This window comes from Catellatospora sp. NPDC049111 (assembly GCF_040648615.1).
Lineage (GTDB): Bacteria > Actinomycetota > Actinomycetes > Mycobacteriales > Micromonosporaceae > Catellatospora > Catellatospora aurea.
On record NZ_JBEZEB010000004.1, the window covers coordinates 1 to 56,732 of the forward strand.

Consider the following 56,732-nt stretch of genomic DNA (forward strand, 5'->3'; position numbering starts at 1 on the left):
CCGCCCATCCGGCAACTCGCCGCCGTCCCCGGACGGGGCGCAGCTCGCGGCGAAGCAGCCGCCGCCCCCGCCGCCCCCGCCACCGGCGACGACCAGCCGCGATCCGGCCGAGTCGCACGGGCTGCCCAGCGAGCAGGTGCGGATGTCGGAGGCTCCGCCGCCCGCGCCGCCGTTGAACGGCGCGCCCGCCCCGGCCTCGCCGCCCCCACCGAAGCCGGGGAATCCGCCGCCGCCGCCGTCACCGCCGCGCTCGCCGACCTCGACCCACAGTTTGGTGACACCGGCCGGGATCGCCAGGTCGGCCTCGACCCGCGCGCCGGGGCGGCCGTCCTCGCCGCTGCCGTCGCCGCCCCCGCCGGGTGCGCCGATCACGACGACGTGCACGTTCGTCACGCCCGCGGGGACGTTCCAGACCTGCTCACCACCGGTGGCGGTGTACGTCGCCGTCACGTGGTGATCGGCCCAGGCGGGCGACCCGCCCGAGATCATCCCGCCGAACGCCGCGGCCACGCCCACCAGCGCCGCCAGCCCCGCCCTGCTCGCCCGTCCGCGCACGCGGATCCTCCTCGATAGACCAAACTCGACCGTTCAACGAGGTGATCGAGGCGGCTGCGGTATCGGCAAGCCGACACCGGGCAGGCTGCGACCTCTGTTCGGGGCGGGTCGGCGTGGCCCGGCCGGGCGCTACCGGCGGGTGTGGACGAAGCTGCGGCGGCCGTCCGCCTCGTTGAGGTGGAACTGCTCCGGGACGTCGGTCACCTGTGCCAGTCGCGCGTGCGCCTCGGCGTCGGGCATCGCCTTGGGAACGGCGATATGGCTGAGTACGACATCCTCGACGTGCGCGCGGAACCGGTAAGCGAACTCCTCCTGCCCGGCGTACGTCAGCGCGATGCGCCCGTTCCAGTCGATCGTGTGGACGCCGGTCTCCTGCCTGGTGAAGACGATGTCGTGGTCGGCGACGGAGTCGTGGCCGAGCAGGTAGACGTGGAACGCGGGCGGCGCGTCGAGGTCCTCGATCGGCAGCGGGTCGGCGGTCAGCCGCTGCGGGCGCGCGTCGTGGAGCCGGAACGGGCTGCCCGGGGTCGCGGCCGGCACACCGGTCGCCTCCTCCCACCTGGTCGAGGAAAGCGTGCAGGCGTGGTAGTTGAGCCACGCGTCGGGGTGGCTGAAGTCGTCGGCGCCTGGGGTGGCGGGTTCGCCGCTGTCGTCGTACAGCTCGGTGCTCAGCGACAGGTCGAACCACAGGTGTCCGTCGTCGTCCAGCCGCCCGGTCCAGTCGAACTCGGTGACGCGGTGGCCGTCGGGCCACGGATTGCCGGGGAACCAGATGCGGCCATGCATGGGGTGCAGGTTAGCGCCGGGCGATCGGACGCGATGACCCGGCGCTGGTCGCGCCTGCCTCCCGTACCGGCCCGCACCGGGGACCTGTTCCGCGGTGCCACCTGCGGGCACACGCCGAGGCCGGGTCATGCGGGCGGGACCGGCCCTATGGTCGCCCATCATCGGCACAGGCAGGAGGACGCCATGTGGAGACTCTGGTACGCGCTGGGAGTGGTGCTGGCCGGGTTCGGGCTGCTGATCGGGGCGGTGGCCGTGTACGGGTACACGCAGCTCGTCGACGAGCAGGCCAGGGCGGAGTGGTTGCTGTCGGAGTCGCGGGGGGAGGCCGAGGTGCGGCTGCGGCAGGTGCGGATCGCCGACATCGAGGACGGCAAGAGCAACAACATCCTGTTCGGGGTGGGCAGCCTCATCCCGGTCGCCGGTGGCGTCGCTCTCGTCGTGGCCGGACACCGAGGCAGGAAGCGGGCCGGCTGAAGTCACTGCGTTGCGTGTGGACCCGGTGACACCGAGGCGCGGAAGGCCTCCGGGCCGCCGCGAAATGACATCCAAAGTACCGCTGACGTTACGTGCTTGTTTCCATTGTTACGCCAAGGTTACGAGTGCTTCCGGATGATCCATTTCGATCCTAGGTTTTCCGCCACCGTCACCAGCTGTGGTGTTCGGCACCGGATGCGGAGGACCTCGACATGCCACATCGGATCGTGCAACGTCCCGGACGGAACAGGCGGGTGATCGGCGCGCTGGTGGCCACGGCGCTGCTCGGGTCCGGCCTGGCGGGCCTGTCGGGCAGTGCCGTGGCCGCTCCGCCGACCACCGAGCCGACCGCCCGCTACCTCGTGCAGCTCGACGGCGAGCCGCTGGCCACGTATGCCGGTGGGGAGGCCGGGTTCGCGGCGACCAAGCCCGCAGCCGGGGCGAAGCTGAACCGGACCTCCGGCGGCGCGCAGGCCTATCGGGGGCACCTGCGCCGCGAGCAGGAGCAGGTGCTCAAGGACGCCGGCGTGCCGCAGGACCGGCCGCGGGTCACCCTGGACACCGCGTTCAACGGGTTCGCGATGGAGCTGACCAGGTCACAAGCGCTGCGGCTGCGGGCGACCCGGGGCGTGCGGGCGGTGTACGACAACCGCAAGGTGCACACCATGACCTCGCACACCCCGGACTACCTCGGCCTGACCGGCCGTGACGGCGTGTGGCGCGAGCAGTTCGGCGGCGTCTCCCGCGCCGGTGAGGGCGTGATCGTCGGCGTCATCGACAGCGGCTTCTGGCCGGAGAGCGCGAGCTTCGCGCCGCTGCCCACGCCGCGCCCCGACCAGGCGGTCATCGACGCGAAGTGGCGGGGGACCTGCGACGTCGGTATGGAAGCGCCGGTCACCTGCAACAACAAGGTGATCGGGGCGCGCTGGTACAACGACAGCGGCATCGCCGAGGCGTTCCCCGACGAGTTCTCCTCGCCGCGTGACCGCAACGGCCACGGCACCCACACCGCCAGCACCGCCGCCGGGCTGTACGGCGTACCGGCGAAGGCGGGCACGGAGGACCTCGGCCGGATCTCGGGCATGGCCCCGGCCGCCCGACTGGCGGTCTACAAGGCGCTCTACGACACCGGCGAGGGCGGGGCGACCGGCACGGAGATCGACATCGTGCACGCGATCGACGACGCGGTCGCCGACGGCGTCGACGTGATCAACTACTCGGTCGGCGACGACAGCGAGTACTTCGGCGCGATCGACGCCGCGTTCTTCAACGCCGCCGCGGCCGGTGTGTTCGTGTCGGCCGCCGCGGGCAACGCCGGACCGCACGAGGGCACCGTGGACAACTCCACGCCGTGGGTGACCACGGTGGCCGCGAGCACCACCGACCGGATGCGCGCGCGGACCCTCACCCTCGGCGACGGCGCCGTGCTCATCGGCGCGGGCCTCGGCGGCAGCGGCGTCGGCCCGGTGCGGCTGGTCTCGGCGAAGGACAGTGCGCTGGACCCGAACGACGCCTACAACGCCGAGCGCTGCGTCGACGGCACGCTCGACCCGGCGAAGGTCACGGGCGCGATCGTGGTCTGCCTGCGCGGCGACATCGCACGCACCGACAAGAGCCTGACCGTGGCCCGGGCGGGCGGCGTCGGCATGGTGCTGTACAACGACGAGCTGGGCTCGCTCAGCGCCGACACGCACAGCGTGCCGACCGTGCACATCGACGAGGTCGACGGGGCGCGGGTGCTGGCATACCTCGCCACCGGTGCGGCTACGGCGACGCTGTCGGCGGCCACCGTCAAGACGGTCGAGAGCCCCTCGGTCGCGGCGTTCTCCTCGGCGGGCCCGTCGAACGCGGTCATCGGCGAACTGCGCGCCTGCACGGAGCTGGCCGACCGGCCCCGCGAGCACGCGCGCGCCTGCCTGAACTGGGCACAGGGCGCGCTGCACGCCGGATACCTCGAACAGGCCGCCACGCTGCTCGCCGACGGCCGGGAGCTGGTGGCGCAGACCGGGTATGAGCGGCTGAGCGCGCTGGTCGAGGCGACCGCGCTGTCCCTGGACCGGGCCGAGGGACGGCTGTCCGGGCTGGCCGAGCGGTTCACCCGGCTGATCGCCGCCACCGAGCGGATGCCGGTCACCACGCTCGACGCGCGAGCCGAGCTGGCCACGGTGCTGGCCATGACGGCCGGGGAGGGCGACGCCGAGGCGGCCGAGCGTGCGCTGGGCGAGGTCATCGCCGAGGCGCGGCGGGTCGGCGCGGTCTGGCCGCTGGTGCAGGCGCTGTCGGCGGCGGCGCGGCTGCTGCTCGACCGGCGTCCGGACGAGGCCGTGTGGCACGCCACCGAGGCGGTGTCGCTGGTCCGGGGCAAGGGCATCTGGGCGTGGGCGGCCGACGCGGTCCTGGTGCTGGCCGAGGCGGCGGTGGCTGCTGGGGAACCGGCCCGAGCAGCGGCGACGATCGCCGAACTCGCGGCGGGGCTGGCCGGGCGGGACACGCCGGTGGCCGCCGCCGTGCTGCGCCGGTGCCGCGAGCTCGTTCCCGAGTGAGCGCGGCGCTGCCGGTGGCCGAATGCCACGACAGTCACCCGGCCTACCCGCCCACCACATAGACGTTGGCCTATCTGGTCGACTATTTCGAGATCGAAATCGACGAGATAGGCCAACGTCTACTGATGACGGTGCGTCGCGAGCCGGGAGGTGGCCAGCGCGACAGGTTCGCTTAGCGGAGCTTGTCGAGCCCGGCGCGGCGCAGGGCGTCGGCCATCGCGCTGTTGCCGACCGGCTCGCTGCGCTGCTGGCGGGGCTGCCCGCCGCGCTGGCCGCCCTGGCCACCGCCCTGTCCACCGCGCTGACCGCCACCGGAGCCGCCGCCGCGCTGACCGCCGCCGCGCTGACCACGGTCGCCACCGCCACCGCCGCCCTGGCGCGCGGAGCCGGCGGGGGCCGCCTCGTCCTCCAGGCGCAGGGTCAGCGAGATGCGCTTGCGCGGGATGTCGACGTCCAGCACCTTGACCTTGACCACGTCGCCGGACTTGACCACCTCGCGCGGGTCGCTGACGAAGGTCCGCGACATCGCCGACACGTGGACCAGGCCGTCCTGGTGCACGCCGATGTCGACGAACGCGCCGAACGCGGCGACGTTGGTGACGACGCCCTCCAGCAGCATGCCGGGCTGCAGGTCGCCGATCTTCTCGACACCGTCCTTGAAGGACGCGGTCTTGAAGGCGGGACGCGGGTCCCGGCCGGGCTTCTCCAGCTCCTTGATGATGTCGGTGACGGTCGGCAGGCCGAACACGTCGTCGGCGTACTCGGCCGGCTTGAGGGTGCGCAGCAGCGAGCCGTTGCCGATCAGCTTGGGCATTTCGATGCCGTTGTTCTTCAGGATGCGCTGCACCACCGGGTACGCCTCCGGGTGCACGCTGGAGGCGTCGAGCGGGTTGTCGCCGTTGGGGATGCGCAGGAAGCCCGCGCACTGCTCGAACGCCTTCGGGCCCAGCCGCGCGACCTCCTTGAGCGCGGTACGCGAGCGGAACGGGCCGTTGGCGTCGCGGTGCAGCACGATGTTCTCGGCCAGGCCGGTGCTGATGCCGGATACCCGGGCCAGCAGCGGCGCGGAGGCGGTGTTCACGTCGACGCCGACGCCGTTCACGCAGTCCTCGACCACCGCGTCCAGCGAGCGCGACAGCTTCACCTCGGACAGGTCGTGCTGGTACTGCCCGACGCCGATGGACTTCGGGTCGATCTTCACCAGTTCGGCGAGCGGGTCCTGCAGACGGCGGGCGATGGAGACCGCGCCGCGGATCGACACGTCGAGGCTGGGCAGCTCCTGCGAGGCGTACGCCGAGGCCGAGTACACCGACGCGCCCGCCTCGGAGACGACGATCTTCGTCAGGTTCAGCTGCGGCGCGAGCTTGATGAGGTCGACGGCGAGCTTGTCGGTCTCCCGCGAGGCGGTGCCGTTGCCGATCGCGATCAGCTCGACGTTGTGCGCCTGCGCCAGCTTGGCGAGCGTGGCCAGGGACTCGTTCCAGCGGTTGTGCGGCACGTGCGGGTAGATGGTGTCGTGGGCGACGACCTTGCCGGTGGCGTCGACGACGGCGACCTTCACGCCGGTGCGGTAGCCGGGGTCCAGGCCCATCGTGGCGCGGGTGCCGGCCGGGGCGGCCAGCAGCAGGTCGCGCAGGTTCATCGCGAAGACCCGGACGGCCTCCTCCTCGGCGGCGGCCCAGAGCCGGGTGCGCAGGTCCAGGCCCAGGTGCACCAGGATGCGGGTGCGCCAGGCCCAGCGCACGGTGTCGCCCAGCCACTTGTCGGCCGGGCGGCCGCGGTCACTGATGCCGAACGCGGCGGCGATGCGCTGCTCGAAGATGCTCGGCCCGGCGGGCGCGCCCTCGGCGGCGGGCTCGTCCGGCTCCATGACCAGGTCGAGCACCTCCTCCTTCTCCCCGCGGAACATGGCCAGGATGCGGTGGCTGGGCAGCTTGGCGTACGGCTCGGAGAAGTCGAAGTAGTCGGAGAACTTCGCGCCGTCCTCGGCCTTGCCGTCGCGCATCTTCGACACGATGCGCCCGCGGGTCCACATCTGCTCGCGCAGCGCGCCGATCAGGTCGGCGTTCTCGCCGAAGCGCTCGACCAGGATGGCCCGCGCGCCCTCCAGCGCGGCGGCCGGGTCGGCGACGCCCTTGTCGGCGTCGACGAAGCCCGCGGCGGCCGTCTGCGGGTCGTGCGACGGGTCGCCGAGCAGCAGGTCGGCCAGCGGCTCCAGGCCCGCCTCGCGCGCGATCATCGCCTTGGTGCGGCGCTTGGGCTTGTACGGCAGGTAGATGTCCTCCAGCCGTGCCTTCGAGTCCGCCCCGTTGATCAGCGCTTCGAGGGCGTCGTCGAGCTTGCCCTGCGAGCGGATCGACTCCAGGATCGTCGACCGGCGCTCCTCCAGCTCACGCAGGTAGCGCAGCCGCTCCTCGAGGGTGCGCAGCTGGGCGTCGTCCAGCTCGCCGGTGACCTCCTTGCGGTACCGGGCGATGAACGGGACGGTCGATCCGCCGTCGAGCAGCTCGACCGCCGCGTTCACCTGGTTCTGCCGTACGCCGAGTTCCTCGGCAATGCGCTGCGCAATGGACGTCGTCACGGTGAGACATTCTGCCCGCACCCCGCCGTCCTGGCACGCAGGGGGCGGGGTGGGAGCGGTGCGGTGTCAGCTCACGCGCTCGCGGTCAGGGGTGCGGTGAGGAAGTCGGCGATGGGGTCGACGAGCCGGGGCGGGGCGATGGCGATGGCGTCGTGGCGGGCCCCGGGGACGACCATCGTGCGGGCGCGGGCGATGACCCGGGCCAGCTTCGCGTGGTGCTCCTCGAAGTAGCCGGGCGCGCTGGCACCGCACGCGAGCAGCACGTCGGCGGTCACCCCGGCGTAAGCGTCGGCGGAGCCTCCGTGGGCCTGCACCTGCCGGATCTCGAACATGGTCATCGGCAGCAGGTCGCCCATCCTGCGGCCGATCGGGGTGCGCAGGAACACGCGGCAGATCGCGGTGCGCACGCTCAGCGGCCACCGCGACACTGCGGAGTGGGTGTTGACCCCGGCTGCCACGATCGCGACGGCACGGGCGGTCCTGCCCGCGTCCAGCGCCTCGTCCAGGGCGTCGAGGTATGCCCCGTCCGGCGTGCCGTCGATGTACAACGCCGCGTCGTAGAGGGCGAGCCGCTCGATCGGCAGGCGCAGCGCGGCCCGCAGCGCGACGAATCCGCCGTAGCTGTGCCCGATGACGTTGCGTGCTCCGGTGTGCTCCAGCACCGCGCCGAGGTCGTCGATCTCGTGCTCCACGGAGTACGGCTCGCGCCGGGCGGGGGCGTCCAGCCGCCCGCGCCGGTTGTAGGCGTGCACGGTGAACCGGTCGGACAGCCGGGCGATCAGCCGCCGGTACTCCTCGATGGTGACCCCGCCGCCGTGCACCAGCACGACGCCCGGCCCGGTGCCGGTCGAGTGCAGGGCGATCGTCGCGCCGTCGGGCGCCGTGACGTGTTGCATGGCCGCTCCCTTCCCTAAAACAGCGAACGCTGTTCGCAGTTTAGTGGTGTGCGGCGTGCGGGCGCATCCGGGTTGTCGTTCGGCTCAGCTCGCCGACGAGGGCACCGTGGCCGGGAAGCCCTCCCGCCGCCCGTACGCCACGCCGCACACTCCCGCGCAGGTCAGCAGCGCGGCGACCAGCGGCAGCGCGCCCGGACCCCAGCCGGCGAGCACCAGGCCGCCGACCAGCGCGCCACCGCCGATGCCGACGTTGAACGCGGAGGCGTTCAGCGCGGCTGCGGTGTCGGCGGCGCCCGCCGGGGCGGCCCGCAGAATCGCCGCCTGCACCAGCGTGGCCAGCGCGTTGAGCGCCATGCCCGCGACGGCCGCCGCGGCCACGGCCAGCGCGGGGGAGTGGCCGGACATGCTCAGCACGATCAGTGCGGCGGTGAGCGTGACGGTGCCCGCCAGCATCGCGAACCGGGGACGCTTGTCCACCAGCAGTCCGGCGGCGAGCAGGCCGACCGCGCCGGCTGCGCCGTAACCGAGCAGCGCCGGGCTCAGTGCCGCCTCGCTCAGGCCCGTGGACTGCAGGAACGGCGAGATGTAGGTGTAGAAGCCGAAGTAGCCCAGCATGGTCACCGCGGTGGTGACCACGACGATCGCGACCGACGGCGTACGCAGCACCCGCAGCAGGCTCATGCCCTGACCCGACAGCTCGCCGGGGTAGTCGGGCAGCAGCCGCCAGCCGACGAAGGCCAGCAACAGCGCGATCCCGGCGAGCACGGCGAAGGTGGCCCGCCAGCCGACGGCGACGCCGAGCGCGGTGCCGGCGGGCACGCCGACCAGGATCGCGACGGTGCCGCCGGTGAACACCAGGGTCACCGCGCGACCGACCCGGTCGGGGGTGACCATGCGGGCGACGTACCCGGCGACCATGGCCCAGAACGCGCCGTGGGTCAGTCCGCCGAGCAGCCGGGCCGCTGCCGCGAGCGGGTACACCGTGCTCAACGCCATGATCACGTTGCTGGCGGCGTAGGCGACGAGCGCGCCGACCAGCAGCCCGCGGCGCGGGAAGCGGGCGGTGAGCCGCCCCAGCGGTGCGGCGAACAGCGCCACCATCAGGGCGTACCCGGTGACGAGCAGGCCCACGGTGGGCTCGGACACGTCGAGGTCCCGGCTGATCGAGCTGAGCAGGCCCATCGGCAGCATCTCGGTCGTCACCGACAGGAAGGTGCCCGCGGCCACCACGAGCAGGCCCGCCATCGGCCACGGTGCGCGGGTCGTGGCGGTTTCGGCGGGGGGTGTCGCGGTCACCGTTCGACGGTAAACGCTCTCACGGGAGAACCCGTCCGGGTTCCCCTGGTGAACTCAGCCACAGAGCCAGGGTTGTCCCTGGCTCCTCCCGGGTATCGCCCTCGATCCCTCGACGCGGCCGCACCCGCCCCGGCACCCTGTCTGCGCTTACCGGGACTCGGGGAAGGGAGCTGGTCAGGGTGCGCCTCAGGAGGGTGCTGGCGGTCGTCGGCGTGGTGGTGCTGCTGCTGTGCACGGTCTGCGCCGGAGCCGGTGTGTGGCTGTGGAACTCGCAGGTGATCTCGACGGCCGACGCGGTCGACTTCACCCGGCCGCTGGCGGTGCCGCCGCTGGCGCCGTCGCGGATGGAGTCCGGCCGCCGGGTGTTCGATCTCAAGGCGCAGGCGGGCACCCATGACTTCGGTCACGGGCAGACCCCGACCTGGGGTTTCAACGGCGACGTGCTCGGCCCGACGCTGCGGGCGGCCCGCGGCGAGCAGGTCCAGGTCAACGTCACCAACGCGCTGGACCAGACGACCACGGTGCACTGGCACGGCATGCACCTGCCCGCCGCGGCCGACGGCGGGCCGCACCAGCTGGTGGGGCCGGGCAAGGCCTGGTCGCCGACCTGGAAGGTCGACCAGCCCGCGGCGACGCTGTGGTACCACCCGCATCTGCACGGCGAGACCGCCAAGCACGTTTACCGGGGCCTGGCCGGCATGTTCATCGTCGACGACCCGGCGACGTCGGTGGACGCGCTGCCGCACGAGTACGGCGTCGACGACGTCCCGCTGATCGTGCAGGACAGGAAGTTCGACGGCAGCGGCAAGCTCGACGACACCCCCGGGTTCATGAGCGGGGTCGGTGTGCTCGGTGACACCGTCGCGGTCAACGGCACCGTCGGGCCCTACCTCGACGTCACCACCGAGCGGGTGCGGCTGCGCCTGCTCAACGGGTCCAACGCCCGGGTCTACGACTTCGGGTTCGCCGACGATCGCAGGTTCGCCCTGGTCGGCACGGACGGCGGGCTGCTGTCCTCGGCGTACGACACCGACCGGATCATGCTGTCGCCCGGCGAGCGCGCGGAGATCGTGGTGACGATGAAGCCCGGCGAGCGCGCGGTGCTGCGCAGCTACCCGCAGGATTTGGGCACGGGTCCGTTCGGCCGGTTCACCGGTGGCGCGGACACCCTGGACGTGCTCCAGTTGCGCGCGGCGGGCACGCTGGCACCGCGCCCGGCCGTGCCGCAGCGGCTCGTGGAGGTCCCCCGGCTGGCCCGCGAGGACGCGGTGCAGCAGCGGCCGTTCCGGCTCAGCGGGCACGCGATCAACAGCAGGCAGATGGAGATGACCCGGATCGACTTCGCGCCGGAGCGCGACAGCGTGGAGATCTGGAAGGTCGTCAACAACGACGGCGAGCCGCACAGCCTGCACGTTCACGACGTGCAGTTCCAGGTGCTCACCCGGGACGGGGCCGCGCCGCCGCCGCAGTTGTCCGGCTGGAAGGACACGATCTACCTGCCGGGCGACGTCACCTTTGAGCTGATCATGAGGTTCAGCGATTTCGCGGATCCGAACACCCCGTACATGTTCCACTGCCACGTGCTCTTCCACGAGGACGCCGGGATGATGGGCCAGTTCGTGGTGGTGCCGCCGGGCGGCAAGCCCGGGGTCATCGACCACCCCTCGCACCTGGCCCACGGCGGGCACCACTGATCGCGGTGGCGCCGGCGGGAGCGGTGGCTCCCGCCGGCGACGCCGTCACCGCAGGAACCAGTCGTTGGTCGTGTAGTCGGCGCGGCCGTCGGCGGCGGTGAAGTCGTTGTTGGTCCACACCCGCAGGTAGGTCAATCCGTACCAGGCCTCGGTGCGGGCCCACACGTCCACCGTCTTGTAGCTGTAGACGTACTGCGTCCTGACCCAGCCGTCGCTCTCCCGGACCGTGTTGCGCCATCCCCAGTCGCAGGCCGGGGTGCAGGCGCCCCACGGGCGGATCCGGTAGTAGCTGGTCCCGCCGGTGCAGATGCCGGTGTCCGCGTCGCAGGTGATCACGTCGTTGCACACGAACTGCAGCTGCGTACGGACGATGGACCTGGTGGCGGGGTCGATGTTGTGCCAGTCGCCCTCCATCACCGGGGTGACGCAGAGGGCATGCGCGGGCGTCGCCGTCACGACGTTGGCGGTGACGGAAAGGCCGAGCGCGAGCAGCGTCGCCGCGAGCAGTGTCGCGACCAGCCGGGTCGGCCGGCCGCGTCGAACAGGGCTGTGCGCGTCGATGGACATCGGAACCACTCTCCCTGAGATCGATGAGCGTGAGGTCGCTCGCCGGTAACGGTAGGTGGCGGCCGAGGGCCGGACCGTTGTCTGTCAGCTACCCAGCAGAGTCGGGGCAGTACGGTAAGTGACAGTTTCTCAGGCGATCCGGACCTCGCGCGTCGCCGCGTCCGGGGCGGCGAAGGCCAGCAGCCGCGCCCCCTCCGCCAGAACCGCCTCACGGTCGGCGGCGCCGAACTCCGTGAACGGCTCGACGGCCAGCAGCGCACGGCCGCGTTCGCGCTCGATGCGCCACATCCCGGCGACGGACCCGCCGATCAGGACGGTCGCGCGGATGATGCCGTTGATCGTGAAGATGCGCTTGCGGTGCTCGTCGGAGATGATCCGGGTGCGGTCGGCGTGCGCCAGCAGCACGCTGTCGAACTCGCCCAGCAGCCGCACCGGCGCGGGCTCGTCCGCGTCCGGCCGGGGCGCGTCGGGCAGGTCGAACAGCTCGACGCCCTGCTCGTCGCGGAACGTCAGCAGCCGCGGCCGCAGCCGCTCGACGACCTCCTTCAGCCGGGTCATCCCCGCCCAGGCCTGCACGTCGCGCACGCTCGCCGGGCCGTACGCGGCCAGGTAGCGCAGCACCATGTCCTCGGCCGACGGCTCGGCGAGCGCGGCCGACAGCCACGACTCGGCCGAGGTGTGCGCGGCCTGCCCGCTCGATCCCCACAGCCCGCGCGGCGGCACCTGCACCAGCGGCACCCGGGTGCGCACCACCGGAGCCAGCGCACCCGCCTCGTAGCCCGGAAAGCGTTCCGCCAGCAGGGCGCCGAGTTCGGCCCAGGTGAGCGGCCGCTGCTCGACCAGCTCCCGGCCGTGCGCGGCGACCGCGTCCAGGTCCAGCCCGGCCAGCTGCTTGCCGTACCCGGCGGCCAGCCCGCGCTCCATGGACGCGGCCAGCACCGGTCGCAGCGCCAGGCAGTCCTCGGCGGTGACCAGGTGGATCGTCGAGCGCATCAGCGAGATGCGGACCACCCGCCGGTCGGTGATCAGCTGCGACAGCTCGCCCGGCGCGAAGTCTTCGAGCCGGTTCCACAGCGCGACGTACGGCGGGTTCGGCGCCTGCGCCTGCAGTCCGAACAGGTGCGCTACCGCCTCGTGCACCGGGGTCCGCGCACGTCGCAGCAGCAGTTGGCGCGACAGCAGGGCGCGGTTGAGTGTTTGACGACTGAGCACGGGGGCCATAGGCATTTAAGCTACGTGGTGCGCCCGCCGGTCCGGCCGGGCGTTCGTGGTAGGAGAGTGCCGATGACCGAGCTGCCGATCCCCGGCCCGTACGTGCCCTGGGTGAACGAGATCCCGCCGCGCCCCGAAACCGGCGGTCCGCTGCACGGCGTGCGCCTGGCCGTCAAGGACCTGTTCGACGTCGCCGGCCTGCCCACCGGCGCCGGCAACCCCACCTGGCTCGCCACCCATCCACCCGCGACCCGGGACGCCGCGGCGGTGGCCGTGCTGACCGGCGCGGGCGCGCGCATCGTCGGCAAGACGCACACCGACGAGATGGCGTACAGCCTGTTCGGCACCAATGCGCACTACGGCGCACCCGACAACCCGGCCGCACCCGGGCACATCACCGGCGGCTCGTCCAACGGCACCGCCGCCGCGGTCGCGGAGGGCTCGGCCGACCTGGGGCTGGGCACCGACACCGGCGGTTCGGTGCGCATCCCCGCCGGCTGGTGCGGCCTGTACGGCCTGCGGCCAAGCCACAGCCGGGTCAGCCGGGCCGGGGTCGTGCCGCTGTGCGGCTCGTTCGACGTGCCCGGCCTGCTCACCCGTGACCTGGCGCTGCTGCGCACGGCGACCGGTGTGCTGCTGACCGGCGGCCCCGACACCACCCCGATCCGCGGGCTCGTCGCCCCGGCCGACCTGTGGGAGCTCGCCGAACCGGCGGTGCGCCAGGCGCTGCAACCGGCCCTGGAGCGGCTCGCCGCGACACTGCCCTGCGACGAGAAGCCGCTGTGGGGCTCGGCTCCCGCCCCGGACTACCGGTTCGCGTACGCGGTCCGTACCGGCTGGGAGTTCTGGCAGCGCCACGGCGAATGGGTGCGGCAGCACGACCCGGTCTTCGGCCCCGGGGTGGGCGAGCGGGTGCGCGTGGCGGCCGAACGCACCCACCCGGAACTGATCGCCGCCGACCGGGAGATCACCGCGGTCCGCACCGCGATGGCGCAGCTGCTCGACGGCGCGGTGCTGGTCATCCCGACCGCGCCCGCGCCCGCCCCGGCGCGCGGTGCCGACACCGGCCCGCTGCGCGCCCCGATCCTCGGCCTGACCGGCATCTCCAGCGTCGTCGGCCTGCCCGCGCTCAGCGTTCCCGGGGCGGCCGTCGACGGCCTGCCCGTCGGGCTGTGCCTGGTCGGCGCACCCGGCACGGAGGAGTCCCTGCTCGACCTCGCGGAGGTACTGCGATGACCGAACCGGGCGCGTTCGCGCCGGCCGACGCCGAACTCGATGTCCGCGACGCCCCGCCGCCGGGGCTGTGGCAGCGCATGAAGGCCGACCCCCAGTACGCCCCGGAACATCTGGCGCTGGAGGCGGTGGCCCGGATCGGGCCGCAGGCCGCGGCCTGGGTCGCGCGCATGCGCACCCGATACCCGCACATGCACCCCGACGGCCTGGCGCAGCTCGCGGTCAAGCGGTTCCGGCGGCACGCCCGGTTCACCGGCGCGGTGTCGGGCTCGGTCGGCCTGCCCGGCGCGATCGCCGACCTGGCCACCCTGGCCTGGACGCAGAGCCGCCTGGTGCTGCACCTGGCCGCCGTGTACGGCGTCGACCCGACCCACCCCGACCGGGCCACCGACCTGCTGGTGCTGCAGCGGGTGCACAAGGCGACCGAGGCGGCCCGGCTGGCCCTCGGCGTCGCCCAGGGCCGCGAAGGTGTCGGGGTGGCGCTGGCCAAGGGCGTCGGCACCAGCGCCGGCCGGGCCCCGGTGACCCGCGCGGTGGGCCGGCTGAGCTGGAAGCTCGCGCAGATGGCCGGGATGCGGGCGGTGCGCAAGGTCGCCGCGAAGGCGATCCCGTTCGCCGCGATCGTGTTCGGCGCATGGGCGAACGCCTCGACGGTCAACGACCTCGCCTCGCGCGCGATCAACCTGTACCGGTCGCCGAGCCTGACCGCCGTGCCGCACCAGCGCCCGGCCCCGCAGTGACCACCACCGACCCGGCCGTGACAGGCCGCGACCTGCCCGAACCGCCGGCCCCGCCCGGCGGTTCCGGGTATTCCGGCGAGGCCGTGGCGGTCCCAGCCCCAGCGCGCAGGGCCAAGGAGTTCGCCCCGGCGCGCGCCGAGAAGGGCGCGCCCGCCGCGCGGCGGGGGCGGCGGCGCGGGGAGACCACGGTCGCGGTCGTCGCGCGGCTGGCCGGGGTGTCCGCGCCGACGGTGTCCAAAGTGCTCAACGGGCATCCCGGAGTGGCCGCCGAGACCCGGGCACGGGTCGAGCAGGTGCTGCGGGAGCAGGACTACCGCCGACCGGACGCGGTCACCCAGGCGCCGATGCTGGAGGTCGCGTTCCAGGCGCTGGAGAGCCACCTGGCCATCGAGATCATGCGCGGGGTCGCGCAGGTCGCGGGCGCGCGGCAGCTCGCGGTCGGGTTCACCGAGACCGCGTCGGCGCCCGGCTGGCTCGACCAGGTGCTGCGGCGGCGGCCGGTCGCGGTCATCGCGGTGTACGGCGCGGCCATGCGCCGCGAGCACGCCCGGCTCGCGGCCAGCGGCATCCCGCTGGTGGCGCTGGACCCGACCGGCGAGCCGGTGCACAGCGTGCCCTCGGTCGGCGCGGCGAACTGGAACGGCGGCCTGACCGCCACCCGCCACCTGCTGGAACTGGGCCACCGCCGGATCGCGATGATCGGGGGCCCGCCCGGCTTCCTCGCCGCCCGCGCCCGCCTCGACGGCTTCCGGGCCGCGATGGACGCCGCGGGAGTGCCCGTCGAGCCGGCGCTGCTGCGCACGGGCTCGCTGTCCTACGAGGACGGCCTGCGCCACGGCCGCGACCTGCTGGCCCTGGCCGCCCCGCCGACGGCCGTGTTCTGCTGCAACGACCTGCTGGCCCTCGGCGTGTACGAGGCGGCCCGCCGGGCCGGCCGCCGCGTGCCCGACGACCTGAGCGTGGTCGGCTTCGACGACCTGGAGTTCGCCCGCTGGAGCGGCCCCGCCCTGACCACGATCCGCCAGCCCCTGGCCGAGATGGGCGCCGCCGCCGCCGACCTGGCCCTCACCCTCGCCGCCGCCGACACCCCGCCCCGCCTGCGCATCGAACTGGCCACCGACCTCGTCATCCGCGCCAGCACCGCCCCACCCCATCCGCGTTGATCATGAACTTATGGCACCGACACGCCGTCGAGCCGTGCCATAAGTTCATGATCAACGCGGATGGGCGTGCGCGGTGAGTGCGCCGAAACTACCGGCCGGCGGCTCCGCTTGACCCGTTTCGTATCGACGCCTATGGTTCGAGCGAATGCATTCGATTACATATTGGAAACGTTTCTCAGCGGCGCTGCCCCGTCGCGGGAGGAGACACCATGCGCAAAGGAGTCAGGACACTGCTGGCGGTCGCCGCATCGGCCCTGGCCGTCGTGGGGGGACTCGTCGTCGCCTCACCACCGGCCCAGGCGGCGACGCTGACCGAGGTCACCAACTTCGGGACCAACCCCAGCAACCTGCGGATGCACCTGTACGTGCCCGACAACATCGGCACCCGGCCCGCGGTCGTGGTCGCCGTGCACTACTGCACCGGCACCGGCCCGGCCTTCTACTCGGGAACCCAGTTCGCGCAGCTCGCCGACCAGTACAAGTTCATCGTGATCTACCCGTCGGCGACGCGCAGCGGCGCGTGCTTCGACGTGTCGTCGTCGGCGTCGCTGACCCACAACGGCGGCAGCGACTCGCTCGGCATCGTGTCGATGGTGCGCTGGGTCGTCGCCAACCGCGACGGAGACGCGAACCGCGTCTACGCCACCGGCGCCTCGTCCGGCGGCATGATGACCAACGTGCTGCTGGGGGCTTACCCGGACGTCTTCAAGGCGGGCTCGTCGTTCATGGGCGTGCCGTTCGGGTGCTTCGCCACGACCGACGGCTCGATGTGGAACAGCACCTGCGCCAACGGTCAGCTGATCAAGACGGCCCAGCAGTGGGGCGACCAGGTCCGTGCGGCCTACCCCGGCTACACCGGCCCTCGGCCGCGCATGCAGTTGTTCCACGGCACCGACGACACGACGCTGCGCTACCCGAACTTCGGCGAGGCGATCAAGCAGTGGACCAACGTGCACGGCCTGAGCCAGACCCCGACGTACACCGACACCCCGCAGTCCGGCTGGACCCGCACCCGCTACGGCGGCTCGGGTGTCAACGTCGCGGTCGAGGGTGTCAGCCTCGCCGGAGTCGGCCACAACCTGCCCCTGAGCGGCCAGGCCCTGATGGCGATCCAGTTCTTCGGCCTCACCTCCGCGCCGCCGAGCCCGTCACCCAGCACGCAGCCGTCGCCGTCTCCGAGTACGCAGCCGTCGCCCAGCGCACCGCCGTCGCCGAGCGTGTCGCCGAGCCCGCAGCCGCAGGGCGCGTGCCGGATCGCGTACACGGTCAACCCGTGGAACACGGGCCTGACCGCGAACATCACCATCACGAACACCGGATCGTCCACGGTCAACGGCTGGGCGCTGGCGTTCACTCTGCCCGGCGGGCAGGCGATCACCTCCGGCTGGAACGCGACCTACTCGCCGACCAGCGGTGCGGTGACCGCACGCAACCTGAACTACAACGGCACCCTCGCCCCGGGTGCGAGCACCACGATCGGGTTCAACGCCAACCACACCGGCAACACCGGCAAACCGTCGTCGTTCACCCTGAACGGCAGCGCCTGCGCCATCGCCTGACCCGCTGACAGCCGGTCTCCGGCCGCACCCCGCTGGGCGCGACCGGGGACCGGCTGTCAGGCCTGATCCGCCTCGTCGGGCCGGTCCCGGCCCGGCGACGGCGGCGCCGGCCGCCGACGCGGGTACAGCAGGAACGCGACCAGGACCGCCAGTCCGAGCACCCCCGCCAGAAGCCCCGGCCACCAGGCGGTCCACGACGGCACGGACGGCTCGTACGGCTGCCCGGCGAGCGCGTCGGAGGCCCAGATCAGGCAGCGCGTGTCCAGCAGCGGATCGGCGGTCACGACGCGGCGCGGGCCGGCCGGTTCCAGCAGCACCGTGGCGGCGTTGCCCGCGCCGGTGTTCGGCAGGTTCTCCGGCACGGCCGGAACGCCGCCCACCCAGCTCGCCGCGCACGGCGTCTGCGCGTCGTCCACCGTGGAGGCAGCCGACTCGCCCCCGTCACGCAGTGAGAACCGGTGCACCACCGCCCCCGTGCCGTTGCGGTGGTGGTCGACGATCAGCAGCTCGGAGCCGTCCGGCGAGACCGCCGGAGACCACTGGCCGAGGCCGCTGTCGGGCAGCCAGTTCCGGGCGGGGCGCAGCGTGACCGACGCCAGCGGTGTTCCGTCGGTATCGGTCGTCGTCGCGGTCAGGGTGTAGCCGACCGCCGTCGGATCGTCGCTCGACCCCGACACCCACACCAGCCGGTCCTGGCCCAGCCACCCGGCGGGGAAGCCCAGGCCCGCCCCCGGCACGAAACGTGACCAGCCCCCCGGGCTCACCAGCAGCACACCGGGCGTCCCCGGTTCCCGGTCGCCGCCGGGCAGCAGCAGGAGCGAGCCGTCCGGGGACCAGAAGTTCGGGCTCTGGCTGCTCACCCAGTACGGCGAGGACTGGCCGTTGGTCTCCCCGCCCAGCGAGTCCATCCGGGTCGTCGCGCCGGTCACCAGGTCACGGATCACGTACGGTCCCTCGTGCCCGGCCAGGTAGGCCAGGCGGCGACCGTCTCGCGACAGCGCGGGCCAGTCGCTCGCGCCGTTGGCGCGGTCCAGCCGCCAGAGCCGGCCGCGTTCGGACAGCGCGTGCCAGCCGCTGCGGGCACCGTCCTCGTCGACGATGTCCACCACTCCCGCGACCGGGCCGGGCCGTTCTGGCAGCACGCCGATCTGCGCCTGGGCCACGACCCGCGACGGGTAGCCGGTCAGCCCGGTGCCGTCGCCGGTCGCCGGCGGCAGCGCGTGCCGACCCGTCGCCCAGGGCGGCGCGGCCACGGCGAGCAGCGCCACGGCCGCCACCGCCAGACCCGAGGTGGTCAGCAGGCGCCGGGCGCGGCGGCGGCGTCCGGCGCGCCACGCGGTGCGGCCCAGGTCGTCGCCGACCACGAACGGGGCGACGTCGGTGGTCAGGTCGTCGAACGCGTCACGCAGTCTGCTGGTCATCGTGCCTCCACCGGGATGCCGGGACCGAACGTGTCGGCGAGTTCGGGAGCGAGCTGCCGCAGGCGCTCCAGCGCGTGCCGGGTCTGCGACTTGACGGTGTTCACCGAGCAGTTCATCGCCTCGGCGGTCTGCACCTCGGTGAGGTCCTCGTAGAAACGCAGCACCAGGACGGCACGCTGGCGCGGGGTCAGCCGGGCGAGCGCGTCGCGCAGCACCAGCCGCCGGGTCACCGCCTCCGCGTCGTCCGAGTGACCACGCAGCTCCGGCCGCTGCTGCGCGGCCGCCTCCTGCAGCCCCTGCCGGCGCCGGCGGCTGCGCCAGCCGTCGACCGCGCGGGTGTACAGCATGCGCCGCACATACGGCTCCGGATCGCCGCCGCGGACCACGGCCCGCCATCGTTCCGCCACCCGCGACAGGGTGTCCTGCAGCAGCTCCTCGGCCTGATGCCGGTCACCGGTGAGCAGGTATGCGGTACGCGCGAGCGCGTTCGACCGCACCCGCACGAATTCCTCGAAGTCCTCCACCCATGCCTCCTCGACGGGTACACGTCTGCCACCGCCGCGGCGGGTGGAACCTGCGCGCCAAGCCGGGCGAGCAGTATGCGGTGCCGCGTCGTGACCGCGCACGGGGTGGGCGTTAGCGTGTCCGGTACGCGGCGATGACGGAGGTGGAGATGGGCGACGCGAAGTACGTCCAGGTCGTCACGACTCTGGACGACCGGGACGCGGCTCTGGCACTGGCCCGGTCGGCGGTCGAGGCGCGGGTAGCGGCCTGCGCCCAGCTCGGCGGCCCGATCCGCAGTGTGTACCGCTGGCAGGGTGCGATCGAGGAGGCCGAGGAGTTCCCGCTCGTCTTCAAGACCACCACGGCCGGCTACCCGGCGCTGGAACGGCACATCCTCGACCGGCACCCGTACGACACCCCCGAGATCGTCTGCACGCCGGTGCTCGCCGGCAACCCCGCCTACCTGGACTGGGTCGCCGCCGAAACCGAGCGGCCCGCTCCTCGGCCCGGATGAGCCCCGAAGGGGCGAGGAACGCCGGATCTAGAAGACTTGTTGCTGCTCCAGCGACAAGAAGTCTTCTAGATCCGCCGAGTACGGCGTGCTGCGGCCGCGCGGAACGGTTGTTCGGGGATCGGAGCCGACCAGAGTGCCGTCCACGCGGTGTGCGCGGTGCAGCAGGGGCGATCCGGGCGGTGACGGGCGAAAGCCGACTTGCGGGCATGGTTCGCCGATAGGCTCTGACCTGTGCGTACGGGTGGCGAAGGCGACGGTTATACGCCGGACCCGCGCCGCTGGCGTGCACTGAGTGTGTGCCTGGTGGGCGGGTTCATGGCGCTGCTCGACGTCAGCATCGTCAACGTCGCGCTGCCGTCGATCCGCGAGGGCCTCGACGCCTCCGACAGCGCCCTGCAGTGGGTGGTCTCCGGATATGCCCTCGCTTTCGGACTGCTGCTGGTGCCCGCCGGGCGATTCGGTGACATGAAGGGGCGGCGCAACGCGTTCGTCGCGGGAGTCGCGCTGTTCACCCTGGCCAGTGCAGGGGCTGGGCTGGCCCAGAGCGCGTTGTGGCTGGTGATCGCGCGCATCGTGCAGGGCGCCGCGGGCGGCATCATCAACCCTCAGATCAGCGGGCTCATCCAGCAGCTGTTCCGGGGGGCCGAGCGGGGCCGCGCGTTCGGCATGCTCGGCGCGACCGTCGGTATCTCCACCGCGATCGGCCCCCTGCTCGGCGGCCTGCTGATCCAGGCCGCCGGGACGGCCGAGGGATGGCGCTGGGTCTTCTACGTCAACGTTCCGGTCGGGGCGCTGGCGATCGCGCTGGCGTACCGCTTCATCCCGAAGTTCTGCGACGACCAGCGGCGCAGGGAGAGCTTCGACCCGGTCGGGGTCGTGCTGCTCGCCGTGGGTGTGGTGCTGGTGCTGCTGCCGCTGATCCAGGAGGAGGCGTGGGTCGGGCAGAGCAAGTGGCTGCTGCTGGCGGCGGGGCTGGTGGTGCTGGCCGGTTTCGTCGCCTGGGAGCGCCGGTACGCCCGCCACGCGCATCCCATGATCGACCTGAACCTGTTCCGCCGCCGCTCGTACGCCCTCGGCGCGCTGCTGGGGCTGGCCTACTTCGCCGGGTTCACCGCGATCTTCTTCATCTACACCCTCTATCTGCAGCAGGGCCTGCACTACACCGCGTTGCAGGCCGGCCTGGCGACGGTGCCGTTCGCGCTCGGCTCGGCGGCGTCGGCGAGCCTCGGCGGCCCGATAGTGACCCGGGTGGGCCGCACCCTGATCGCGATCGGACTGGGCCTGGTCCTGATCGGGCTGGTCGGCGTCGAGATCGCCGTCGAACTGGTGCCGGGCGGCCACGACGGTTGGGCGACGGCGCTGCCGCTGCTCGTCGCCGGTATCGGCAGCGGCCTGGTCATCGCGCCGAACCAGACGCTGACGCTGGCCGAGGTGCCCGTCGCCGGGGCGGGCAGCGCCGGGGGAGTGCTGCAGACGGGCCAGCGCATCGGCGCGGCGGTGGGCATCGCCGTGGTCGGCGCGGTCTTCTTCGCCTCGATCGCGGACAGCGGCGGCGACTTCGCCCTCGGGTTCCGGCACGGCCTGTGGGTGACCATCGGCTTCGTGGTGCTGTCGCTGGTCATCGCCCTGATCGACGTGTACGCGAGCCGCCGCGCCGGCACCGGCCGCCACGCCGCTGCGGAGGGCCCGGCCGCCGCTGTTTCCGACCGCCCGTCCCCACCGGCCGACCAGACACCGCACACCCGCGCCGTGACCGGCCAGGCCTTCTACGACGCCTGACGGTCAGAAGTCGCCGAAGTCGCCGAAGCCGGAGTCGAACCCGCCCGAGTCGTAGCCGCCGGGGTCGTAACCGCCCGCCTCGTAGCCGCCGCCGGAGTCCGCGACGCCCTGGCCCTGGTCGGCGTAGCCGGTGTCGGTATAGGTGCCGCCCGTGTCCTGGGCGTCGGCGGCCGTGGTGTCGGGGGCGACGTCCGGGGTGAGCGCGTCGTGGATCATGTCGCCGACGATGATCCCGCCGAGGAAGCCCAGCGCGGCACCGCCCAGCCCCGCGCCGACCATCGTGCCGGTGCCCCGGTAGCCGCCGTAGCGGTAGCCGCCGAAGCCCTGCGCGGGGTAGGCGTACGGCTTGCGGGGCTGGCCGGGCGCGTCCGGGCCGGCCTGCACCGGTGGCCGCATGAACGATCCCGGGTCCTGGTCGGGCAGCGCCGCGACCCGGTCCAGGGCGCGGCGGACCCAGCCGTCGACCAACTCGATCCACTGGGCGGGCTGCGCGATGAGCTGCCGGAACTCCGGCTCGCCCACCCGGTGCACCTCGCCGGGTCCGGGGCGTCCGGCCAGGTCGGCAACCACGGTGAGCCCCTGCGGGTCGGCGGCGAAGGTGAACGCGAGCTGCGGGATGTGCGGGCCGACCGGCTGGCCCTGCGGGACCGGGGCGTAGAACGTGATCGCCTGGGTGACCGGCGAGCCGGGGCGCAGTTCGCTGCGTACGAAGCGGCAGCCGATCGTGCCCAGCGCGTCGAGCACGGACTGCTGGATCTCGGTCGGTTCGACGCCGAGCGGGTCGAAGTCGGTCTTCGCCGAGCCCTGGGCGACGGCGACCTCGGTGCGGACTCCGACGGCGACGCCGGGCATCGGGTGCCCGTAGACGAGCGTGACCGGCACGGCGTACGGCGTGGCCAGGTGGAACCCGACGGCGTGGCCGGTGCCGCCGGTCAGCGGCACCCGGTCGGCCACCGGGTAGCGGGCCAGTTCCGTCTGCGCGCCGCCCGCGTCGGCGACCAGCAGCAGCCAGACCGAGGTGATCTCGACATCGCCCTTGGCATGCAGGCGGACCTGCCCGGAGAACGCGCCGCCCGGCCGGGTCGCCGGGGTGGACAGCACGGTGTCGACGTCGACCCCGCCGAAGCCCAGGCTGCTGAGAATGCGCCGCAGGACCATGTCCTCCATCATGCCGCCGCACCGCTCCCAAGATCTGCGAACTTGCCAGGCACCTGTGCGTTACTTGATCGTGCTTGCGCACAGGTGCCGGGCAAGTCGGACGATCTTGAGGGTGGTCAGGCCGGGGCGAGGCGGCTGCCGTGCGGCATCTGCCATCCTTCGGCCAGGCGGGAGGGGTGCACATTGTCGCCGCCGCCGAAGAACTCGCAGAACTTCATGATCAGCGGGTCCCAGGCGATCGGGTCGACGTGGTGCGTGCCGGTGATGATCAGGTCCTGCTCGACGTGAGCGCGGCGGACCTCGGCGGTGAACGCGGTCGCGAACGGTTCCGGGCCGCCGATCGGGAAGGCGCCGCTGATCTCGCATTCGAGCTGGATCGGGCACTGCACGACCCGGTCGGGCCTGACCAGGTCCGAAACCATCGCGCTCAGCCCGGCGGCGGCGAACTTGTCGGGCACGTGGCGGTAGCCCATCGCCACCTTGCGTGGTGAGGGCGACGGCGCCCCGGTGGTCAGCGCGAGCCGGTCCACGGCGTCGACCAGCGTCGACGGCACCAGGTTGAGCACACATTCGCGCTCACGCCGCAGGTTGGCGGCGGTCTGCGCGCTGTCGCCCAGGCCGAGCACGCAGGTGCTGCCCAGCCACCAGGCCGACGACATCGGGGCCAGGTTCGTCGTGCCGTCCGGGTTGCGGGAACTGATGATCACTACTGGGGTGCCGAAGTACAGCACCTTGAGGTCGAGGGTCTGGTGCACTGCCGCCGTCCTGATGTCGCGTCCGTGCCCCGCGGTGCCGGGGCCGCTCCCGAGCCTGCCCGGCGGCTGGCCGCCACGCTGGCGGGGAACGGACGCGGCATCGGGGCTAGCGGCGCACCTGCAGGGTGGCCAGGAGTTCGGCGGTCGCGGCGGCGACGGCGGCCACCGCCTTGTCGAAAGCCTCGGCGTTGTGCGCGGCCGGGGCGCGGAAACCGGAGATCTTGCGGACGTACTGCAGCGCGGCGGCCTGCATGTCCTCCTCGGTGACGATCTCGGTGAACGGCGGGCGAAGGGTCTTGATGCTGCGGCACATGGTTGCCATTGTGCGCCCATGGGCATCATGGACGGGTGTCCGCAGCCGTGCCGATGACCGAGAGCCGACCCGCCGCCGTACGCGTGCTGGCGGTCCTGCTCGCCCTGACCGCGCTGGCCACGGCGTCGGTCGAGTGGCTGAACTGGTACTACGCCGCCGACGGCGGCTACCCCCTGTTCGTGCGCACCGGCTGGGCGCTGCTGCGCTCGCTGCTGTTCCTGGTGCTGATCTTCCACCTGTGGCGCGGTAGGCACGGCGCGGCGCCGTTCGGGTTGATCCTGGCGGTGACGACGCTGTTCTCGCTGGCCCGGCTCGTGGTGCCGAAGCAGGGCGCGCCGGCGGTGCCCGGGGTCATCGGGTTCGGCGTGGTGGCGGTGCTGTGCCTGACCGTGGTGCTGCTGCTGTACCGGTCGTCGAGTGTGCGGGAGTACCTGGCCCGGCCGAAGCTGCGCTGGTGGATCAGCCGCGACGGGCTGACCCGCAAACAGATGCCCGCCCGCCCGCAGGTGCCCGGCTGGGTGCTGACCACCCGGGTCGCCGTGTTCAGTTACAGCGCCCTGATGCTGGTCGCCTGCGTGGTCGCGGTGGGGCGGCTGTTCGACGGTGACGTGACCCTGCTGCCCGTGATCGTGGGCTGGTTCGTGTTCGCGCTGATGGTCAGCTACGTGGCGCTGTTCCTGAGCATCTTCCTCGTCAAGGGCAAGCGGTGGGTCCGACTGCAGCTGGTGCTGCTGACCCTGCTGGTGCTGGTGGTGCACCTGCCGCTGTGCCGGGCCCTGCTCGGCGTGGACGGGCTGGTTCGCGACGGCGGCCCGCTGCTGGTGGCGGCGCTGCTGGCGCTGTGGGGACTGTGGCGCGCGGGTCGCAACGGCCACTTCACCCCGTCAGCTCCTGCCGCCCAGTCCGACCCGGCCCCGACGACCGCCAACCGCTGACCCGCCGCCGCGGGCACCGATTTTATCGACGTTGGCCTATCACATCGAAAATCCGACCGCCGGATTCGATGTGATAGGCCAACGTCTATGCAAGGCGGGCGGCGCGTGGGCGGGCGGCGCGTGGGTGGGCGGGTCGGGTGGGCGGGTCGGGTGGGCGGGTCGGGTGGGTCGGGTGGGTGGGGGTCAGGCGGGGGTGCGGAAGGTGCGGCGGTAGGCGAGGGGGGCGGTGCCGACCGTGGCGCGCAGGTGCTGGCGCAGCGAGACGGCGGTGCCGAAGCCGGCCTGTTCGGCGACCTGGTCGATGGTCAGGTCGGTGCTCTCCAGCAGGTGGCGGGCGTGCTCGACGCGCTGGCTGATGAGCCAGCGGCCCGGTGACAGCCCGGTCTCCTCCCGGAACCGCCTGGTGAAGGTGCGCACGCTCATGCGCGCGTGGCGGGCGAGCTGGTCCAGGTCGAGGGGTTCGCCGAGGCGGGCCAGCACCCATTCGCGGGTCGCGGCGGTGGAGGCGTCGCCGGGGGCGGGCAGCGGCCGTTCGATGAACTGGGACTGGCCGCCGTCGCGCCACGGGGCGACGACGCAGCGCCGGGCGGCCCGGTTGGCGACCTCGCTGCCGTGGTCGCGGCGGACGACGTGCAGGCACAGGTCGAGCCCGGCGGCCACGCCCGCCGAGGTGAGCACGTCGCCGTCGTCGATGAACAGCACGTCGGCGTCGAGCTCGACCTGCGGGAAGCGGGCGCGGAAGTCCTCGGCGTAGGCCCAGTGGGTGGCGGCGGGGCGGCCGTCGAGCAGGCCGGCGGCGGCCAGCACGTACGCTCCGGTGCAGATGGACATGATCCGTTTGCCGGCGGTGCGGGCGGCGCGCAGCGCGGTGACGGCCTGGATCGTGGTGGGAGCGGCGAGGTGCTCGCGGTGGACGCCGGGCACGATCACGGTGTCGGCCCAGTCGAGCAGGTCGAGGCCGTAATCGGGTTGCACGGAGAAGCCGGCGCTGGCTCGGATCGGGCCGCCGTCGGGGGTGCAGATCCGGGTCTCGTACAGCCGGTGGCCGGCGCTGTCGGTGGCGCAGCCGAAGACCTGACTGGGGATGCCCAGGTCGAGGGCCATCACCCCGTCGAGGGCGAGCACGGCTATCCGGTGGCGAGCGGTCATGGCTTGATTCTTTCACATAGTGGCGTTCAGGCCACTGTTTGCGGCGGTGTAGATCGCGCACGATGGGTGCGTGACGTTGCTGGAAAACAGGGTGAACAGGACGCGGAGCCAGAATCTCGCCTGGGCGGTCGCCGCCGTGGCGCTGGTGTCGATTGTCGGCGCGGCCGGCTTCCGGGCCACGCCCGGCGTGCTCATCGAGCCGCTGGAACAGGCGTTCGGCTGGTCGCGCGGCACCATCTCGGCCGCCGTGTCGATCAACCTGGTGCTGTACGGGCTGACCTCGCCCTTCGCCGCCGCGCTGATGGAGCGCTTCGGCATGCGCCGGGTGGTCGCCGGGGCGCTGCTGCTGGTGGCCGCGGGCAGCGGGTTGACCGTGTTCATGACCGCGAGCTGGCAGCTGATGCTGCTGTGGGGCGTGCTGGTCGGGCTGGGCACCGGCTCGATGGCGCTGGCGTTCGTGGCCACGTTCACCAGCCGCTGGTTCGTCAAGCACCGGGGCCTGGTGACCGGGGTGCTGACCGCGGGCGGCGCGGCCGGGCAGCTGGTGTTCCTGCCGCTGCTGGCGAACCTGGTGCAGGCCTACGACTGGCGGGTGGCGGCGCTGACCGTCGCCGGGTCGGCGCTGCTGGTGGTGCCCCTGGTGCTCTGGCTGCTCCGCGACGACCCCGCCGACCTGGGCATCACCGCGTACGGCGCGGACCCCGACACCCCGCCCGCCGCCCCGGCCGCGAGCACGGGCGCGGCCCGCAGGGCCCTGGGCGCGCTGCGCGACGCCGCGAAGACGCGTACGTTCTGGCTGCTGGCGGGCGGCTTCGCGATCTGCGGCGCGACGACCAACGGCCTCGTGGGCACGCACTTCATCCCCGCCGCGCACGACCACGGCATGCCCACCACGACCGCGGCGAGCCTGCTGGCGCTGGTCGGCATCTTCGACATCGTCGGCACCATCGCCTCGGGCTGGCTCACCGACCGCTTCGACCCGCGCTGGCTGCTGGGGATCTACTACGCGCTGCGCGGGCTGTCGCTGATGATCCTGCCGGGGCTGTTCGCCGCCGACCCGCACCCGAGCATGCTGGTCTTCATCCTGTTCTACGGCCTGGACTGGGTGGCCACCGTGCCGCCGACGATCGCGCTGTGCCGCAAGCACTTCGGCGCGTCCGGGGCGATCGTGTTCGGCTGGGTCTTCGCCTCGCACCAGTTCGGGGCGGCCGGCATCGCGCTGGTCGCGGGCCTGGTCCGGGACAGCAGCGGCTCGTACGCCGCGGCGTTCTACGGGGCGGGGCTGCTGTCACTGGCTGCGACCGCGATGTCCCTGGCGATCGTCCGGCCGGGCGTGGTCCGGCGCTGGCGGCTGGCATCCTGACCGCTTGACCTGCCTCGACGGCGTATACGGCGTCGGGGCAGGCATGAAATCCCGTCACTGCGGGTATATCAGCAGCCGTGATAACCACGCTGGTGAAGGGTGTACCCACGCCCGAACATCTCGCCAGGGTGCAGAGCACCCTGTCTGCCAACGGCACCGCCCCGTTGAAGATCGCGATGGTGGCGCCGCCCTACTTCGACGTGCCACCGGCCGCGTACGGCGGCATCGAGGCGGTGCTCGCCGACCTGTCCAACGCCCTGGTCGACCTGGGACACCAAGTCACCATGATCGGCGCAGGCAAGGACGGCACCAGAGCGAGATTCTGGCAGGTGTGGGACCGGGCCGTGCCCGAACGGCTGGGCGAGCCCGGGCCTGAGATCATCTACGCGACGCTGACCCGCCGGGTCGTCGAGAACCTGGCCACCGCGGGCGAGGTCGACGTGGTCCACGACCACACCTTCGCGGGGCCGCTCAACGCTCCGGCGTACGAGGCGATGGGGCTGCCCACGATCGCCACCGTGCACGGCCCGGTCGACTCCGAACTGCGCGGCTACTACCAGACCCTGGACCGTGACCTGTCCCTGGTCGGCATCAGCGAACGCCAGCGCTCGCTGGCCCCGGAGCTGAACTGGGTCGGCGTCGTGCACAACGGGCTGCGCCCGGCCGACTGGCCCTTCCAGCGGGAGAAGAAGGACTACGCGCTGTTCCTGGGCCGGTTCAACGCCGACAAGGGCGCGCACACCGCCGTGCACGCCGCGCATGCGGCCGGGCTGCCGCTGATCCTGGCCGGCAAGTGCGCCGAGCCCGCGGAGAAGAAGTACTACGCCGAGCAGGTGGAGCCGCTGCTCGGGCCGAACGACCAGATGATCGGCATCGCCGACGCGACACTCAAGCGTGAGTTGCTGGCAAATGCCCGCTGTCTGCTGTTTCCTATCCAATGGGAGGAACCGTTCGGCATGGTGATGATCGAGGCGATGATCTGCGGCACGCCCGTGGTGGCGCTGCGCCGCGGCGCGGTGCCCGAGGTGGTCGAGCACGGCGTCAGCGGTTTCATCTGCGAGGGTCCGGCCGAGCTCCCGGCGGCGCTGCGCGCGGTGTCCGAACTCGACCCCGCGGAGTGTCGCGAGCAGGTGGTGCGCCGGTTCAGCGACGAGCGGATGGCGGTCGGCTACGTGCAGGCATACCGGGCGGCCCTGGCGGAGCGGCGCAGGCCGCGGCTGCCCGGCCGGGGCGGGCGGGCGATGGCACGCGTCGGACGGCTGACGTCGGCGGGTGAGCGGTGACAGTGCCCGCCCAGCCCTCACCGCTCAACGCAGGCGACCCGCAGCCGCTCGGCCAGGGTCAGGTCACCATCGTCGAAGGCACCACGTTCAGCATCTGCGCGCCCAACGGGGACATGGACCCGGGGGGCGCGCAGGGCCTGTTCTTCCGCGACACCCGGATCATCTCGCGCTGGCAGCTGCGCATCGACGGCCAGCCGCCGCAGCCGCTGTCGGTGGCCGACACCGACACCTTCGCGTCCCGGTTCATGCTGCGCCGCGCGCCCGCCGCCGGGCATGCCGACAGCACTCTGCTGGTGGTTCGGCAGCGCATCGTCGGCGAGGGCATGCGCGAGGTCATCACGCTGACCAACGTGGGCCGCGAGGCCACCCTGGTGCACCTCGAACTGCACGTCGACGCCGACTTCGCCGACCTGTTCGCGGTCAAGGAGGGCCACGCCGCGGGTACGGCCACCCACGCCCAGGCCAGCGGGGTCAACCTGGTGTTCAGTCGGCCCGACAACTCGCGCGGGCTGCTCGTGCACGCCACCGGCGAGCCCGTCAGCAGCCACAACGGGCTGAGCTGGCAGATCGTCATCCCGGCCCGGGACGAGTGGCGCACCGAGATCATTGTGCATCCGGTGGTGGACAGCCGGCGCATCGAACCGCGCTTCCGCGAGCACCTGTCGCCCGAGGAGGCCGAGGAGCACTCGTGGCGGCGCCAGGTCACCTCGATCCGGACCCAGCACGAGCAGCTGGGGCTGGTGCTGCGGCGCAGCGTGCGGGACCTCGACGCGCTGCGCATCGCGGCGGGGGAGGACTCCGCGCACACCTTCGTGGCCGCGGGCGCGCCCTGGTTCATGACCCTGTTCGGCCGGGACAGCCTGCTGACCTCGTGGATGGCCCTGCCGCTGGACCCGTCGCTGGCCGTCGGCACCCTCTACACCCTGGCGGCGCTGCAGGGCCGCCAGGTCGATCCGTGCACCGAGGAGGAGCCGGGCCGCATCCTGCACGAGCTGCGGTTGGGCCCGCAGAGCACGTCCGCGCTGGGCGGCTCGCACTACTACGGGACCATCGACGCCAGCCCGCTGTTCGTCGCGCTGCTGGGTGAGGCGTGGAAGTGGGGCGCGGCCGAGTCGGACGTGCGGGCGCTGCTGCCGGCCGCCGACGCGGTGCTGGCCTGGATCGACGGCTTCGGCGACCGCGACGGCGACGGCTTCGTCGAGTACCAGCGGGCCACCGACCGCGGCCTGTTCAACCAGGGGTGGAAGGACAGCTGGGACGGGGTCAACGACGCGGCGGGACAGCTCGCCGAGCCGCCGGTCGCGCTGGCCGAAGTGCAGGGTTACGCGTACGCGGCCTGGCTGGCCCGGGCCGACCTGGCCGACGCGTTCGGCGAGCCGGCGCTGGCCGAGTCCTGCCGGGCGCGGGCCGACAAGCTGCGTTCGCTGTTCGCCGAGGCGTTCTGGCTGCCCGACGAGGGCTACTTCGCGATCGCGCTGGACGGGCGCAAGCGCCGCATGGACGCCATGTCCAGCAACGTCGGGCACTGCCTGTGGACCGGCATCGTCTCCGACGAGCACGCCGCACAGCTGGTCGCCCGGCTGTCCGAGCCGGACATGGACAGCGGGTACGGGCTGCGCACCCTGTCGGACCGGATGGGCGCGTACAACCCGATGAGCTACCACAACGGGTCGGTGTGGCCGCACGACACCGCGCTGTGCGTGGCCGGGCTGATGCGCTACGCCCACATCCCGGGCGCGGTCGAGCTGGCGCACCGGCTCACCGACGGGCTGCTGCGGGCCGCGATGTCGTTCGGCGGGCGGCTGCCCGAGCTGTTCTGCGGGTTCTCGGCCGACCGTTTCCGCCCGCCGGTGCCGTATCCGACCTCGTGCTCGCCGCAGGCGTGGGCGAGCGGGGCGCCGCTGCTGATCGTGCGGGCCTTCCTCGGGCTGGACCTGGACGTGCCCAAGCGCAACCTGGTGCTGCGGCCGCGGCTGCCGCAGGAGTGGGGCACCGTCACGGTCGACCGGCTGCCGTTCGCCGGCTCGCTGCTGAAGATCACCGCATCAGGCAGCGACGCCGAGGTCCACGGCCTGCCGGAACCGTCCACCGTCATCAGTTGAGATCACCCCACCATTCCCTGGGCGGCCAGGGACTGGCGCAGGTGCTGCAGGCAGCGGGTGAGCAGGCGGGACACGTGCATCTGGGACAGACCGAGCCGCTGGGCGATCTCGGCCTGGGTGAGGTCGGCGGCGAAGCGCAGCGCGAGGATGTGCCGGTCGCGCTGCGACAGCCCGGCCACGGCCCGGCCGATGGCGTGGCGGTCGGGCAGCGACTCCAGCCGCCGGTCGTGCTCGCCGAGCAGCTCGCCCAGCTCGGCGAAGCCGTTGCCGCTGCGCACGACGCTGTTGAGGGAGCCGATGGCGTACGCGTGGGCGCACTCCAGCCCGTCGCGGATGTCGCCCTCGTCGCGGCCCAGGTGCGCGGCCAGGTCGCGGATGTCGGGAGTCCGTTGCAGGGTCTGCGACAGCTGCGGCACCGCCCGGCTGATCTCCAGGTGCAGTTCCTGCAGCCGGCGGTGCACGCGCAGCGCCCAGCCCCGGTCGCGGAAGTGCCGTCGCAGCTCGCCGAGCATGGTGGGCCCGGCGAAGTGTTCGAACCGCACGCCGTGGCTGCTGTCGTAGCGGTCCACCGACTTGATCAGGCCCAGCAGTGCGACCTGGACCAAATCGTCAGGGTCTTCGCCGCGGAAGCTGAACCGCCGGGCGAGCCGCCGGGCCAGCGGCATGCCGGCGCGGATCACCGCGGCGCGGGCGCGTTCCCGGGCCGGGTCGTCCGGCGCCAGCCGGTGCAGGCGGGCCAGGGCCACGGACACGCGCCGGTCGCGCTCGGCGTTCCACACCTCACCCGCGGGCTCCGGAGAGCCCGCGTTCAGCACAGCATCGATCCTCAACGCGTCCGCATGGGTGCTCATCGCCGCCATCCGCTGGTCCTGCCGGTCGCGCCGCCCCACGCGGCATCGGGTCACCGGCCTTCAGCAGTCAGACTCACTAAGCGGATTTTAACGACATGTCAGCTTCGGTGGCCGGGGTTGCCGGCTTTCTAGGGCGCGGCAACCGTGCCACCTCCGCCTGCACCGCCGTTCCGTACGCGCAGATCTCGATCCACGACTCGGTGATCGGCCGGTGGTCGAAACGCATCGCCAGCACGGCGTTCGCGCCCATCCGCGCGGCGACGCGCGCCATGCGGTCGACGGCCTCCAGACGGCACTCGGTCAGCATGTGGATGCGCTCGGCCATGCTGACCCCGCTGCCGTCCATCGCCGACTTGAAGCCCTCGGTGTACGCGCTGAGCGTCCGCGCGGACAGTCCCAGCACCTCGCCGTAGACGGCCCGGACCACATGGCCCGGCAGCTGGTCGGTGGTCACCACCAGCACGCCCCCGCGGTTGACGACATCACGCATGGACACCACCTCCTGAAAGTCCGATAAGAGTGGTATGTCCATCGTGAATGAAAACGTAATCATTCGGTACTCATTTACCACCTTTTTGTGTTAATGGGGCAGACGGGGCACCGGCCGCCGGGCGTGCGACCATCGCCTGATGCCGCTCACGCCGATCATCGCCACCCTCGCCTACGTGTTGTCGCCCGACGGCGGCAGCGTGCTGCTGCTGCACCGCGACAAGCGGCCCGACGACATCCACTTCGGCAAGCACATCGGCCTCGGCGGTCGGGTCGAGCGCGACGAGGACGTGCTCACCGGCGTCAAACGCGAGGTCGAGGAGGAGTCGGGGCTGATCGCCCGGCGGCTGTCGCTGCGCGGCACGGTGTCCTGGCCCGGCTTCGGCAAACGCGGCGAGGACTGGTTCGGCTTCGTGTTCCGGGTCGACGAGTTCGACGGCGAGCCGCACCAGGGCAACCACGAGGGCACCCTGGGGTGGGTGCCGCGCGAGCGCCTGTACGAGGTGTCGATGTGGGCCAGCGACCGCGAGTGGCTGCCGATGGTCTTCGACGACGACCCGCGCCCGTTCCACGGCGTCATGCCCTACCGCGACGGCGAGATGGTGAGCTGGAGCTACGTGCGGTGATCGGCGTGAACGCAATCGGATTGTTCAATATATCGGCCGCTGTATGCGGCGCTGCCTAGAGTGTGCTCACCGTGTCCGGGACGGGGTGCGGTCGCGGGAAGCGGTGATGGTCCGGCCATCCCACGCTGGCAGTGAGCTGCCTACGGAGGGTGCGGGAGGGCCGGGCCATCACTGGCGAGAAAGGCCTCGACGACGTGCTCCTGCGACCTGCCGTATGTGGCGAACAGCCGGGACGCCTCAGCCCGGCAGCGCGCAGCCGCAGCACGGTCGCCGACGGCCTGGGCCACCTTGGCGACCTGCCACAGCGCCGCGGCCTGCCGGCCGTAGTCGTCGATGTCGCGGGCGCGGCGCAATGCCGTCTGCGTGTCGGCCCGGGCCAGGTCGGGCCGCCGGACGCGTAGATGAATCTCCGAGCGGACCAGGGCCATGTCCACGAAGTAGGCCAGATCGCCCTGTGCGTCGGCGATCACCATGCTGCGCCGGCAGTAGCTCAGCGCCTGGCGGAAGCCGCGGGCCTTGCCGTGCAGCACGGCAAGCAGGCCCATCGCCATCATGGTGTGGCTGGCCGGCCGGTCGCCGCGGACAAGATCGAAGCTGCGGTGCACAGCGGCGACGGCCTCGTCCACCCGGTCCTGCGCAGCGAGCATCTCGCCGACGTTGAGCAGCACCAGCGCCCGCAGGGTCGTCGCGCCGATCACCGCGAGCGCGTCCTGGCTGGCCTGGAACTGTCGCAGCGCCTCGTCCAGGTCACCCGTCCGGCTGGCCAGGATGCCCAGGCTGTTGGCGACCATGGCGATGCCGTCGGGGTCGTCGTGCGCCCGCCAGAACGCCGACGCCTGCTCCAGCGATGCCCGCGACTCGGCGTAGTGACCCCGGTAGTAGTAGGACTGCCCGCGCATGTTGTAGGCGATGCCGGCCGAGTGCGGGTCATCCGGGGCGTGCAGGCGCAGCGCCAGCGAGGCGAGCCGCTCCACCTCGTCAGGAGCCCGGCGCAGCAGGTAGTTGTTCATCGCGCGCAGCAACTGCGCCGGATACCGCCGGTCCACCGGGGTGGCCTCGCCTGCCTGCGCGGCGACCGCCAGGGCGGCCGGCAGCTCGGCGTCGAGCCAGCTGTTCGCCTCGGCCAGGTTCCCGATCGGCGCGAGGTCGGTGCCCTCCGAGCCCTGCAGCGCGTCGTCGATCGGCCGCCGCACACCGACCACCAGCTGCAAGGCCCGGTATGCGGTGCCGACGTAGTACACGAACAGGCGGTGCAGCGCCTCGGCCCGTTCCTGCGGCGGATCGTCGTGCAGCGCGCACTCGGCCGCGTAGAGGCGCAGTAGGTCATGCAGCTGGACGCGGCCCGCGGACACGTCCACCAGCCGCGCCTCGACGAGCCGGTCCAGCGCGGAGGCGGCGTGGCCGCGGCTTTCGCCAAGCAGCGCCGCCATCGCGGTCACGCTCAGGTGCGGCGCGCGGGCCAGGCCTGCCATGCGGAACGCCCGTGCCGCCGCCTCGCTCAGGGCCCGGTAGCTGGTCTGGAAGCAGGAACGCACGGCCATGTCGTCGGTGTGCAACTCGTCGAGGCGGCTGCGTTCATCGACCAGCCGCTCGACGAGGTCCGCGGCCGACCAGTCCGGTCGCGCGTCGAGCCGCGCCGCGGCGATACGCAGCGCCAGCGGTAGCCGCCCACACAGCGCCGCCAGCTGGTGCGCCGCCTGTGCGTCGGCGCGGCTGCCGAGCAGCCGCAGCGCGTCGGCCTCGTCGAGCACGTCCAGCGGCAGCAGTGCGACGGAGTCGAGGGAGGTCAACGCGCGGCGGCTGGTGACCAGCACCAGGCAGTCGGTGGTGGCCGGCAGCAGCGGCCGCACCTGGGCTGCGTCCACGGCGTTGTCGAGCAGCACCAGCAGGCGCCGCCCAGCCAGCAGGGTGCGGAACAGCCCGGCCGACTCGGCGGTGTCGGCGGGGATGTCGCTCTCAGCGGTGCCCAGCGCGCGCAGGAACCGGTGGAGCACGTCGCCGGGGTCCACCGGGGTGAGCCGGGGATTGGAGCCCTGCAGGTCGATGTACAGCTGCCCGTCGGGGTAATCGTCGGCGAGGGCATGGGCGAGCCGGATCGCCAGCGCCGATTTGCCCACCCCGCCGGGCCCGTGGATGTTGCGCACCCGGGCGGTGACCGTGCTCAGCTCGGCGAGCTGGCGCTCACGTCCCACCAGGACGGTCGCGTCGGGTGGCAGCTGCCGTGGTCGGACCTCGACCTGCCCGCGCCCCGGTGCGAGCGACGCGTCGCGGCGCAGGATCGCGGCCTGGACCTCGCGCAGCCCGTCGCCGGGTTCCATCCCCAGTTCGTCGGCGATCGCCTGCCGGGCCTGCTGGTAGACGTCGAGCGCGGCGGCGGCGTCGTCTGCGCTGTACAGCACCCGCATGAGCTGGCCGTAGGCGCGTTCGCGGGTGGGGTGCGCGGCGATGTGCTCGCGCAGCGGCGTGACCAGCGAGATGCCTTCGCCTGACAGCAGGCGTGCTTCGAACAGGTGCTCGGTGTGGGCGGTGCGCAGTTCGTCGAGCGCGGTGGCCCGTGCCGCCAGCGCCGGGCCGACCGGGACGTCGGCCAGCGCGGGGCCGGTCCAGCAGGCCAGCGCCTTGCCGAGGCGGGACACGGCGTCCCGGATTCGGCCCTCGTTCAGCGCCGCGGTCCCCTCCGCGGCCAGCTGCTCCCAGACGGGCACGTCGTACTCGCCCGGGGCGATGTGAAGGCGGTAGCCGCCCGGTGTGGTGACCAGGCGATCGGGGTCGATGCCCGCCGCGGCCAGGGCACGGCGCAGGGCGAGGGCGTACGAGCGCAGGTTGGCCACGGCCGAACGCGGCGGACGGTCGCCCCACAGTTCGTCGGTGAGACGTTCCAGGCTGACCACCCGGTCGGCGTCGAGCAGCAGCACCGCCAGCATGCATCGGACCTTGGGCACGGTGACCGCGCCGGGATTCCCGCTCCGGCCGAGAGCCACCGGCCCCAGCAGCCGAAACAAGATCGACACGTTGCCTCCCCCGTGAACGTGAGCCGGCGCTCAGACTACGAGGCCTGCCACCGAGGCCTACTCATGTTCCCGTCACTCGGAACGCAGCGCCACGACCGGATCGAGGCGGCCCGCCCGCTGCGCGGGCACCACGCCGAACACGATGCCGACGGTGCAGCTGACCCCGAACGCCAGCGCGATGGACCACCAGGTCAGCGCGGCGGGCACCGGGCTCAGCGCGGCCGTGGCCAGCGACGCCCCGACGCCGAACGCGATGCCGAGCAGGCCGCCGATCGTCGTCAGCAGCACCGCCTCCAGCAGGAACTGCAGACCGATGTCGCGCGGGCGTGCGCCCAGCGCCATGCGCAGCCCGATCTCGCGTGTTCGTTCGCGCACCGAGACCAGCATGATGTTGGACACGCCGACACCGCCGACCAGCAGCGAGATGCCCGCGATCGCGGCCAGCACGGCGGTCAGCACGCCCAGGATGTCGCCGAGCACGCCGAGGATCTGCTCCTGCGTGACGGCGCTGAACTCCTCGTCGGGGTGGCGGCGGTGCAGTTCGGCGACGATGTCGCGGCCGAGCCGGTCGATGGTCTCGGCGTCGGGGGCCTTGACCGCGAACGCGTCCACCCGCTTGGTCGCCAGCAGCCGCTGCGCCGTGGACAGCGGCACGTGCACCTCGTTGTCGCGGTCCACGCCCAGGCTCTGCCCCAGCGGCGCGAACACCCCGATCACCCGGAACCGCACGCCCGCGATGGTGACCTGCTGCCCGATCGGGTCGCGTTCGCCGAACAGTGTCCTGGCCACGGAGCTGCCGAGCACCGCGACCCGGCGTCCGGTCTCCACGTCGGTGCGGGTCAGGTACGCCCCGGCGCGCACGTCGCGCAGGAACACCTTCGGGGTCGTCTCCAGCACGCCGAGCAGGCTGGTGAACACCTGCTCCTTGCCCGCGCGCACGTTCTCGCCCGAGGTCAGCGACACGGCGACCCGGTCGCGGTCGCCCGCGATGCGGATCACGGCATCCAGATCGGACTGGTCGAGCCGCGACACCGCCGGGGCGGCGTTGAGGCTGACCTGGCCGGGGACCACCAGCAGCAGGTTCGAGCCCAGCCCTTCGACCTGGGCCTGCACCTCGTTCTTTGTCCCGGTGCCCAGCGCGACCAGGATCACCACCGCGCCGACGCCGATCACCATGCCCAGCATGGTCAGCCCGCTGCGCAGCCGGTTGGCCCGCAGCGCGTCCAGTGCGACGCGCCATGCCTCCGCGAGCCTCATGCGCCGGCCTCCCCTGCGGTGTCGGAGACCACGCGGCCGTCGCGCATGGTGATCTGGCGGCGGGCTCTGGCGGCGACCTCCCGGTCGTGGGTCACCAGCACGACCGCCACGCCCTCAGCGGTGTTGAGCTGTTCCAGCAGTTCCAGCACCGCCTGGCCGGTGGTCTGGTCGAGGTTGCCGGTGGGTTCGTCGGCCAGCAGCACGGCCGGTTCGGTGACCAGCGCCCGCGCGATCGCCACGCGCTGCTGCTCGCCGCCGGAGAGCTGGTTGGGCCGGTGCCCGATGCGGTGCGACAGGCCGACCCGCTCCAGCATCCGGGCGGCGCGCTCGCGGCGTTCGCGCGCCCCGAGCCCGCGGTAGACCAGCGGCAGCGCCACGTTGTCCAGTGCGCTGGTGCGCGACAGCAGGTGGAACGACTGGAAGACGAAGCCGATGGTGGCGTTGCGCAGGTGCGCCATCTCGGCCGCGGTCAGCCCGGCCACGTCGCGCCCGCCGATGCGCAGCCGGCCCGACGTCGGCTGGTCCAGCCCGCCGAGCAGGTGCATCAGCGTCGACTTGCCCGAGCCTGACGGCCCGACGACGGCGGTGTACTCGCCGTGCTCCACGGTCAGCGTCACCCCGCGCAGCGCCGGCACGCTCACCCCGTCCAGGGCGTACGTGCGCGCCACGTCGATCGCCTCGATCGCGGCGTCGCCGGTCACGGCAGGTCCGTTCCCTCGGTGACCCGGTCCACGCCGCGTACCACGATGCGCTCGCCCTCGGCCAGCCCGTCGGTGATCTGCAGGGTGTCCATCCCGGACGCGCCGACGACGACGGCACGCCGCTGCGCCTTGCCGTCGGGCCCGCGTACCCACACGCTGTCGCCGCCGTCGCCGGTGAACACGGCCGCGGCGGGCACCGCGATGGCACCGGCGGCCTCGCGTACCTTCAGCCGGGCCACCGCGCTCATGCCCGGTCGCGGCGTCGGCGCGTCCGCGGGCGTCTCCAGTGTGAGGTGCACCCGGTAGGCGACCGCGCCGCGGCTGTTCGGGGTAGGCAGCACGTCGACCGCGCCGACCCGGGCCGGATACTGCACGCCCGGTGCGGCGTCGAGTTCCACCTCGGCGCTGATCCCGGTGCGCACCAGCAGGATGTCGGTCTCGTCGACGTCGGCGACGATGCCGAGCACGCTCGTGTCGACCACGGTGACGATCGCGGTGCCGGCGCTGACCGGAGCGCCGACGGCCGGTGCGGAGGCGACCCCGGCGGGTGCCGCGACCGGGCCGGACACCCCGGTCGGCGCGCCGGCGCCCAGGCCGCCGAGCAGGCTGCTCAGGTCCGGGCTGGCCGACGTGGACGAGGTGCCGCCCAACTGCACGACTCCGGCGATGGGAGCGCGCAGGGTCAGCGCGTCTACGCTCGCTTTCGCCAGGTCGTACGCCTGCTGGGCCTGCAATCGCTGCGCGGATCCGAGCGCCTGCATCGCCGAACCGAGGCTTGCCACGCCGCGCTGCACCGCGTCGGCGGCCGCGGCCACGCCCGCCGAAGCCTGCCGGTAGCCCGCCTCGGCGGCGGTGATGTGCGCGAGCAGCGCGTCCCTGGTCGAAGGCTCGGCGACCTGCTCGGCGGCGTCCCGGGCGTGGTCGAACGCCTCCTTCGCGGAGCGGTCCAGCTTGTTCCGCGCGGCGGACAGGTCCACCCGCACCCCGCCGCCACCGGAGCGCTTCGAGGCGTCCAGCGCCTGCTTGGCCTGGCGCAGCCGAGTGCGGGTGGCGGGGGAGTCGACCACGGCCAGCAGTTGTCCCTTGGCGACCTGCTGGCCAGGGGTGACGGCGAGCCTGGCCAGGGTGCCTTCGGCGGGCGCGGTCAGGGTCGCGGCGGCCCGCGCGGTGACCGAGGCGGGGGCGTCGACCACCTCGGTCACCGTCGATCGGCCGACTTCGGCCACGGTCACGTCGAGGCTGTCCTCACAGGACGCCGCGGTCAGCGAGGTCAGCAGGAGCACCGTGCCGAGGGCGAGCACGGGCCGGGAAGTGCTGCGGAGAGGGGTGCGCACCTGCCGGAGCCTATCCACGACGGTCCACCCCTGGCCATCCGGGCGCTGCGGCGACGCCCGCCGGTGTGGCAGTCTCTTCGCGGAGGTGCGCGATGAGCGAGCAGGACACGGCGCAGGACACGGCGCAGCAGGCACCGGCCCAGCGGCGGCCGGAGGTGGACCCGGACACCCCGGACGCGCAGGCCGCCCGCCGCAACCGGCACGTGTTCGTCGTCGGGTTCCTGGGCGGGCTCGGCCTGATGTGCGCCATCATCCTCACCTGGGCGGTGCGCGAGACGCTGTCGGTGCTGCTGCTGATGTTCGCGGCCCTGTTCCTGGCGATCGGCCTGCACCCGGCCGTGGCCTGGCTGCAGCGGCGCGGGCTGCCGCGCGGCCTCGCGGTGACCGTGGTCGCGCTCGGTGTGGTGCTGGTCGCATGCGGCGGCCTGGGCGCGCTGGCCCCGCCGCTGATCACGCAGACCGGCGAGCTGATCACGAACCTGCCCGGCTACCTCGACGAGCTGAACCGCAACCCGCAGATCGCCGACTTCAACCAGCGCTTCGACGTGATCGACCGGCTGAAGGACGCCGCCACCAATGAGAACATCACCAAGGCGCTCGGCGGCGCGCTGGGCGGGGTGCAAGCGGTCTTCGGCGTCATCTTCAACGTGCTGACCGTGTTCATCCTCACCATCTACTTCCTGGCCGCCTGGACCCGGCTCAAGGAGGGCTTCTACCGGCTGTTCCCGGCCTCGCGCCGCGACACCGCCCGGGAGATCGGCGACGAGATCTTCGAGAAGATCGGCGCGTACCTGCTCGGCTCGCTGGCCATCGCGTTCGTCGCCGGGGTGAGCACGTTCGTGTTCCTGCTCGTCCTCGGGGTGTCGTACGCGTTCGCGCTGGCGATGGTCGTGGCCGTGTGCGACCTGATCCCGCAGATCGGGGCGACGCTGGGCGCGGTGGTGGTGGTCATCGCCGGGTTCGCGCACTCGCCCGAGGCAGGCATCGCCTGCGTGATCTTCTTCATCCTGTACCAGCAGCTGGAGAACTGGGTCATCGCACCGCGCGTGCTGCGGCGCTCGGTCGACGTGTCCGACCTGGCCGTGATCCTGTCCGCGCTGATCGGGGCGGTGCTGCTGGGAGCACTGGGCGCACTGATCGCCATCCCTGTGGTGGCCGGTGTCCAGCTGACCATGCGGAAGATCGCGATGCCGCACCTGGACCGCATCTGAGCGCCGCGACGGAAGGCCGACACACCACCACCTCCAGGTATGCGGTAAGACTGTCGGCATGCAACCCGACGGCATCCTCCCCTCCGCCGTGTCCACAGCCGACAGTGCCGATCCGCTGGCCAAGCTGATCGACTCGGCGCGCGGCTGGCACGGCGTACAACTCGGCGTGCTCGGTTTCATCGGCTTCTGCGGCGTGCTGAAGATGGGCGCGCAAGCGCCCGGCCCCGACTGGCTGCAGTGGCTGGCCACCGGCGGCACCGTGGGCGCGTTCGTCACGGCCCTGTGGTCGATCGTCATGGTCGGCAAGGTGGCCTGGCCGGTCGGCGACCCCGCCGCGCCCGCGGATCCCGCCGAGATGAGCGGTCAGCTGCGTTCCGGCATCCGCACGACCATCGTCTCGGTGGCGCTGATGGCGTTCGCGGGCCTGTCCGCGTGGTGGCCCACCGAGGCGGCCCCGTCGGTCGAGGTCAGCCTCGGCAACGGCGGCAAGGCCTGCGGCCAGGTCGCCGAGGGCGCCCCCGCCGGCGCGATGTGGCTGAACACCACCGCCGGCGAGACGCTGGAGGTCCACCTCACCACCGTGGCCAACATCCGCCCCGTCACCTCCTGCTGACCCAACCGAACACCCGCCAGACCTGAAGGGCCTGGCCCCAACCTTGAGACTTGTGCCCTCGGCTGCTCGCCGAGGGCACAAGTCTCAAAGGGTCGTCGCGGGAATCGGTCAGCCGGCGAGTGCGGCGAGCTGCCGGTCGGTGAGGGCGCCCTGGCAGAGTTCGAGGTTGTCGACCGCGCCGAACAGGTACCCGTCGCCGCTGGTGGCCCGGCCGATCTCGAGACGGCCGCCGCCGCTGTAGGCCGATCCGACCACGGCGGACACGGCGGGCGTGCCATCCACGAACAGGCGCAGGCTGGACCGGTGAGGGTCGTACACCACGACCAGCCGGTGCCAGGCGGTGGCGTCGGCGACCGTGGCGCTGACGGTCACGGTGTCGCCGGGTGTGGCGGAGCGGGCCAGTGTCGCGGTGTAGGCGCCGTCGGCGTAGGCCAGCGAGAAGTCGGGCTGTGCGCCGGCCGCGCCGAGGCTGACCACGGTCTGCGGGCCGGGACGTGCCGGGTCGTCGATGCGGGCCGACGCGGTGACGGAGAACGCGTCGCCGGTGTGCACGACGGGGTTGTCGGCGTAGCCGTACTCGGTCGAGGGCTGGGTGGCCGGGGTGCCGTCGGGGTTGAAGACCTGGTTGAAGTCGGCGTCGAAGACGTAGGCCGAGCCGTCGAACGCCAGGGCGGTGCGGTCGGTCGCGATGTCGGTGCCGAGGGTCAGCTGCAGCGTGTGGTTGAAGGCTCGGCTGTCCGGGGCGTTGCAGGTGTCGGGGATCTCGGGCAGGAAGCAGGGGACGGCGGCGTTGAAGTCCCAGGATCCGACGCTGACGGCGTCGAGCATGCCGGGTTCGGTGAACCCGTCGACGGTGCCGCCGAACAGGTCGTGGTCGGTGAGCACCCGGTCGTAGGCGTACGCGCGGGTCACCTCGCCCTTCCAGAAGTGCGCCGGGCCGCCGTCGTCGGAGCGGCCGACGGTGAACGGCCCGCCGGCCGCCCACGGCGTGGCCGTCCGGCGGGCCTGGGCGACGCGAGCGCCGTTGACGTACAGGGACATGACCCGCGTGGCGGCGTCGTAGGAGGCCGCGACATGCGTCCAGCGTCCGAGGTCGGCGGCGGTCAGGGTACGCGGGTCGGTCGCCGCCACGACGGCGGTGCGGCGGCTGGGCCCGTTGCCCATGCGGAAGGTCCAGTGGGCGGCCCGTCCCTGGTGCCGGATGCCGACGGAGAAGCCGCCCCGGCGGGTGGCGTCGCCGGTGGCCGCCTGGTCCTGGCCGAGGAAGTCACGGTCGGCGGCCAGGTCGGCAGGGCTGACCCAGGCGGCGACGCTGAACGAGGTGGTGGTGTCGAGTACCGGCGCGGCCGTCGCGGCGACGCTGGACGTGCCGTTGAAGCTCAGCGCCTGGCCCCCGATCAGGTGGGCGTCGGCGAGCCAGGTGGTGCCGGTCGCGGTGAGCGGTGAGTCCTGGGGTGCCGCCGCCTCGTCGGCCAGTGCGGCATCGGTGGAGATGCCGGGCATCGCCTCCAGGAGCCAGCGGCCCACCGGGGTGCGCGTGTCGGCCGCCCGGGCCGGGCCGGCGACCGCCAGCGCGGCGGTGGCGGCGACCACGACGGCCAGCGCGCGCCGGGCGTGGGCGGAGCCCACTGCGGATCGGATGTTCACTAGAGTTCCCCCGTCTGAGATGGTCCTGCGGTGTTCGCGGTCGGCCGCACTCGCCGGGCCGACTGAAGGAACCGTAGAAAACCCGATCAACGGCGGCCAGCCCCGTCCGTCGGGATTGCATGTTTACGCAACTCCCATCGACGTACGCGATTGCGGAAACATGCAACCCGGCGGAAAGGGGGCTTCCCGGCCGGAATCCGTTGGCTAGATTGCGAGTGGCCGGTCGGCAGGGCCGGTGCGGCGGACTCGGGGAGGTCCTCATGCTTCAGGAGCAGGTTGTGCCCTCACTGATGAAGTGGGGAGTCTCGCCGCAGGCAGACCTCGTCTACCGCACCCTCGTCGCTTTCGGACCCCTGACCGCCGGCGGCATCAGCCGGTCGCTCACGATGCAGATCCGCCAGGTGCGCGGCGCTCTGGAGGAGCTGACCGCACTGGGCGCGGCCGCACCCGGTCCGGCTCCGGTCGCGCGCCGCAGCGACGGGCGGATATGGTCCGGCAGGCCGCCCGCGCACGTCTCCGCGATGCTGCGTGACCGGCACCACCGGAACGCGGTGGCCCGATACCGCTTGAGCCGGCGCATGTCGCGGACCCTGTCCCCGGAGCTGCTCACCGACCACCTGCGTATCCTCGCCAGCGGCGCTCGCCCACTGGCTGCGGGCGGGCAGTCTCAGGCGCGGATGATGGAGATCAACAGGGCGGGATGCCGGGAGTCCATCTCTGTCAGTGGCGACTCGGCCTACAGCACGGCCGCGGTCAAGGCGGCCGCGCCGATCGACCGCGCCATGGCCGAACGCAGGGTCACCATGTTCAGCCTGGGTGTACCGGCCTCCGACGAGCACGAGACGGGCTGGCACGACGTCGAGATGCATTCACTCGGGATGCAGTACCGTGAGCTGCCCGAGCTGCCGGGAAGGTACATCATCTTCGACCGCACCACGGCACTCGTCCGGAAGAAGCCCTTCGACCCCACCCACGGCATGTGGGAGATCAACGATCCCACGCTGGTCGCTGAACTTCTCGCCCTGTTTCTCCAGGACTGGAGCCTCGCGAAGGAACCGCACTGGGAGTGGACGCCGCCGCACGGCCTGAGTTCGCGGGAAGGGGCGGTAGTGGCGCTGCTCGCCACAGGCCTGACCGACGCCGCCGTCGCGGCGCGACTCGATCTCAGCGTCCGCACTATCGCCTACACCATGTCCACGCTCATGGACAGGTACGACGTGATCAACCGATTCCAGCTGGGACTGCGGCTGGGCACCGCGACGGCGCAGCCGGCGGTTCCGCTCGACGTGAGCGAGACACGCCGGTAGAGCCTCTGCCCGACGACCGGCGGCCGGGTCAGACCTGCCAGACGTCGACGCAGGTGGTGTCGGCGGTGGACCAGCGGGCCAGCAGGTGGTGGCCGTCGGCGCTGAACGCGGTGCGCACCGAGCGCGCGGCGGCGATGTCGGCGCGGAACACCTCCTCGTCGGTGCCCGACTCGTGCAGCCACACCGCGTTGCCCGCGGCACCGGCCCGCAGCCGCCCGTCGGGGCTGTCGCACTGCGGCGCGAAGCCGTCGTACGGGCTGTGCTCGGTGTAGCCGTCGTAGCGGCGGTGCAGGTCCTCGCCGACCATCTCCTCGACGACTCGGCCCGTGCCCAGGTCCCACATCGTTGCCACGTCACGCACGTACCGTCCGACGTGGACCTTGCGGTCGGCTTCGGCGATGAGCCGCCACTGGCCCTCGTGCACCAGCACCTTCACCGGCTTGTTGTTCGACGCGGCTTTGAAGCTGCTGGTCAGGTGCCCGCTGGCGACGTCCCAGACGGAGAACTGCCCGTCGGGGTTCCAGGCGACCAGCGCCAGCCGGCCGCCGGGGCCGACGAACACCTTGCCCGTGCCGTCGCCGACGTGCTGCTTCGGGCGCACCTCGTTGACGACCGCGCCGGTGGCGATCGACCGCATCCGCACGTACGCGCCGGAGCGCTCGCACTCCACGAGCAGCTCGTGGTCGGGGGTGAGCAGCCAGTCCCCGGCGACGCGCATCTGGTGCCGCTTGGCGGCCCGGTCACCGCTGATCAGCTTCGCCGAGCGGGCCACGGCCGCGACGGTGTCCGAGGTCAGGAAGTCCCCGGCCGCGACGCGGTGCTCCAGGAGGATGCCTTCGCGCTGCGCGGTCAGGTCGTACACCCGGTCGTCGGCGGTGCGCACCTGGGCCAGCGCCGCGCCGGGGCCGTACTGCTGTCCCGGACCGGCCAGCCAGCGCACCAGCCGGGCCCGGCCGTCGGGCAGGTCCCAGCTCAGCGGCTCCATGCGCCACGACGCGGTGTTGGCCGGCACCCGCCGCGCGACGACCCGCCCGGCCCAGCGCGCCGCGCCGCGGATCACCGCGTACTCCGGCTCGCTCGGCTGGCGCACGGGGCGGCCCAGCTCGGCGTGCAGCACCGCACGGGCCGCGGGCAGCCGTGACGCCCCCCCGACCAGCAGCACACCGCCGACGTCGGCGAGGGTGAACCCGGCGCGGGCGACCACCGCGCGGCAGCTCGCGACGAGCCAGCGCAGCGCCGGTTCGGCCAGCCGGTCCAGGGCGGCCCGGTTCAGCCGGTACGGCGGGGCGTGCGGGGTCATCCGGTCCACGACCTCGTCGGCCTCGGCCAGCCGGTGCTTGACCGAGCGGACGAACTCGCCCGCCGCGAACCGGGCGTGCAGGCCGGTGTCGCCGCCGGACTGCAGCGCCGGGGCGAGCCAGTCGTGCAGCGCCGCCCGCAGGTCGTCGACGAGCAGCCGGTCGAAGTCCTGGCCGCTGCCCGAGGTCTCGTCGGCGAGCACGTCGGGGCGCTCGCCGTGCACCCGGGCCAGCGTCACCGTCCACGACGCGCCCAGGTCGCAGACCAGCACCAGGGCGCCGTCCGGCTGGTCGCCGTGGGTGTAGGGGTCCATGACCGCGGCGGTGGCGTCGGCGACCAGTTCCACGTCCGGGAAACCGGCGTCGCCGGCCAGCGCGATCAGGGCGCTGCGGCGTACGTCGTGCGCGGAGTAGGAGGCGGGCACGGTCAGCGCCAGCCGGTCGACGGTGACGCCGAACCGGCGCTCGGCCTCCTGCCGCACCGTGTGCAGGAAGGCAGCCAGGACCTCCTGACCGGAGGCCTGCCGTTCGCCGAGCCGGACCGGTTCGCCGCTGTCCAGCGACTGCCGCGGCCCGGTGGCGAAGCAGCGGGGCAGCGCCTCGCGCCGGCGCACCGCGGCGGTGCCCACGAGCAGGGTGTCCCCGTCGAGGCAGACGGCCGACGGCCAGCTGAGCGCGCCGGTCACCGGGCAGGGCACGGGATGGACCTGCGCGCCGACGACCAGCGCGGCCGTGGTCTGGTACGTGCCGAAGTCGACAACCAGGAGGTGCTGTGCCATAGCGAGCTCCCGAGTTTTCCTCGAAGCGGCCCGGACTGACGCCGTCGTCTGCCGCGTTGATGGTCGCCGATGCTAGTGACCGCCTGTTGCAGGCGGGTTAACCGTTCGCGTGTAGGCGTTAACTGACCCGGCGTGCCGCCGGTCGAGGCGTCCGCGGGCGGGCGACCGGAGCCGGTCAGGCCACCAGGAATTCGAGCTGTTCGAGGGCCTGACCGAACCAGGCCGCCGCCTCGGGGTCGGTGGTGGCCAGGAACGCCGCCTCCAGCCGGTGCGCGGGAACGCCCGTACGCAGCCAGTCTCCGACCTCGTGGTGATAGCGGTCGTCGCGGGAGAAGGTCCAGCCGAAGGCCTCGATGAACCAGGCCAGGTGCATCGTCGCGGTCTCGCCGGGCTCGCGCGCCCAGACCGTGAGGTAAGGCTCGACGGTGTGCCCGTTCTCGGCGGCGCCCCGGAGCACGGCGTCGACGCTGAGGGCCGAGCCGCGGTCGGTGAGGATCTGCCGGATCAGCGCCGTCAGATATGCCTCGACGGCCGCGAGCTCGTCGGCTCCCCAGACCGACCCGTGGTATCGGACGTTGCTGAGGGTCTTGGTCAGCAGGTGGTCGTCGGGCTGCTCGCCGGTGGCGAACAGCTCCAGGATGCGGGGCAGGAAGTGCCGTAGATCCGCCTCGTCACCCCAGGTGGACAGCAGCTTGAAGGTGAACCGCCGCAGCTCCGCCGCGGTCAGCCGGCGCAGCGGCGTCCGCTGCAGGACCAGGGCCTCCTCGTCGCTCACACAGTGACCGCAGTAGCCGATCCGCTCGGCGCGCGGGTGCCGGGCGAACACGGTGTAGAGATGCTCCACGGCTGCCTGCAGATCGGGGTGCATGCGGCGATGCTAGGCGAACCCGGAGCGCGTCTTCGCGTGCTTTTCCGCGTTCGGGCCGGCTGTTCTGCTGCTCGGCGGCCCGGCGCGATGGGAAGGGCACCTTCTACAACGCGGAGCGTTGTGAAGGTGCCCTTCCTTTCCTTCAGCGGGTTTTGCCCCAGGGTTTGTAGGTGGATAGGACGGTGGCGGCGGTGAGGACGATGACGGAGGCGATGGAGCCGTCGAGGACCTGCTGGGCGGGGTCGGCGAGCAGGCCGGCGCGGGCGGCGTCGACGGCGTCGACGAGGGCGGGGTGGCGGGTGAGCATCGGGACGACGAGCACGGCGATGTTCAGCACGAGTTTGACGGCGACCCACCAGTGCCGCAGCAGGCCCCAGTGGCTGCCCAGGCCGAGGATTACGCCGGTGACCAGGGCGGCCAGGCCCAGCGGCAGCATCGCGGCGGTGTCGAAGGACAGCATCAGGTTGTACGTCGTGGCGCGGGTGGCCGGGTCGTCGGCGGCCTGCGCGGTCAGGGCCATGACGAGCAGCGCGTAGGCGACGCCGAGCCAGCCGACCGAGGTGACGATGTGCGCGGTGAGCAGGAAACGGCGGGCGTTGCGGGGCAGCCGCGGCGGGCCGGGCCGGGTACGCGCGCGACGGGTGGGGGTGTCGAGGGCGGTCATGGGTTGTCTCCTGTCCAGCCGGGCCGGACCAGGCCCGATTCGTACGCCTCGACGACCAGGTGGGCGCGGTCGCGCGCGCCGAGTTTGACCATGGCCCGGCTGACGTGGGTCTTGGCGGTGGCGGGGCTGACGAACAGCCGCTCGCCGATCTCGTCGTTGGACAGCCCGGCGGCGACCAGGGCCATCACCTCGCGTTCGCGGTCGGTGAGCGCATCGAGCGCGGCGAGCCGGGCGGTGTCCTTGGGCCGCCGCGAACGCTGGGCGTACTCGGCGATGAGCCGCCGGGTGACGCCGGGTGACAGCAGCGCGTCGCCGCGGGCGACCACCCGCACGGCCTGGATCAGGTCGGCGGGCTCGGTGTCCTTGACCAGGAAGCCGCTGGCCCCGTCGCGCAGCGCGTCGAACACGTACTCGTCGAGGTCGAACGTGGTCAGGATGACCACCTTCACCTCGGTCAGGGCCGGGTCGGCGGCGATGCGGCGGGTGGCCTCGATGCCGTCCAGGCGCGGCATGCGGATGTCCATGAGCACGACGTCGGGGCGCAGTGCGGCGGTCTGGCGCACCGCGTCCTCGCCGTCGGCGGCCTCGCCCACGACGGTGATGTCGTCCTGCGCGGACAGCAGCGCCCGGAATCCGGCGCGCACCAGTGCCTGGTCGTCCACCAGCAACACGTTGATCATGGGGTTCCTCCGGTGGGCAGGACCGCGCAGACGGTGAAGCCGCCCTCGGGGCGCGGGCCGATCGCGACCGTGCCGCCCAGCGAGGCGACCCGCTCGCGGATGCCGGACAGGCCGTTGCCGTCGGCGTTCTCGCCGCCGCGGCCCCGGTCGGTGACGTCGAGGACCAGTTCGTCGGTGTCGTAGCCGATGCTCACCTGGGCGCTGTCTACGCCGGCGTGGCGGTGCACGTTGGTCAGCGACTCCTGCACGATCCGGTACGCGGCCAGGTCCACGGGCGTGGGCAGCTCCCGCGGCGTGCCGGTGACCCGCACGTCGACCCGCAGCCCGGCCCCGGCGAACCGGGCGACCAGCTCGTCGAGCCGGTCGATGCTCGGCGCGGGGCTGCGCGGGGCCTGCTCGTCGACGGCACGCAGCACGCCGAGGGTGGCGCGCAGTTCGCGCAGGGTGTCCCGGCTGGCCGTCTTGATCGCGGCCAGCGCGGTGCGGGCCTGCTCCGGATCGTCGTCGAGCAGGTGCAGCGCCACCCCGGCCTGCACGTTGATCAGTGAGATGTGGTGCGCGACGACGTCGTGCACCTCGCGGGCCATGCGCAGCCGCTCGTCACCGATGCGGCGGCGGCGCTGCTCGATGATCCGGTCCCGGTTGGCGGCGACGACCTGTGCGATCAGCAGTACGCCGACCAGCACCGCCCCGGCCACCACACCGCGCCACGGCAGCGCGTGGTTCGTCCAGCCGAGGAACACGAACACGAGCCAGCCCGCGGCGGCGGTGCTCCAGGCGGCGACCCGGTGGCCGAGCACCACGGCTCCGACCAGGGTGAACAGGAAAGCGAGGAAGAACGGCCCCGGCGGATAACCGATCGCGACGTACGCGCCGGTCAGCGCGGCCACCGCGGCCAGCGCGGCGACCATGTGCACGCGCCACAGCCACATCGCCGCCGCCGAGCCCACCAGCAGCGCGTACCCGAGCCAGTTCAACGGCCGGAAGTCGACGTCGATCTCCGTAGCCGCCACCCGGCTCGCGAACGTCACCCCGACCACCTGGATGAAGGCGATGAGCAGCGGAAACAGCCACCGTCGGCGGCGCGGGTAGTCGTGATCCCAGGTCATGCCCCCACGCTAGGCCCGCCACCACCTTCCCGTCGTCGCACACCGGGAGTGCTCGGTGCTACTCCGCCGGGAGTAGTAGGGCAGGGCGACGTCAGCGGCGCGGCTGCCCGATCCGGCTGCCACGACCGCGGAACCGTTCGATCGCCGCACCCACCATCATCGCGCCGCCGACCGACGAGAGCGCGACGAACGCGGTACGCGGTGCCCACAGCACCCCGCCTGCCAGGACGGCGATCGCGGCGGCCAGGGTCCCGATCGTGGCAGCCGTTCCGGTCGCCTCGACGGGCGCGGTCGGCGGCGGCGTCACCAGTCCGTTGCGGATCAGGGCGTACGTGCGCAGCCCGTGGACGAGGTCGGCGGGCGCCCGGCCGTGGCGTACAAGGAAGCGCGCGTCCAGCGGTCCGGTGGTGGGGTCGTCCTCGCCCGGCCAGCCGTAGTCCATGGCGCGGAGCAGCTCCGCCCGGCCGACCTGCCGACATCCCGCCGCCTTGGCGGTCTTGCGGCGGCGGGCGAAGGCGTCCAGCTCGGCGAGCCACGCCTCGCGGCTCAGTTCCAAGGTGGCCAACGCGGCGAGCATGGCGCCCGGTTCCCGGAGGTCACCATGGCGATCGGCGAGAAATGCCAGGGTGTGCCCAAAGCCGAGCGGGGCGTAGGCCGTCACGCACCTGCGGAACGCCGCCGCACGTCGCGACGCCGGGAGCGACGCGTCGCGCACCTGCCGGGCCGCCGTGGAAAAACTCACCCGGGGACCTTAGCCGGACCTTCGCAGACCCGGCACGGTATTTGCCGATGGTGCGGTCGCGGTCAGGCGTTGATCGGGCGGGTGGCGGTGGACAGGCCGGCCAGCACGGCCATCGCCTGGTCGGCGTCGGCGCAACCGACGAACAGGTGGTCGTGGAAGTATCCGGCCACCACGTTGCAGCTGATGCCGACGTCGGCCAGGGCGCCGGAGACGGCCGCGGTGAGCCCGACGGCGTCCAGCGCCGAGTGCACCCGCAGCGTGATCCACGCGGCCACGAAGTCGTACGGCAGCCCTGCCGCGTCGGCCTCGGCGCGCATCACGACCAGCGTGGTGCCTTCAGGCTCGGCGACCATGACGACCGGGTGCACGCCCGGCGGCACCGCGCCGGTGACCGTGGTGAAGACGTACTCGTACGGGTGGCGCTGGGGCTGCAGCCCGTGCAGCAGCGCACCGAGGTCGCGTTCTCCGGTCACGCCACACATGATGTCAGCTTCGCGGGTCATCTCGGGGCACCTCACTCCGAGCGGTGATTCGGTCCGGGACCGGGCGGTGTCACGCCACGGTCACCAGGACGCTCTGCCAGCCCGACGCCCCGTCGGGGAACGGATCGGCCCGCTGCTCGGTCTGCAGGGCCCCGGTGCCGTCCACGGCGCGTACCCGCAGCGTGTGGCTGCCGGCGGTGGCGGCGGGCCAGTTCCAGGTCCACTGGACCCAGGTGTCGGTGGACGGCACCGGCAGCAGCGTGGCCTGCTGCCATGGCGCGTCGTCGACCTGGACCTCGACCGCGCTGATGCCGCGGTGCTGCGCCCAGGCGACCCCGGCCACGGGCACCGTGCCCGCCGTGAGCCGGGCGAACGCCTTGGGCCGGTCGATGCGGGAGGCCGTCTTGACCGGGCCCATCGCCGCCCAGCCGCGCTGCACCCAGTACGCGTCGAAGCTGCTGAACGTGGCCAGCTCCAATGAGGTGATCCACTTGGCGGCGCCGACGTAGCCGTACAGGCCGGGGGTGAGCATGCGTACCGGGAAGCCGTGCTCCGCAGGTAGGGGCCGGCCGTTCATGCCCAGCGCCAGCATCGCGTCGCGGCCGTCGAGCACGGTGGCGACGGGAGTGCCGATGGTGACGCCGTCCGCGCCTCGGGCGACGATCTGGTCCGCGCCGGCCTGCACACCCGCGGCCCGCAGCAGCGGCGCGAGCGGCACGCCGAGCCAGCGGGCGTTGCCGACGTACGGCCCGCCGACCTCGTTGGAAACGCAGTTGAGCGTGATGTCGCGTTCGATGAGCTGCTGCTTGAGCAGGTCGTCGAAGGTCAGCTCGGTGGGCCGGTCGACCATGCCGGTGAGCTGCAGGGTCCACTGGCGCGGGTCCACGCGCGGCACGGTCAGCGCGATGTCGACGCGGTAGAAGTCCTGGTTGGGCGTGTAGAAGCCGGGCGTCTTCGCCGGCGGCGGCCCGGGGTCGGCGGGAGCGGGCAGCGTGATCGCCTCGCGGGCCTCGTCGGCGGCCTGCGCCCCGCTGCGCCGGATGATCGCGGCCAGGCCGCCCGCGAGCGCGGTGCCCAGCGCGACCAGGCCGGCCGCGATCAGGAACGTACGCCGCCCGGTGCTCGGTGCCGGGGGCGCGGGCGCGGGGGCGGCTTTCGGGGCCAGCCAGGCCAGCAGTCCGGCGGAGACGGCTCCGGCGAGCAGGGCGGGCAGGGCGTCGATCGGGCGGGCGGTGGGCCGGGTGAGTGCTGCGGCCGCGCCGACCAGGCCGAGGGCGCCGATGGCGAGCAGTGCCGCGGTGCGGTGGTGGACCGCGAGCACGCCGACGGCGGCGGCCAGCGCGGCGAGCACGACCAGGATGGTGCCGATGAGCAGAGGCTTGTCGTACGTGCCGAAGGTCGCGACCGCGTACTCCTTCACCGGCGTCGGCGTCGCGTCGATGACGGTGCCGCCGATGGCGACCAGCGGCGAGGACTCGGGCCGCACCAGCGAGGCGACGAGTTCCCCGGCGGCGACGCCGCCCGCGGCGGCGAGCAGCCCGCTCAGCGCGGGACGGATGAGCTGTCGCATGGCAGTCCTCCTCAGGAAGTCAGGAAGGGCGCCTTCCGTGCGGAAAGCGGTGAGGCTCGTGCCGCCCAGGCGCCCTTCCTGCCCGTCTGTCAGGACGGAGGCATGAGCACGCTGTCGACGAGGTAGACCACGCCGTTGCGGGTCTGGATGTTGCCGCAGACGATCATCGCGGTGTCGTTGACCTTGAACTCGGTGCCGCTGCCGGTGACCGTGATGTCCTGGCCTTCCAGGGTCTTGTGGGTGCCGGCCAGTGCGTTGGGCGCGGTCTTCCCGTCCACGACGTGGTAGGCGAGGATCTTCTTGAGCAGTTCCTTGTCGGCGAGCACCTTGTCCAGATCGGCCTTCGGGATCTTGGCGAAGGCCTCGTTGGTGGGCGCGAAGACGGTGACGGCCTCGGCGTTGTTGAGCGTGTCGGCCAGCTCGCCGGCCTGGATCGCGGCGGCCAGCGTGGACAGCTGCGGGTTCGCCGCCGCCGCGGTGGCCACCGGCTGCTTGGCCATCATCTCCAGGCTGCCCGGGTTGGCCGGGTCCTTGGGAATGGTGGCGCAGGCCGGCCCGAACTCGCCGCCCGCGGCGCCGGGCATGGACGGCAGGGCCGTCGGCACGGTGGTGGGCACGGTGGTCGGCAGTCCGGTCGGCTGCGTGGTGGCCGCCGTGTTCTCGCCCCCGCAGGCGCTGAGCGCCAGCGAGAGCGAGAACGCGGCGACGGCCGCGAGCGCGGTGAGCTTCCTCTTGCCGTACATGACGGTGGTTCCTTTCCTCCGGTGAAAACCTCCACCGGTGATTCGACACTGAACCCGTCATGTTTTGGAGCGATTAGCGCGATTTTTGTCGGTTTTTTTCTATTTCATGGGTATCTCAGCGATGATGGGCAGTGTGGGACTGGTCGAACCACCGGCCGGTTCCACCGTCAGGCCCATCGCGTCGGCGGCGTTGACCCCGCTGACCAGGTGCGTGGCGGTGCCCTGCCCCGCGGCGAGCACCCCGGCCGAGTGCGGCGTCGTGCCCTCCATCAGCCAGAACTGGTACGCCTTCTGCTCCCCGGGCGAGTGTGTCGCCAGCAGGATCACGGCGGCGTCCTGGGCGGCCGAGGCCACCACGGTGACCTTGCCGCCACCGGCGACGTTCGAGGTGCGCACCGTCGCGTCCTGCGCGGTCAGCACCGCCTGCGTGCGGGCCAGCTCCTGCCGCGCCGCCTGCGCCACGGCCCGCTCCTCGCGCAGCCGCTGCTCCTGCACCGCGAACGTCGTTCCGCCGACCAGCGCCGCGACGAGCAGGCACGCCGCCGCCGTCAGCGCCGCCGGATGCCGCCACCAGCGGGCCGGCTCGCGCCTGGTCCGCACCGGCCGGGCCGGTGGGATCTGCCGGGTACGCCGCACCGCGGCCAGCACGTTGTCCCGCATGGCCGGCGGCGGGACCGACCACGCGTCGTCGGCCAACCGCGCCACGGTCTCGTTCAGCTCGGCCACCTCGGCCGCGCACGTCTCGCACCCGCGCAGATGCTGGATGAACGTCTCGCGCTCGGCCTCGTCCAGCGCGTGCAGCACGTACGGACCGGCCAAGGAGTGGATCTCGCTCATGCCGCCACCTCCACGCCGAGGCAGTCGCGCAGCCGGATCAGGCCGTCGCGCATGCGGGTCTTCACGGTGGGCAGGCCCGCGCCCAGCAACTGGGCGACCTGCTGGTAGGTGTAGCCGCCGTAGTAGGCCAGGGTGATCGCCTCGCGCTGCAGGTCGGTCAGCGTCTTGATGCACCGGCGCACCTGCTGGCGCTGCAGCCGGGCGGTGGCCTGCTCGACCACCTCGTCGGCGGGCGTCTGCGTCGCCTCCGGCGCCATCCGCTGCACCCGGTCCAGCGCCGCCTGCTCGGAGCGCACCCGGTCCACGGCCCGGCGGTGGGTGATGGTGAAGACCCAGGCGGTGGCCGAGCCGCGCGCGGGGTCGAACCGGCTCGCGGTGCGCCACACCTCGACCAGGGCCTCCTGCGCGACCTCCTCGGCCTGCGCCGGATCGCGCACGACGCGGCGGGCCAGGCCGTAGACGCGCGGCGCGACCAGCTCGTACAGCCTGGTGAAGGCGGCCTCGTCGCCGCGGGCCACGGCCCGCAGCAGGGTTTCGGCGTCCGCGGGCGCGGCCGGTTCCGGCACGCTGGCCAGCCGGTCGGGCCGTTGGTACGGCTGTTCGTCACCGTTCACAGTTCCGCCCCTCCGGCGTGGATCTGTTCACCCGTCACTTGTGTATCACCGACGATTCGGCGCCGAGGCCCCCGCGGATGGGTCCGATCTCGTCCATCACCTACACCGATCATCTCGCCCCCGCTGTCACCGGCGCGACAGACCGGCTTCGATCGGGTGATCCGTCTCTCAGGGGAGCGCGTCTGAGCAGGTCGGCTGCGTATGGTCAGGAAACGAAACCGTTCCGTTTCGCATCTCCCTCCCCCCCGGAGCCTGTCATGAGCCGTGCCCGCGTGCCCGCCGGAGCGCCCCTGTGCGCCGCCGTGCGCGAGCTGCTGCGCGAGGTCGGCTACGACAAGATGACCATGGACGCGATCGCGGCCCGCGCCCACATGAGCAAGGCGACCCTGTACCGGCACTGGCCCGGCAAGCCCGACCTGGTCGCCCAGGTGCTGCGCCAGCAGCAGACCGAGGACGTTGCCCCGGCCGACACCGGCACCCTGCGCGGCGACCTGATCGAGCTGCTCGCCGCCGCCGCCCGCTGCGTCGTCGACGAGGGCCCGCTGATCCACGCGCTGTCGTTCGCGATGCAGACCGACCCCGAACTCGCCGGCATCGTCCGCGGCCAGGTGTACCCGGAGATCCACCGGCACACCGAGGCGCTGCTGGAACGGGCCGTGCAGCGCGGCGAGATCAAACCGCAGCCCTACGACAGCCTCTTCCCCGACCTCGTCACGGCGCAGCTGATGGCGAGGCACCTCGGACACGGCCGGCCGCTCGACGACGAGTACCTGGCCCGGGTCTGCGACGAGATCCTCCTGCCCGTCCTGGCCCGCTGAAACACCCTCACCACCGAAAGGCACCACGATGACCACCACGGTCTCCCGACCAGAGGCTGCGGAACCCTCCGCCGCCGCCCCGAACCCCCGGCGCTGGCTGGCGCTGACGATCATCGCGATCGCGCAGCTCATGGTGGTGCTCGACGCGACCATCGTGAACATCGCGCTGCCCGCCATGCAGGGCGACCTGGGCATCACCGACGCCGAGCGGCAGTGGGTGCTCACGGCGTACACGCTGACCTTCGGTGGTCTGCTGCTGCTCGGCGGCCGCGTCGCCGACTACTGGGGCCGCAAGCGCACCTTCATCGCCGGTGCGATCGGCTTCGCGGCCGCGTCCGCGCTGGGCGGTCTGGCCTGGGACGGGCTGAGCCTGTTCGCGGCGCGTGGCCTGCAGGGCGCGTTCGGCGCGCTGCTCGCCCCGGCCGGTCTGGCCCTGCTGACGGTGCTGTTCACCGACGCCAAGGAGCGTGCCAAGGCGTTCGCCGTGTACGGCGCCATCGCCGGCGGCGGCGCGGCGGTCGGCCTGCTGCTGGGCGGTGTGCTCACCGAGTACGCCGACTGGCGCTGGTGCCTGCTGGTCAACATCCCGATCGCGGTCATCGCCATCGCGGCGGCGATCCCGTTCGTGCCCGAGAGCAAGGCCGCGGGCAACACCCGCTACGACATCCCCGGCGCGATCGTGGTCACCCTCGGCCTGATCTCCCTGGTGTACGGCCTGACCAAGGCCGCCGAGCCGGAGCACGGCTGGGACTCCCCGGAGGCGCTGGCCTACATGATCGGCGGCGCGGTGCTGCTGGTCGTGTTCGTGGTCATCCAGAAGTTCTCGAAGAACCCGCTGCTGCCGCTGCGCATCCTGCTCGACCGCAACCGCGGCGGCGCCTACCTGTCCAGCACCCTGACCGGTGCCGGCCTGATGGGCGCGTTCTTCTTCCTGACCTTCTACTTCCAGGGCGTGCTCGGCTACACCCCGATCGAGGCCGGTCTGGCCTCGCTGCCGATCTCGGCGGGCGTGTTCATCTCCGCGGGCATCGCCAGCCAGCTGCTGCCCAAGCTCGGCGCGAAGCCGCTGATGATCGCCGGCGCGGTGCTGGCCGCGGGCTCCATGCTGTTCCTCACCCAGATCGGCGTGACCACGTCGTACACCACGCACGTGCTGCCGGGCGCGATCGTGCTCGGCCTGGGCCTGGGCTTCACGTTCGTGCCGCTGTCCAGCCTGGCGCTGGTCGGCGTGCCGCAGCACGACGCCGGTGCGGCCAGCGCGACGCTGAACGCCACCCAGCAGGTGGGCGGCTCGCTGGGTGCGGCGCTGCTGAGCACCTTCGCGCTGAACGCGACCACGGACTACGCGGCCGAGCACCTCAAGCCGGGCATGGACCCGCAGACGGCGGGCTTCGTGCAGGCCGAGGCGGCGGTGCACGGGTTCGCGACGGCGTTCGCGTGGGGCGGCGGGCTGCTGGTCGTGTCCGCGATCGTGATCACCGTACTGATCAAGGTCCGCAAGTCCGACCTCCCGGCGGAGGGCGCGGTCCACGTCGGCTGACGCCACGCGTCCGGCTTGCCATAAACGTTGGCCTATCTCATCGAATCCGAGCCACGGATTTTCGACGAGATAGGCCAACGTCTGTGTATGGGGGGCGCGTCAGGCGCCCTTGGGCGGCTTGGTGGAGCAGCCGTTCTTGCGTTCCCAGGCCTGGATCTCGGTGACGGGGGACTTGGCGGTGCCCTTGCGCCACGCGTCGAGGTAGCGCCACGGCCAGATCACGCCGCGGCGGATCCACCAGTCGCCGGTGTTCGCGCACGCCGGGGACATGCCGAAGTGCAGGTGGCAGGCGCTGGCCAGGCCGGTGCGGCCGACCTTGCCGAGCGGCTGGCCCGCCTTGACGCGTACCCCCGCTTTGATCTTCGC

At 72.6% G+C, this 56,732-nt stretch carries 50 protein-coding genes and 1 pseudogene (1 of these 51 running past the window's edge); 19 read left to right on the forward strand and 32 right to left on the reverse strand.

Annotated elements, in window-relative coordinates:
- A pseudogene (locus AB0B66_RS07115) lies at nt 1-555 on the reverse strand (hypothetical protein); the annotation flags it as partial.
- Between the two features lie 129 nt (nt 556-684).
- Nucleotides 685-1,341 carry a hypothetical protein gene (locus AB0B66_RS07120; RefSeq protein ID WP_360524187.1) on the reverse strand — a complete coding sequence of 219 codons (657 nt, stop codon included), beginning with the start codon at nt 1,339-1,341 and terminating at the stop codon, nt 685-687.
- 183 nt (nt 1,342-1,524) lie between these two features.
- Between AB0B66_RS07120 and AB0B66_RS07125 the strand changes: the two genes are divergently transcribed.
- Both AB0B66_RS07125 and AB0B66_RS07130 read left to right on the forward strand, forming a co-directional pair.
- Nucleotides 1,525-1,815 (forward strand): hypothetical protein, encoded by a 291-nt coding sequence (locus tag AB0B66_RS07125; protein WP_360524190.1) that lies wholly within the window; start codon nt 1,525-1,527, stop codon nt 1,813-1,815.
- Nucleotides 1,816-2,069: 254 nt separating this feature from the next.
- Complete coding sequence (locus AB0B66_RS07130; protein ID WP_360524193.1) at nt 2,070-4,358, forward strand: S8 family serine peptidase; 2,289 nt, start codon at nt 2,070-2,072, stop codon at nt 4,356-4,358.
- Between the two features lie 172 nt (nt 4,359-4,530).
- On the opposite strand, the gene AB0B66_RS07135 is transcribed toward AB0B66_RS07130, so the two are convergent.
- The 3 genes from AB0B66_RS07135 to AB0B66_RS07145 all read right to left on the reverse strand — a co-directional run bounded on the left by AB0B66_RS07135 (nt 4,531) and on the right by AB0B66_RS07145 (nt 9,131).
- Nucleotides 4,531-6,939, reverse strand: coding sequence for a Tex family protein (locus AB0B66_RS07135; RefSeq protein ID WP_360524196.1), 2,409 nt, complete (start codon nt 6,937-6,939; stop codon nt 4,531-4,533).
- A 71-nt stretch (nt 6,940-7,010) separates the two neighbouring features.
- Complete coding sequence (locus AB0B66_RS07140; RefSeq protein ID WP_360524199.1) at nt 7,011-7,835, reverse strand: alpha/beta hydrolase; 825 nt, start codon at nt 7,833-7,835, stop codon at nt 7,011-7,013.
- 84 nt (nt 7,836-7,919) lie between these two features.
- Nucleotides 7,920-9,131, reverse strand: coding sequence for an MFS transporter (locus AB0B66_RS07145; RefSeq protein ID WP_360524202.1), 1,212 nt, complete (start codon nt 9,129-9,131; stop codon nt 7,920-7,922).
- Between the two features lie 179 nt (nt 9,132-9,310).
- On the opposite strand from AB0B66_RS07145, the gene AB0B66_RS07150 reads away from it, so the two are divergent.
- Entirely contained in the window at nt 9,311-10,825 is a 1,515-nt protein-coding gene (locus AB0B66_RS07150; protein ID WP_360524205.1) for a multicopper oxidase domain-containing protein, read from the forward strand.
- Nucleotides 10,826-10,870: 45 nt separating this feature from the next.
- Here AB0B66_RS07150 and AB0B66_RS07155 read toward each other — a convergent pair whose 3' ends face one another.
- Entirely contained in the window at nt 10,871-11,392 is a 522-nt protein-coding gene (locus AB0B66_RS07155; protein ID WP_360524208.1) for a hypothetical protein, read from the reverse strand.
- A 129-nt stretch (nt 11,393-11,521) separates the two neighbouring features.
- Nucleotides 11,522-12,613 carry a winged helix DNA-binding domain-containing protein gene (locus AB0B66_RS07160; protein ID WP_360524211.1) on the reverse strand — a complete coding sequence of 364 codons (1,092 nt, stop codon included), beginning with the start codon at nt 12,611-12,613 and terminating at the stop codon, nt 11,522-11,524.
- Nucleotides 12,614-12,676: 63 nt separating this feature from the next.
- Between AB0B66_RS07160 and AB0B66_RS07165 the strand changes: the two genes are divergently transcribed.
- The 4 genes from AB0B66_RS07165 (at nt 12,677) to AB0B66_RS07180 (ending at nt 17,299) form a co-directional block, all read left to right on the forward strand.
- Entirely contained in the window at nt 12,677-13,840 is a 1,164-nt protein-coding gene (locus AB0B66_RS07165; RefSeq protein ID WP_360524214.1) for an amidase family protein, read from the forward strand.
- Nucleotides 13,837-14,577, forward strand: coding sequence for an EcsC family protein (locus AB0B66_RS07170; protein WP_360524217.1), 741 nt, complete (start codon nt 13,837-13,839; stop codon nt 14,575-14,577). Before AB0B66_RS07165 ends, AB0B66_RS07170 begins: the two co-directional genes overlap by 4 nt.
- 17 nt (nt 14,578-14,594) lie before the next feature.
- Nucleotides 14,595-15,740 carry a substrate-binding domain-containing protein gene (locus AB0B66_RS07175; protein ID WP_360524219.1) on the forward strand — a complete coding sequence of 382 codons (1,146 nt, stop codon included), beginning with the start codon at nt 14,595-14,597 and terminating at the stop codon, nt 15,738-15,740.
- 209 nt (nt 15,741-15,949) lie between these two features.
- Complete coding sequence (locus AB0B66_RS07180; RefSeq protein ID WP_360524221.1) at nt 15,950-17,299, forward strand: PHB depolymerase family esterase; 1,350 nt, start codon at nt 15,950-15,952, stop codon at nt 17,297-17,299.
- A gap of 56 nt (nt 17,300-17,355) precedes the next feature.
- On the opposite strand, the gene AB0B66_RS07185 is transcribed toward AB0B66_RS07180, so the two are convergent.
- Entirely contained in the window at nt 17,356-18,720 is a 1,365-nt protein-coding gene (locus AB0B66_RS07185) for a hypothetical protein (protein ID WP_360524223.1), read from the reverse strand.
- On the reverse strand, nt 18,717-19,244 hold the full coding sequence (locus AB0B66_RS07190) for a SigE family RNA polymerase sigma factor (RefSeq protein WP_360524226.1): 528 nt from the start codon (nt 19,242-19,244) through the stop codon (nt 18,717-18,719). The genes AB0B66_RS07185 and AB0B66_RS07190 overlap by 4 nt, the downstream gene beginning before the upstream one ends.
- Before the next feature lie 134 nt (nt 19,245-19,378).
- Between AB0B66_RS07190 and cutA the strand changes: the two genes are divergently transcribed.
- Together cutA and AB0B66_RS07200 are read left to right on the forward strand one after the other, a co-directional pair.
- Entirely contained in the window at nt 19,379-19,738 is a 360-nt protein-coding gene (cutA, locus tag AB0B66_RS07195) for a divalent-cation tolerance protein CutA (protein WP_360524229.1), read from the forward strand.
- A gap of 288 nt (nt 19,739-20,026) precedes the next feature.
- Nucleotides 20,027-21,517 carry an MFS transporter gene (locus AB0B66_RS07200; RefSeq protein WP_360525237.1) on the forward strand — a complete coding sequence of 497 codons (1,491 nt, stop codon included), beginning with the start codon at nt 20,027-20,029 and terminating at the stop codon, nt 21,515-21,517.
- Nucleotides 21,518-21,520: 3 nt separating this feature from the next.
- Here AB0B66_RS07200 and AB0B66_RS07205 read toward each other — a convergent pair whose 3' ends face one another.
- The 3 genes from AB0B66_RS07205 to AB0B66_RS07215 all read right to left on the reverse strand — a co-directional run bounded on the left by AB0B66_RS07205 (nt 21,521) and on the right by AB0B66_RS07215 (nt 23,743).
- Complete coding sequence (locus tag AB0B66_RS07205) at nt 21,521-22,687, reverse strand: sporulation protein (RefSeq protein ID WP_360524232.1); 1,167 nt, start codon at nt 22,685-22,687, stop codon at nt 21,521-21,523.
- A 104-nt stretch (nt 22,688-22,791) separates the two neighbouring features.
- Nucleotides 22,792-23,430 (reverse strand): flavin reductase family protein, encoded by a 639-nt coding sequence (locus tag AB0B66_RS07210; protein WP_360524236.1) that lies wholly within the window; start codon nt 23,428-23,430, stop codon nt 22,792-22,794.
- 106 nt (nt 23,431-23,536) lie between these two features.
- Nucleotides 23,537-23,743, reverse strand: a complete 207-nt coding sequence (locus AB0B66_RS07215; protein ID WP_360524239.1) for a DUF2277 family protein — start codon at nt 23,741-23,743, stop codon at nt 23,537-23,539.
- A gap of 35 nt (nt 23,744-23,778) precedes the next feature.
- Between AB0B66_RS07215 and AB0B66_RS07220 the strand changes: the two genes are divergently transcribed.
- Complete coding sequence (locus AB0B66_RS07220) at nt 23,779-24,678, forward strand: hypothetical protein (protein ID WP_360524242.1); 900 nt, start codon at nt 23,779-23,781, stop codon at nt 24,676-24,678.
- Nucleotides 24,679-24,861: 183 nt separating this feature from the next.
- On the opposite strand, the gene AB0B66_RS07225 is transcribed toward AB0B66_RS07220, so the two are convergent.
- On the reverse strand, nt 24,862-25,827 hold the full coding sequence (locus AB0B66_RS07225) for a helix-turn-helix domain-containing protein (protein ID WP_360524245.1): 966 nt from the start codon (nt 25,825-25,827) through the stop codon (nt 24,862-24,864).
- 91 nt (nt 25,828-25,918) lie between these two features.
- Between AB0B66_RS07225 and AB0B66_RS07230 the strand changes: the two genes are divergently transcribed.
- The 3 genes from AB0B66_RS07230 (at nt 25,919) to AB0B66_RS07240 (ending at nt 30,575) form a co-directional block, all read left to right on the forward strand.
- Complete coding sequence (locus tag AB0B66_RS07230) at nt 25,919-27,190, forward strand: MFS transporter (protein ID WP_360524248.1); 1,272 nt, start codon at nt 25,919-25,921, stop codon at nt 27,188-27,190.
- 92 nt (nt 27,191-27,282) lie between these two features.
- Nucleotides 27,283-28,473 (forward strand): glycosyltransferase family 4 protein, encoded by a 1,191-nt coding sequence (locus AB0B66_RS07235; RefSeq protein ID WP_360524251.1) that lies wholly within the window; start codon nt 27,283-27,285, stop codon nt 28,471-28,473.
- Nucleotides 28,470-30,575 carry a glycogen debranching N-terminal domain-containing protein gene (locus AB0B66_RS07240; RefSeq protein ID WP_360524254.1) on the forward strand — a complete coding sequence of 702 codons (2,106 nt, stop codon included), beginning with the start codon at nt 28,470-28,472 and terminating at the stop codon, nt 30,573-30,575. The genes AB0B66_RS07235 and AB0B66_RS07240 overlap by 4 nt, the downstream gene beginning before the upstream one ends.
- Nucleotides 30,576-30,577: 2 nt before the next feature.
- Here the strand turns inward: AB0B66_RS07240 and AB0B66_RS07245 are convergent, their stop codons facing one another.
- A complete protein-coding gene (locus AB0B66_RS07245; RefSeq protein WP_360524257.1) occupies nt 30,578-31,426 on the reverse strand; it encodes a SigB/SigF/SigG family RNA polymerase sigma factor in 849 nt (282 codons plus the stop codon).
- Nucleotides 31,427-31,502: 76 nt separating this feature from the next.
- The gene (locus AB0B66_RS07250) at nt 31,503-31,916 is read right to left on the reverse strand and encodes a heavy metal-binding domain-containing protein (RefSeq protein ID WP_360524260.1); all 414 of its coding nucleotides are present in this window, start codon (nt 31,914-31,916) and stop codon (nt 31,503-31,505) included.
- A gap of 139 nt (nt 31,917-32,055) precedes the next feature.
- On the opposite strand from AB0B66_RS07250, the gene AB0B66_RS07255 reads away from it, so the two are divergent.
- The gene (locus AB0B66_RS07255; protein WP_360524263.1) at nt 32,056-32,541 is read left to right on the forward strand and encodes an 8-oxo-dGTP diphosphatase; all 486 of its coding nucleotides are present in this window, start codon (nt 32,056-32,058) and stop codon (nt 32,539-32,541) included.
- A gap of 140 nt (nt 32,542-32,681) precedes the next feature.
- Here AB0B66_RS07255 and AB0B66_RS07260 read toward each other — a convergent pair whose 3' ends face one another.
- From AB0B66_RS07260 to AB0B66_RS07275, 4 genes are all read right to left on the reverse strand, one after another.
- Nucleotides 32,682-35,552, reverse strand: coding sequence for a BTAD domain-containing putative transcriptional regulator (locus AB0B66_RS07260; RefSeq protein ID WP_360524266.1), 2,871 nt, complete (start codon nt 35,550-35,552; stop codon nt 32,682-32,684).
- A gap of 72 nt (nt 35,553-35,624) precedes the next feature.
- A complete protein-coding gene (locus AB0B66_RS07265) occupies nt 35,625-36,809 on the reverse strand; it encodes an ABC transporter permease (RefSeq protein WP_360524269.1) in 1,185 nt (394 codons plus the stop codon).
- Nucleotides 36,806-37,510 (reverse strand): ABC transporter ATP-binding protein, encoded by a 705-nt coding sequence (locus AB0B66_RS07270; RefSeq protein WP_360524272.1) that lies wholly within the window; start codon nt 37,508-37,510, stop codon nt 36,806-36,808. Before AB0B66_RS07270 ends, AB0B66_RS07265 begins: the two co-directional genes overlap by 4 nt.
- A complete protein-coding gene (locus AB0B66_RS07275; RefSeq protein WP_360524275.1) occupies nt 37,507-38,844 on the reverse strand; it encodes an efflux RND transporter periplasmic adaptor subunit in 1,338 nt (445 codons plus the stop codon). The genes AB0B66_RS07270 and AB0B66_RS07275 overlap by 4 nt, the downstream gene beginning before the upstream one ends.
- Before the next feature lie 92 nt (nt 38,845-38,936).
- Here AB0B66_RS07275 and AB0B66_RS07280 point away from each other — a divergent pair, with 92 nt between their 5' ends.
- Both AB0B66_RS07280 and AB0B66_RS07285 read left to right on the forward strand, forming a co-directional pair.
- Nucleotides 38,937-40,055, forward strand: a complete 1,119-nt coding sequence (locus AB0B66_RS07280) for an AI-2E family transporter (RefSeq protein WP_360524278.1) — start codon at nt 38,937-38,939, stop codon at nt 40,053-40,055.
- 58 nt (nt 40,056-40,113) lie between these two features.
- Entirely contained in the window at nt 40,114-40,668 is a 555-nt protein-coding gene (locus AB0B66_RS07285; protein WP_360524281.1) for a hypothetical protein, read from the forward strand.
- A 108-nt stretch (nt 40,669-40,776) separates the two neighbouring features.
- On the opposite strand, the gene AB0B66_RS07290 is transcribed toward AB0B66_RS07285, so the two are convergent.
- Nucleotides 40,777-42,315 carry a LamG domain-containing protein gene (locus AB0B66_RS07290; protein ID WP_360524284.1) on the reverse strand — a complete coding sequence of 513 codons (1,539 nt, stop codon included), beginning with the start codon at nt 42,313-42,315 and terminating at the stop codon, nt 40,777-40,779.
- Between the two features lie 260 nt (nt 42,316-42,575).
- Between AB0B66_RS07290 and AB0B66_RS07295 the strand changes: the two genes are divergently transcribed.
- Complete coding sequence (locus AB0B66_RS07295; protein ID WP_360524287.1) at nt 42,576-43,622, forward strand: helix-turn-helix transcriptional regulator; 1,047 nt, start codon at nt 42,576-42,578, stop codon at nt 43,620-43,622.
- A 28-nt stretch (nt 43,623-43,650) separates the two neighbouring features.
- On the opposite strand, the gene AB0B66_RS07300 is transcribed toward AB0B66_RS07295, so the two are convergent.
- The 11 genes from AB0B66_RS07300 to sigK all read right to left on the reverse strand — a co-directional run bounded on the left by AB0B66_RS07300 (nt 43,651) and on the right by sigK (nt 54,008).
- Nucleotides 43,651-45,699: an Hsp70 family protein gene (locus AB0B66_RS07300; RefSeq protein ID WP_360524290.1), complete on the reverse strand. Its 2,049-nt coding sequence runs from the start codon at nt 45,697-45,699 to the stop codon at nt 43,651-43,653.
- A 175-nt stretch (nt 45,700-45,874) separates the two neighbouring features.
- Nucleotides 45,875-46,567: a hypothetical protein gene (locus AB0B66_RS07305; protein WP_360524293.1), complete on the reverse strand. Its 693-nt coding sequence runs from the start codon at nt 46,565-46,567 to the stop codon at nt 45,875-45,877.
- 142 nt (nt 46,568-46,709) lie between these two features.
- Entirely contained in the window at nt 46,710-47,231 is a 522-nt protein-coding gene (locus AB0B66_RS07310; protein WP_360524296.1) for a DUF2269 family protein, read from the reverse strand.
- Entirely contained in the window at nt 47,228-47,911 is a 684-nt protein-coding gene (locus AB0B66_RS07315; protein WP_360524299.1) for a response regulator transcription factor, read from the reverse strand. The genes AB0B66_RS07310 and AB0B66_RS07315 overlap by 4 nt, the downstream gene beginning before the upstream one ends.
- Nucleotides 47,908-49,020 carry a sensor histidine kinase gene (locus AB0B66_RS07320; RefSeq protein ID WP_360524302.1) on the reverse strand — a complete coding sequence of 371 codons (1,113 nt, stop codon included), beginning with the start codon at nt 49,018-49,020 and terminating at the stop codon, nt 47,908-47,910. Before AB0B66_RS07320 ends, AB0B66_RS07315 begins: the two co-directional genes overlap by 4 nt.
- Before the next feature lie 91 nt (nt 49,021-49,111).
- Nucleotides 49,112-49,762 carry a hypothetical protein gene (locus tag AB0B66_RS07325; RefSeq protein ID WP_360524305.1) on the reverse strand — a complete coding sequence of 217 codons (651 nt, stop codon included), beginning with the start codon at nt 49,760-49,762 and terminating at the stop codon, nt 49,112-49,114.
- A gap of 62 nt (nt 49,763-49,824) precedes the next feature.
- Nucleotides 49,825-50,235, reverse strand: a complete 411-nt coding sequence (locus tag AB0B66_RS07330; protein ID WP_203693354.1) for an ACT domain-containing protein — start codon at nt 50,233-50,235, stop codon at nt 49,825-49,827.
- A gap of 79 nt (nt 50,236-50,314) precedes the next feature.
- Nucleotides 50,315-51,814: a molybdopterin-dependent oxidoreductase gene (locus AB0B66_RS07335; RefSeq protein ID WP_360524309.1), complete on the reverse strand. Its 1,500-nt coding sequence runs from the start codon at nt 51,812-51,814 to the stop codon at nt 50,315-50,317.
- A gap of 89 nt (nt 51,815-51,903) precedes the next feature.
- Nucleotides 51,904-52,557 (reverse strand): fasciclin domain-containing protein, encoded by a 654-nt coding sequence (locus AB0B66_RS07340; protein WP_360524312.1) that lies wholly within the window; start codon nt 52,555-52,557, stop codon nt 51,904-51,906.
- A gap of 99 nt (nt 52,558-52,656) precedes the next feature.
- Entirely contained in the window at nt 52,657-53,394 is a 738-nt protein-coding gene (locus AB0B66_RS07345) for an anti-sigma factor (protein ID WP_360524315.1), read from the reverse strand.
- Entirely contained in the window at nt 53,391-54,008 is a 618-nt protein-coding gene (sigK, locus tag AB0B66_RS07350; RefSeq protein ID WP_360524318.1) for an ECF RNA polymerase sigma factor SigK, read from the reverse strand. Before sigK ends, AB0B66_RS07345 begins: the two co-directional genes overlap by 4 nt.
- Nucleotides 54,009-54,265: 257 nt before the next feature.
- Between sigK and AB0B66_RS07355 the strand changes: the two genes are divergently transcribed.
- Nucleotides 54,266-54,826 (forward strand): TetR/AcrR family transcriptional regulator, encoded by a 561-nt coding sequence (locus tag AB0B66_RS07355; RefSeq protein WP_360524321.1) that lies wholly within the window; start codon nt 54,266-54,268, stop codon nt 54,824-54,826.
- A 28-nt stretch (nt 54,827-54,854) separates the two neighbouring features.
- The gene (locus tag AB0B66_RS07360) at nt 54,855-56,366 is read left to right on the forward strand and encodes an MFS transporter (protein ID WP_360524324.1); all 1,512 of its coding nucleotides are present in this window, start codon (nt 54,855-54,857) and stop codon (nt 56,364-56,366) included.
- Nucleotides 56,367-56,465: 99 nt separating this feature from the next.
- On the opposite strand, the gene AB0B66_RS07365 is transcribed toward AB0B66_RS07360, so the two are convergent.
- Nucleotides 56,466-56,732: the 3' end of a peptidoglycan DD-metalloendopeptidase family protein gene (locus AB0B66_RS07365; protein ID WP_360524327.1), read on the reverse strand. The gene runs 426 nt beyond the window's last position; only the last 267 of its 693 coding nucleotides appear in the window; the start codon falls outside the window, past its right edge; it ends in the stop codon at nt 56,466-56,468.

Excerpts from the sequence above, each read along its gene's own strand:
- AB0B66_RS07120 (WP_360524187.1), bottom strand. The coding sequence starts at position 1,341 with ATGCATGGCCGCATCTGGTTCCCCGGCAATCCGTGGCCCGACGGCCAC.
- AB0B66_RS07125 (WP_360524190.1), top strand. The coding sequence starts at position 1,525 with ATGTGGAGACTCTGGTACGCGCTGGGAGTGGTGCTGGCCGGGTTCGGG.
- AB0B66_RS07140 (WP_360524199.1), bottom strand. The coding sequence starts at position 7,835 with ATGCAACACGTCACGGCGCCCGACGGCGCGACGATCGCCCTGCACTCG.
- AB0B66_RS07155 (WP_360524208.1), bottom strand. The coding sequence starts at position 11,392 with ATGTCCATCGACGCGCACAGCCCTGTTCGACGCGGCCGGCCGACCCGG.
- AB0B66_RS07160 (WP_360524211.1), bottom strand. The coding sequence starts at position 12,613 with ATGGCCCCCGTGCTCAGTCGTCAAACACTCAACCGCGCCCTGCTGTCG.
- AB0B66_RS07165 (WP_360524214.1), top strand. The coding sequence starts at position 12,677 with ATGACCGAGCTGCCGATCCCCGGCCCGTACGTGCCCTGGGTGAACGAG.
- AB0B66_RS07170 (WP_360524217.1), top strand. The coding sequence starts at position 13,837 with ATGACCGAACCGGGCGCGTTCGCGCCGGCCGACGCCGAACTCGATGTC.
- AB0B66_RS07180 (WP_360524221.1), top strand. The coding sequence starts at position 15,950 with ATGCGCAAAGGAGTCAGGACACTGCTGGCGGTCGCCGCATCGGCCCTG.
- AB0B66_RS07185 (WP_360524223.1), bottom strand. The coding sequence starts at position 18,720 with ATGACCAGCAGACTGCGTGACGCGTTCGACGACCTGACCACCGACGTC.
- cutA (WP_360524229.1), top strand. The coding sequence starts at position 19,379 with ATGACGGAGGTGGAGATGGGCGACGCGAAGTACGTCCAGGTCGTCACG.
- AB0B66_RS07205 (WP_360524232.1), bottom strand. The coding sequence starts at position 22,687 with ATGATGGAGGACATGGTCCTGCGGCGCATTCTCAGCAGCCTGGGCTTC.
- AB0B66_RS07215 (WP_360524239.1), bottom strand. The coding sequence starts at position 23,743 with ATGTGCCGCAGCATCAAGACCCTTCGCCCGCCGTTCACCGAGATCGTC.
- AB0B66_RS07225 (WP_360524245.1), bottom strand. The coding sequence starts at position 25,827 with ATGACCGCTCGCCACCGGATAGCCGTGCTCGCCCTCGACGGGGTGATG.
- AB0B66_RS07245 (WP_360524257.1), bottom strand. The coding sequence starts at position 31,426 with ATGAGCACCCATGCGGACGCGTTGAGGATCGATGCTGTGCTGAACGCG.
- AB0B66_RS07250 (WP_360524260.1), bottom strand. The coding sequence starts at position 31,916 with ATGCGTGATGTCGTCAACCGCGGGGGCGTGCTGGTGGTGACCACCGAC.
- AB0B66_RS07255 (WP_360524263.1), top strand. The coding sequence starts at position 32,056 with ATGCCGCTCACGCCGATCATCGCCACCCTCGCCTACGTGTTGTCGCCC.
- AB0B66_RS07265 (WP_360524269.1), bottom strand. The coding sequence starts at position 36,809 with ATGAGGCTCGCGGAGGCATGGCGCGTCGCACTGGACGCGCTGCGGGCC.
- AB0B66_RS07280 (WP_360524278.1), top strand. The coding sequence starts at position 38,937 with ATGAGCGAGCAGGACACGGCGCAGGACACGGCGCAGCAGGCACCGGCC.
- AB0B66_RS07285 (WP_360524281.1), top strand. The coding sequence starts at position 40,114 with ATGCAACCCGACGGCATCCTCCCCTCCGCCGTGTCCACAGCCGACAGT.
- AB0B66_RS07295 (WP_360524287.1), top strand. The coding sequence starts at position 42,576 with ATGCTTCAGGAGCAGGTTGTGCCCTCACTGATGAAGTGGGGAGTCTCG.
- AB0B66_RS07300 (WP_360524290.1), bottom strand. The coding sequence starts at position 45,699 with ATGGCACAGCACCTCCTGGTTGTCGACTTCGGCACGTACCAGACCACG.
- AB0B66_RS07305 (WP_360524293.1), bottom strand. The coding sequence starts at position 46,567 with ATGCACCCCGATCTGCAGGCAGCCGTGGAGCATCTCTACACCGTGTTC.
- AB0B66_RS07310 (WP_360524296.1), bottom strand. The coding sequence starts at position 47,231 with ATGACCGCCCTCGACACCCCCACCCGTCGCGCGCGTACCCGGCCCGGC.
- AB0B66_RS07315 (WP_360524299.1), bottom strand. The coding sequence starts at position 47,911 with ATGATCAACGTGTTGCTGGTGGACGACCAGGCACTGGTGCGCGCCGGA.
- AB0B66_RS07320 (WP_360524302.1), bottom strand. The coding sequence starts at position 49,020 with ATGACCTGGGATCACGACTACCCGCGCCGCCGACGGTGGCTGTTTCCG.
- AB0B66_RS07335 (WP_360524309.1), bottom strand. The coding sequence starts at position 51,814 with ATGCGACAGCTCATCCGTCCCGCGCTGAGCGGGCTGCTCGCCGCCGCG.
- AB0B66_RS07340 (WP_360524312.1), bottom strand. The coding sequence starts at position 52,557 with ATGTACGGCAAGAGGAAGCTCACCGCGCTCGCGGCCGTCGCCGCGTTC.
- AB0B66_RS07345 (WP_360524315.1), bottom strand. The coding sequence starts at position 53,394 with ATGAGCGAGATCCACTCCTTGGCCGGTCCGTACGTGCTGCACGCGCTG.
- AB0B66_RS07355 (WP_360524321.1), top strand. The coding sequence starts at position 54,266 with ATGAGCCGTGCCCGCGTGCCCGCCGGAGCGCCCCTGTGCGCCGCCGTG.
- AB0B66_RS07360 (WP_360524324.1), top strand. The coding sequence starts at position 54,855 with ATGACCACCACGGTCTCCCGACCAGAGGCTGCGGAACCCTCCGCCGCC.